Raw genomic sequence first — 57,671 nt, forward strand, 5'->3', positions numbered from 1 at the left:
GTGCCTTCCCTGACTCCATGCTCGATTCGATTGTTTATCTGTATCCTCCCATCATCAACGATGCCACCACCTTCCTGGCGGTCAATGACGACGCCGATCCCCTGCAAGGCACAGACATGGGCTCTCAACTGGTTTACACCTTCGCAGACGACAGCACCTATTACATCAAGGTGGTGAGTGCCCGGGTGGATGGAGGCCTGGCAGACAACAACGCCAAGAACACCTACAAACTCCGTCTGAGTTTGCTGAATGAAGGAGCTCTAAAGTGAGGAAACATCTTCTTTCTTCTCTGGCCCTGATCACCGTCGGTGTTTTGCTTGCAGGATGTGGCAAAAATGCAGGGCCCGCCTCTGCCCCACTGGCTGCTCCTCACCCGATTGAGCGTGGACAGAGCAAGCCTCTGGTCCAGCCCAGGCAGCAACGCTACATGATTGAGTTTGGAGGCATGGGTGTGGGCATCCAGCAGCTCTCTGTGGATGGTTTTTCCCGTCTGGCAGCAGAACAGGGGATCACCTACCAGCAGAATTACAGTTACAGCCGTCTGTTCCGCGGGATCTCCATCACCACCAGTCCACAGAACATTGAACGCATTGCTGCCTTGCCTGGAGTGAAGTCGGTTCGGCGGGTCTCCAAAGTGAGACGGCCTCTGGATGTGAAGGGGGATTACCGACCAGACCTTGCCACTGCTGTGACGCAGACCGGTGTGGATTATGTGCAGCAGGAATTGGGTTTCACAGGCAAGGGCATCAAGGTGGGCATCATTGATTCCGGGATTGATGTGGATCATCCTGACCTGAAAAACCGCATTGTGGCCCAGAAGGATTTTGTGGGAGACGATTATGACTCGTCACAGGACAGGATTCCCAGGCCTGACCCCATTGCAGATGACTGTGATGGCCACGGAACCCATGTGGCAGGTATTGTTGGAGCCAGGGGCAAGGTGGTTGGGGTTGCTCCGGAGGTGTCCCTGGGGGCTTACCGCATTTTCGGTTGTGGTGAAGACTCGACCACTGCCGATGATGTGATCATCGCTGCGCTGGAACAGGCCCTCAATGACCGGATGGATGTGGTGAACATGAGCCTCGGCAGTTTCGGAGGGTGGCCCACCGACCTGGTGTCTGAAGCCATCGACCGTGCCGCTGAGCAGGGCATGGTGGTGGTGGTTTCTGCAGGCAACGAGGGTGGTGAGGGCCCCATGGCCACTGGTTCCATTGCAGCCACCAGGAATGCCATTGCTGTGGCAAGTTACGAGAATGTGGGGGTGAACTCCAACTTCTTCCTGGTGGAGGGGCAGGAAATCCAGTACCTGAAGGCTTCTGGTGGTGCTGCTGTTCCACTTTCGGGCTCGCTGCAGTTTGCACGCACAGGCACCTCTTCTTCAATGGTGGATGCCTGCAATCCTCTGCCTGCCAACAGCCTGACTGGCAAGGCTGCATTGATCCGCCGTGGAGGGTGCAACTTCAGCGTGAAGGTGGCAAATGCCGAGGCTGCTGGAGCGGCAGCGGTGGTGATTTACAACAACACGCTGGGTGTGTTCAGTCCTGGCACAGATGGTCAGGTGCCTGTGGGCATGATCCAGAAGGCTGCGGGTGAGATGCTTGACAGCAAACTGGCCGGAGGGGAGACCGTGACCCTCACCTGGGGCGCGACCATGAAGTATTACCCCAATGACCGTGGAGGTCTCCTGTCGGACTTCACCAGCTATGGTCCCACACAGGACCTGACCCTGAAACCTGATCTGGGTGCTCCGGGGGGCAACATTTATTCCACCTATCCGCTGGAAAAAGGTGCACATGTGGTGCTGAGTGGGACGTCCATGGCTGCCCCCCATGTGGCAGGTGCGGTGGCCCTGTTGCTGCAGGCCCGTCCTGATTTGAAAGGCCACCCACAAAAAGTGCTCACCATTTTGCAGAATGGAGCCATTCCTGCCATTTACAGCAAGGACACCAGCGATTTCCTGGATTCGGTGAACCGTCAGGGCGCAGGGATGCTCAACATGGTCAACAGCATCCTCAATGAAACCCGGGTGGAACCCAGCAGTCTTTCCCTGAAGGATGTGCAGGGCACGGTCACCAAGACACTCCGTCTGTACAACGACAGTGACTATCCTGTGCTTTACGGCGTTTTCCACATTCCTGCCCTGGGAACCTTTGGAAACATGGCTCCAGTCAGCCTCAGTGAGAATGCAGCGAATGTGGCGTTTCAGTACGAAGACGTGGTCCTGTACCCTGGTGAAAGCTATACCCTGAAAGTGGACATCACCCCCTCTCCCAAAGATCCAGAAGGCACCCTGTTTGGTGGTTACATTGTGCTGTTGAACAGCGACGGTTTCAGCAATGTGGTGCCTTACATGGGATTCAAAGGAGATTACCAATCTCAACCAGCCATGACAGACAATGTCCTGACCTGGATTGATTTTGAAACCGAAGATTACTACCTGCTGACCGATGGTGCCGAGTTTGATTTCTCCAAGGGGGAATTCCCCTCTGTGCTGTACCACATGGACCACCCTGCCCAGCGGGTGATCCTGGATGTGTTGAATGGCAAAACAGAAAAACCTGTCTTCGCTTCGGGATCGGACTATGTGGTCTTCGACCATGAGATTCGCAACACCTCAGAGTATTACTGGTGGTACCTCACCTGGTATGGCGACCTGAAACGTGCCCAGATGCAGGCAGGGGTTCCGGTCACCAAGACCCTGCCAGATGGAGCTTACCGTCTGCGCATGCGTGCTCTGAGGGTGGGTGGCGATGCCAGCAATCCTGAGCACTGGGACCGCTGGATTTCTCCAGTTTTCTACATCAAGAACGTCAAATAGTTTTGTGGTTGCTGGGCTGAAGGACAGAATGGATCTTCAGTCCGCAGGGAGCCAGAGAAGGGCTCGGTCAGGGAGAAGCAGGCACTTGTGCCTGCTTCTCTTTCGCCTGAGGGTACACCAGGCATGGAGACAAAAAGCAGCAGATGACTTGAATGTTTGGATTTTTCTGTTTAAGATTGTGCACAATCATGCAGATTGTTCACAATCTTGGCACTGAATTCTGCTAAAATAAAAATCTCCTACCAATATGTTCAAAATTTGTCACTTTATACAGGCATTTGACATCAATTTCCTGAGAAAGTTATGCTAAGTATGACAATAAGCTGAGAACCCAAGGTCACCTCATGTGGCGAGCCTGTGAGGGAAGGACAGCCTGTCGCGAGGTGAAACATGAATGTGAAGTTGCTCGGGGCCTCCCTGACCGCAGCCTTCCTGCTGGCCGCATGTGGGAACACCCAACCCCCAAAGGACACCACCCCTCCTGAAATCCGGCTGGTGACCGAAAACAACCAGACCGTAGGAGCAGGGTCCATCACCCTTCAGGGAACCATCAAGGACAATGCGCAGATCAAGAGTGCCACCTACACCCTCAATGGTGGAGCCGAACAGCCCATCACCCTGGGAAATGGTGGAGCTTTCACCGTGGAGGTCAAAGGGCTTCAGGCGGGTGAAAACAAGGTGCTTCTGAAGGTCGTCGATGCTGCAGGCAATCCGCAGACTTTTCAATTTACCGTCACCTACAATCCTTCACTGAATGACAAAACCGCCCCAACAATCACCCTCACCACGGCAGACCAGCAGACGGTGACCCAAAACCAGCTTCAGGTGACAGGCACTGTGGTGGACGATGTCAAACTGAAGACGGTCACCCTGAGTGTCAATGGGGGGCCTGCACAACCTGTGGAAGTTGCTGCAAGTGGTGCTTTCAGCGTGCTGGCAGCAGGATTCAAAGCCGGCACCAACACCATTGAGATTCGGGCCACGGACGAAGCAGGCAATCCCAGAACCCAGACCCTGACCGTCCAATACGACGACAACGGGGTGGGCTCTGTGCAGGTGCCTGGTGCTGTGGTCACCAGCAACGGGGGAGCCGCCGTGAGTGGAACCCTTGTGACTGTGGATGGCCTGCCAGACATCCAGACCTTCACCGACAGCAAAGGCCAGTTCAGCCTGGATCTCGATCCCGGGTCATACAACATCAACTTCGAGAAGTCGGGCCACGCTGCTTCCAGGGTGGAAGGTCTGGTGGTGACCACAAGTGGTGCAGCAGTGCCCCTCAATGTGATCCAGAAGGTCTCTGTCCACAATCTGGTGGCGAAGGCACCTGAGGTGACGGCCGTTCAGACCCTGATCGGAAAAGACCTCGTGGACCTCACTCCAGGCATGGAACTGGATGCAGATGCAGGAGCCTCTCTGCGGATCAAAGTCAAAGCCGGAGATGAGTCCCTCAGCCCGGAACTGATCTATGTGAATGTGGGCGAGCGAAACGGAGACATGGATTATGGGGCCCTGCTTTTCAGCAATGACCCCAAGAACACCGAATTCGATTCGACCCTTTTTGGCCTGGAACCCTACAACTACAACGGCATTCGGGGCGACACCTTCCTGAACATCACGGCCTACGACTTCAACGGCAACCGCATTCAGAAATTCCTTCCCATTCATGTGGCCGCCGAGCCCCACACCAGTCCACTGGGCGCTGGTCCTCAATTGGATGTGTCTGCAACCACCATGTCCACCAAATTCAACATGAACATTGCAGGTGGTTCCAGACCTTCAGCTGCGCCATCTGACGATTCCACCATGTGGGTCACCCTGCGCTGGAAGTACGACAACGCCCTGCTGGACAATCCTCTGGGTTTCCGCATCTGGCGCAGCTTCGACAACAAGGTCTTCAAGCCCATCCTGACGGTGGATGGAGGAGACCGTGTGGCCATTGACACCGATCCTGCCCTTGAGGCAGACAAAACAGCCCATTACTATGTGGAGGCCTTCAACAGCACAACCAACTCCAGAGGCAAGGTGGACAGTGTCACCCCTCTGCCAGCTTTCAACATCATCGCTGTCGGACCTGCAAACCACAGCACCAACGTTTCCGTGCAACCCACCCTCACCTGGACCGTTGACCGTCTGGTGGGAGACGTGCGCGAGTTCTACCCCAGCATCTGGAATTACCCGGAACAGAACGGCAGCTCTGGAGATGAATGTGTCTGGGGAAGGGCACTCTGTGAGTACTTCCCAGACTACCTGTATGCAGACGATGGCACCACACCAGGGCTCAAAAAGACAGGCAACACCTACAGCCTGATCTACAACGAAAACAAAAAGGCCCTTTACCCCAGGCTGGAATCCTACCACTCCTACACTTTTGCCCTTTCTGCTGCGGCCTACAACAGTGACGGAAGTGCTGTTTCCATTGCCCAGGACATGCTGAATGTGTTCAGCCAGTTCGGTCATTGCAACTTCGGTGGACCGGTGTGTGAGGGGAACCTCAGCCTGTTCATGACCGGAGACGGGAGCTTCTGATGAAAACCATCCCTTCCCTTTTTCTCGTGAGCCTCACCCTGGGCCTTGCTGCCTGTGGAACCGTCACCCCCACCCGTGACACCAGCCATGAACAGGCCTGGAAGTTCATTCGCAGCAAGCAGGCTCCGCGCCTGGCCCAGGCCCTGCCTTCCCGGTCATTGCTGCTCAAAGACAGTTCCAGCCAGGAAGCCACCCAGAACATCGTCATTGGCTACACCACTGCAACAGCAAATGCTGTGAAGCAACTGTTGCGGGGTCTGGGCTCCGTGGACACCAACACCCTGACGATGGAACACAGCAACCTGCAGGCCATGCAGGTGACCCTGCCCGCAGACCTCTCTGCAAACAAAGTGGTCCGGGCCCTGCAGCAATCTGGACAGGTCCGCTACGCTTACGTTTCCCGCAACATTCAGCAAATCAAGGTCCCCACAGCATCATTCAGCCTGCAAGCAGGGATGGAACCCTCTGCCCAGGCTGTGACAGATCCCCTCCTCACCAAACAGTGGTGGTTGAAAAACGTGCGGGCAGATCAGGTGCGCAACATTGCGACGGGAGCAGGTGTGGTGGTGGCCGTGGTGGACTCGGACTTCAACCGCCTTCATGAAGACCTGAAGGCCGAAGGCAAGATCGTGACCGGGATTGATGCTGTACGCACCACAGATTTTGAGAAGCCTGTGTTGCTGCAGCCCACGGACCCCCTCACCAACCACATCCACGGCAGTGGCAGCGCAGGAACCATTGCTGAACGCATGGGCAACAGTGTCGGTGGGGCAGGCGTTGCTCCTGATGCCATCCTGATGCCTGTGCGGATTTTCGGCTCGAAGGGTTACGCAGGTGATTTCAATGTGGCCATGGGCATCATCTGGGCAGTTGACCATGGGGCCCAGGTCATCAACAACTCCTGGGGAGGTGGAGGCAATGCTCCCCTGCTGAGAGACGCCATCGATTACGCCCTGTCCAACAATGTGGTGGTGGTGGGATCTGCAGGAAACGACTACAGTGACATGCACTCTGGACCAGAAAACCTGCCCGGGGTGATTTCGGTGGGAGCGAGCACCAACACCGACACCAAAATCGGTTTTTCCAATTATGGACCCCGGGTGGATCTGTTTGCCCCTGGAACCGATGGCCTGACCACCTACTCTGACACCAATGACGGTTATGGCCTGTTCAGTGGCACCTCCATGGCTGCCCCTGTGGTGTCTGGAGGGGCTGCACTGGTTCTGCAAAAGGCCCGCACTCTGGGCGTGGATCTCACCCCTTACCAGGTGAAGAAACTGCTGGTGAATGGCACCGACCCGATGAAGGACCAGCCCCAGGGTCGCCTGAATCTGCAAAAAGCCCTGTCGTTTTCTGCAAACACCCTTCCCCAGGACGGAGGATATGTGACCGTTCAGGTGGATGAGCAGGTGAGTCGGCTTGGTGTGGGGCTGGTGGATGTGAGCCTCATTCCCCTGGATGGCCAGAACAAAGGCATGCCATACACTGCCAAAACCTCACAGGGCTTCATGGGTGCACCAGGCCAGGCCAGCTTCATTGGCATTGAGCCGGGCCTGTACGATGTGAAAGTGGCCGGACCGGACATCTGGGCGGTGGGGGGAACCCGCGCAAGCCTCTCCGGAACAGTGCAGGTGAAGCCCGGACACCACAACGCTGTTGTGCTCAATTACGCCATCGTTGCCGACCTGCATGAGTACACCAATGGTGGCATGACCCGCAACAACACCTTCGAAGATGCCACAGACACCTCCCTGATTTCCCCAGAACTGTTTGAAGAAGGTTTCCTGATCGGTGGAACCTTTGACAACAGCAATTACCTGGTGGCTGTTCCCACCAAGGGTCCAGATGTGGACATCTTCAGGGTGGAGGCGAACGCTGGAGAGACCTTCAGCATTCAGGGTTTTGACTGGTCCATTTCCTCCAAGGCTTCCGTGCTGCTGGAAGTTTACGATGAGGAAGGCAACCTGCTGGCAGAAAGTGAACCTGCAGATTGGGACAGTGGTGCAGATGTCCTGCTGAACCACACCGTCTCAGAAGACGGCACCTACTACCTGAAGGTGTCCAACCTCGAAGATGTCGAAGGCCTCAAGAGTTACTACGCCCTGATTTTGCAGAAATCCCCTGCAGAAGAGTAAAACCAACATCCATAAAGAGGAGGCAGCCCGGTACAAAAGGGCTGCCTTCCTCGCATGATTGCTTCAGCGGGGGTGGTCTACCACCAGCGGGCACGGCGCACAAAGTACCACAAAATGCCCACAGCCAGAGCTCCGATCAAGAGCACAAAATAAAAAGACCAGTGGGTGTCCTGAAAGGGAATCGGAACGTTCATGCCATAAAAACTGGTGATCAGGGTGGGAATCGCCACCATGATGGTCGCCACCGTCATCACCTTCATCACCGAGTTGACGTTGTTCGAGATCACACTGGCAAAAGCACCCATCATGCTGGCCAGAATCTGGGTGGCGATGTCGGTCATCTCAATGGCCTGCTGGTTCTCGATGATCACATCGTCCAGGAGTTCCTGATCATCGGCGTACATCTCGAACACCCGGTCTCTGCGCACCCGTTCCATCATGATCTCGTTGGATTTGATGGCGGTCTTGAAATACACCAGGGATTTTTCCAGTTTCAGGAGTGCCAGCAGTTCCTGATTGCGGGTGGAGTTTTCAAGCTGGTCTTCCACGGCATCCACCTGCTTGTTGATCTTGCGCAAATCCACCAGATAGCGCTGTGCCGTGCGGTGAAAGAGTTGCAGGGTGAAACGGTTCTTCTTGGCCGTGGAGATGTAGCGCACCATCCCTTTTTTCATGTCCTGAATGATGGGATTGTCCTGGGCACACACCGTCACGATGCAGTGCTGGCAGTGAATGATCCCCAGAGGAATGGTGTCGTAGGGAATGTCGCTGTTGTCTCCCAAAGGAAAAGAGGTCTGGATCAGGAAAAGGATGAAGTCATCCTCTTTCTCAAAACGGGGCCTTTCGTCCACGTCCAGAGGGTAATTCAGGTAATCGACCGGAATGCCGATTTCGTGGTGCAGGTAATCAATTTCTTCCAGACTCGGGGCGATGGCATTGATCCAGCACCCTTCCATGTAATCGTCGACGAGGTGGAGCTTCCCTCCAATGCTGCGGTAGTATTCCAGCATCAGCACACCCCCCCTGCGCAGTAAATCATGCGCATGTGAAAACCTCCTAAGGGCTAAACGGGCTCAGAGCAAAGAGAACGGGTGGTGGGAGGGTTGACTGGGAGGGTTGTCTTCTTTTGTCATGCCACCACCTCCTTAGGGGTTCGTTTTTACAGAACAAGAAAGCGCACTGAAGCGCCTGTGGTTTCAGTGTAACAAGATGGGGGAGGGGGTGCAAGATCCCCCTGCCCCTCGCTTCGCTCTCGGCGGTCCCCCTTAACGAAGGGGGATGGATGGGCGTCTGGGATGACTTCCAATTTGGCAATCCATCAACCCCCTTTTGTTAAGGGGGGACAGCCTTGTGGGTGCTTCACACCCATCAAGGCAGGGGGGATCTCACCCTCAGCAACCTGATTCCAGAAACAACCCCCTCCAGAATCCTGAAGGGGGTTGCACGGTTTGCTTTGAAATCAAACGTTGTAAGTGCTGCTCGCCGTGGTGCCACCACGACCCGTCCAGTTGGTGTGGAAGAACTCACCACGGGGTTTGTCGAGGCGCTCGTAGGTGTGGGCACCGAAGTAGTCGCGCTGGGCCTGGATGATGTTGGCAGACACGATTTCGGAGCGGTAACCGTCGAAGTAGGAGATGGCGCTGCTGAAGGCAGGGACCCACACGCCGGACAGGATGGCCTGAGCGACCACTTCGCGCCAGGGCTGCTGGTATTCCTGGATGATGTTGGCGAAGTACTCGTCGAGGAGCAGGTTGGCCAGTTCAGGGTTCTTGTCGAAGGCGTTCTTGATGTCGCCGAGGAACTGCGCACGGATGATGCATCCGCCACGCCACATCAGGGCGATGCTGCCGTAGTTCAGGGTCCAGCCCTGCTCTTTGGCGGTGAGGCGCATCAGCTGGTAACCCTGGGCGTAGGAGCAGATCTTGCTGGCAAAGAGGGCCTTGCGCACCTTCTCGATGAATTCTTGCTTGTCGCCCTGGAAAGCGGCCTGAGGACCGGTGAAGAGTTTGCTGGCCTGCACGCGCTCGTTTTTGAGGGCAGAGATGCAGCGTGCGAACACGGCTTCAGCGATGGTGCTGGAAGGGCTGCCCACGTCCAGTGCGTACACAGAGGTCCACTTGCCGGTGCCCTTCTGACCTGCGCTGTCCAGAATGACATCCACCAGGTCCTTGCCGGTTTCCTCGTCTTTTTTGGTGAGGATGTCGGCGGTGATTTCAATCAGGAAGCTGTCGAGTTCGCCAGTGTTCCACTCGGAGAAGATCTGGGCGATTTCAGCATTGCTGAGACCGGCCACACCCCGCAGGATGCTGTAGGCTTCTGCGATCATCTGCATGTCGCCGTACTCGATGCCGTTGTGGACCATCTTCACGAAGTGGCCTGCACCATTTTCGCCCACCCAGTCACAGCAGGGGGTGCCGTCTGCCACTTTGGCAGCGATGCCCTGGAAAATGGGCCTCACGTGCTCCCAGGCTTCGCTGTTGCCGCCGGGCATGATGGAAGGACCTTTCAGTGCACCTTCTTCACCACCGGAAACACCAGTGCCGATGAACAGGATGCCTTTTTCTTTCAGGTAGGCGGTGCGGCGATCAGAGTCGGCGGGGTGGCTGTTTCCACCGTCGATGATGATGTCGCCAGCTTCGAGGTAGGGCAGCAGAGACTCGATGGAGGCGTCTACGGCGCTGCCAGCTTTGATCATCAGCATGATCTTGCGGGGGCGCTTGAGGCTGTCCACGAGCTCCTGCAGGGAGTAGGCCCCCACGATGCTCTGGCCTTTGGCGCGGCCTTCCACGAAAGCCTTGACCTTGTCGGTGCTGCGGTTGTAGGCGGTGACCGTGAAGCCCTTGGAGGCCATGTTGAGGATCAGGTTTTCGCCCATCACGGCGAGACCCATCACGGCAATATCAGATTGACCCATGTGTTACAACTCCTTCCAGATGCTGGTGAATAAACCCTTCCAGTGTTCCCGGGTGGCCTGAATCTTGCGGGCCTCCCCGGGTTTGGGGGCAAAACCTAAAGCATATTGTACTTTGTACGTTAACCCACTGAGACGGTTGTCTAATGCGAAGAGGCTCACCATTGCTGCCCCCAGGGAAGAGGCGTCCACCGTGTGGGCCATCACCAGGTCCCGGTTCAGCACATTGCTGAGCAGTTGCATCCACAGTGGACTGCGGGTGATGCTTCCGGTCACCAGAATGCGGTCCGTCCCCTGCGACACCAGGTCGTAAACCTCTGCCAGCGAAAAACACACGGCTTCCAGTGCTGCTCTGGCGACATGTCCTCTGGTGTGCTGCAGCATCAGGCCGTGCAGAGTAGCGGTCAGATCCGATTTCCAGTATGGGCTGCGTTCTCCAGTGAGGTAGGGAAGCAAGAGCAACCCCTCAGCATCCGGCACCTCTGCTGCCTCTTTGAAGAGGACATCGAAAGTGTCAGCAGGGTAGTACATGCGCCGCACCCAGTCGATCAGCAGCCCGGCATTGTTGATGGCCCCTCCGGCAAAAAGCTGATCCCTTGAGAGGAAATAACACCACGTGCGGGCTCTGGCATCGAGTTGCGGACTCTGGGTCATGCTCCGCACCGCGCCACTGGTCCCCACGGTGATCACCGTATCTCTGACCCCTGCCCCTGTCCCCAGGTTGGCCAGACCCCCATCGCTGCTGCCTGCGAAAACAGGCATGCCTGCTTTCAATCCCGTGCAGGAGGCGGCTTCCGGGGTGATGTGACCCAGCAGGTCAAAGGTGTCAAGCACCTCTGGAAGCAGGGTTTTCACTTTCAGTGCGGTGACGATGTCCTCGTCCCAGTTTCCTGTGTGCAGGCTCAGCAGCCCCGAACTGCTCGCAAGTCCCAGATCTGCCTTCCACACTCCGGTCATCTGGAAAGCGATGTAATCCTTCAGGCTGACCAGCAGATGGGCTCTGGAAAAAAGATCCGGCTGCACCTGCTGAAAGTAGGTGATTTTGGCAGGATGATAAGGGGTTTTGAGAGGAGCGCCTGTTTTCAGGTAAGTGGCATCAGGATCAAGGGGAACAAGGTGCAGGGTGTCCATCGGACGGGTGTCGGCCCAGGTGAGTGCAGGGGCCAGAGGGCGGTGGTCCTGCCCAATCAGCAGCAGGCTGTGCATGGCTCCACTGAACGCCAGTCCATCGGCATGCCCGGCGTTCAGGTCCCTGAGGGCCTCCTGCACCGACTTCCAGAGGATGTCCGCATTCTGGGTGGCCTCTCCGGGTTCTGCTTTGAGCAGGGGATAGCTGCGGTAGGTGCTTCTGATGGGCTTTCCCTCACCGTCCACCAGGACAGCCTTGCATCCGGTGGTGCCCAGATCCAGTCCGATCACATTCATTGCTTCCCAATATAGCCCGTGTTGGAAAGGTGGGCTGGAGGATTGGCATACATTTGCTGAGGGCCGAGAGCCGAGGGCCGAGGGCAAGTCAGAAAGCTTTTGCTGTGGCTTTGGTTGTTGACAGCCGCTTTAGCCACAGCACCAGATGCTCTCGGCTCTGGGCCCTCGGCTCTCGGCAAACCCTCTCATCTTCCCTCACATTTGCCGTCTGAGAGGGCAACCATTGACAGTGTATTAGTTAAATAGTACACTAGGGTATATCTCAGGAGGATGCCAGTGCATGACCCCAACTTCGATCAAACGCGTCCCATCTACCTGCAGCTCATGGAAGACATCATGAGCAGGGCAGTGCGTGGCGAGCTCAAACCCGGAGACAAGATTCCCAGTGCCCGTGATTTTGCCCAGGAGAAGCTGGTGAACCCCAATACGGTGGTGCGTGCTTATCAGGAACTCGAACGCATCGGATTCATTCAGACCCGCAGAGGGCTGGGCAGCTTCATCACCGAAGACTACAGCCGCATTCAGGAGGCCAGAGAAGACCTCGCTTCACAGGCCATTGAGCGCCTCTTGCAGGAACTCAGGAAACTGGGCATGGACAACGAAGCCATTGAACACCTTGTTCACAAAAAACTGGAGACCAGCGCATGATTTTACAGACGCAGAATCTGACCAAACGTTTTTTCAACACGGTGGCTTTAGAAGACCTGACTTTTACCGCCAACCCTGGAGAATTCATTGGCCTGCTCGGCGTAAACGGCAGCGGAAAAAGCACCCTGATCAAGATGGCAGAAGGTCTGGTGAAACCCAGTGGAGGTTCCATCAAAGTGCTCGGGGAAACCCCTGGTGCGAACACCCGCCGCATGGTGGCCTACCTTCCAGAAATCGACCACCTGTACATGAGCTGGAATGCCCGATACGCCTTCGATTTCATGAAAAGTTTTTTCCCCATGAACGAGCAGCGTTTCAAGGATGTCCTGGAGTTCCTCAGCGTCAGTGAAACCGCCCGTCTCGGGACCCTTTCCAAAGGAAACCGCACCCGGGTGCGTCTGGCCCTGACCCTCGCCAGAGACGCCAAACTGTACCTGCTGGATGAGCCTCTGAGCGGTATTGACCCCCTGACCCGCGAACAGATCCTGCACACCCTGATCCGCGAATTCCGTGCAGACGATGCCGACTCCACCATGATCCTCGCCACCCACCAGATTGCCGAGGCCGAAAGCCTGTTTGACCGGGTGCTGGTGCTCGATGGAGGCCGGGTGCTGCTGGAGGGCACTGCAGAGGACATTCGCAACGCCCGTGGGGTCAGCATTGACCGCGCAGTCAAACAGGACGCCATGCTCGCCGAAGCCCGTCGCCGTGGAGGAAAATGATGCATTTCTGGATGCTGTTTCGCAAAGAAGTTGAACAAAATTACCAGTGGGTGATTGGTGCTGCAGCAATTGTGCTGCTGGTCAGTCTGGTGATCCAGTTTCAGATCAAGGAAACCGAAGGCCGCATCGCCCTGAGCATGCTCCTGTTGTTGCTGCCCTTTCTGGACGGGCTCCTGAAGGGTTTCTACCAGATTCGCAATGAATATGCCCGCAACACCCACTACTTTCTGCGTTCTCTGCCCACTTCCGGCCTGCACATTCTGGCCAGCAAATACCTGTGGCTTGCTCTGGAAGTCACCCTGCTCACCATCATGGTGATGGTGCCCATCAGCTTCTTCATTCTGAATTCCAGCAGTGGGGCATTTCAGGAACTGGTTCAGGTGCTGCAGGACCTGATTCGCCGCAACCAGATGCTGGATGTGCTGAAGTTTGCCACGGCTGTGGTGCTTTTTGTGCTGCCTTTTCCGGTGATTGCCTATTTCAGTCAACTCGTCGGGCAGCGGATCGGCAGAGTGGAATGGCTGATCAGCGGGATCACCTACCTGGGCATCCTCTGGTTGCAGGGCACCATCTACAATGCCCTGGGCTTTTTTGACCAGAGCTCAGATGTGTCCATGCTGGGCATGCAGATCAGCAGCAACCGGGAGGTGATCACCCTGGACCCCCAGTATGTGATTTTCCAGATCACCCTGTCTGCCCTGCTGCTGCTGATTTCTGGCTGGATGTTTGACCAGCAGGACCTGTAACCCTATACTGAAGTATTGCCTTTAGGAGGACACCATGGCGGAACCCAACATCGATAAAATGCTCGCCCTGACCAACAGCAAGTACAGCCTTTCTGTGGTGGTCGCAAAGCGCGCCCTGCAACTGAAAGCCGGTACCCCCAGCGCCCTTCCTGTGGACCAGCGCGCCAAGATCCGCAACCTGGTGACCGTGGCCATGCGCGAACTGGCCGGTGGCAAACTGCAGGTCGGTGAAAACCTCATCGACGAGGAAAAACTGGCCCAGGACCTGCAACGCACCAAACAGGCCCTCTTGCAGGCCCAGACCGTTCACGCGCTGGAACGGGACTAACCCCCCGTCTCTCGTTGAACTCGCTTTCCTCCCCTGAAAGGGGAGGATTTTTTATGGAATCAGATGTCCAGATGGTTGATCGCTTCCAGCCATCTGACTTTGCATCCAGTATTGTGCACAGTTTGCAACAGGTCAAACTCCTGCAAGCTTTTAGGGGAAATGCCTGATATGTCGATCCCCTGAATTATAGGACCATGAGTGTACGATAAAGCACAGTCTTTCCTGCTCATCTCAACATTCAACGTCCTGCAAGGAGAACCATGAAACAGCTCAGACCTGCCCTCTGGGGTGGTGTGGCTTTGTGCGCCATCACCCTCAGCCTGATCCATGCCCAGGGCCAGAAACAGCCCACTCCCGTCAACAAGGGGAACACCCTCCCTTCCAGTGTTGAAGCCGTGATCAAAGAATTCAACCACCAGAGTGGACATGGGCTGGACTTCCCGGATTTCGGATTCATGTTGCCTGCCACCGAGTACCACGGGCGGGTTTTCCAGCTCAGCCAGGATTATCCCAGCAAACTCCCGAAAATGGATGCAGGGGTCCAGAAGATCCTCAAGATCGATTTCCGCAAAGACTGGAAAAAGTATGCCCTGGCTGTGCGGGATTATGTCCTGCAGGGAAACATTGAACAGCCCGGTTACGACAACGATTTCTTCCTCGAGGACAACAAGGTGCGCAAGTGGTTTCACGTGCCCTGGCAGCACTGGGGTCCCCAGGGGCGTGAAGGTTTCCACGGTCTGACTCAGGAAGGGCCCATCAACCCACAGATGCTGGCCCAGGCGCAAACCACCCCCAGTCATGCCTATGCTGTTGGGTTCTACAACGATCTGGGGGGCTACACCCTCGGCAGGGTGTGGGACAACCCCAACTTCCCCAACATCAAGTACATGGCGGGTGGACAGACTTTCCCGGTGGGGACGGTGGTGGGCAAGGTCCTGTTCACCACCCTGGATGCCAGCGAAGTGCCCTACCTGAAAAACCCCATCAAGTGGCAGGCCTACGTCTACAACTGTGATGTGCCAGGGGCAAACAGCAATGCCCAGTGCCCTCCCAAAGAAGGGGGCGTGCGTGAACAGGCCCCAGTACACCTGATCCAGATGGACATCATGGTGCGCGACCCCAGGGCCGAGATTGGCTGGACGTTCGGGACCTTCATCTACAACGGGGAGGTGGGCAACCAGAACCGCTGGAAAAACCTCGTGCCTGTAGGGCTGCAGTGGGGCAATGATCCCGAGGACCGCACCAGCAATTCCAATCCCACACCCGTGAAAACCATCATCAACCCCAAATTGAAACAGACCGTGATCAACACTTCCAAGGATCTGCCTGCCACCCACCTGGGATGGGGTTCTCGCCTGAACGGTCCGGTGGACAACCCAAACTCCAGTTGCATGTCCTGCCACAGCACCGCACAGTATCCCGGTGTCTCTGCCATCATGCCCTTCCTGAACACGCCTGCCGTCCCGATTCCGGCCAATGGCACCCAGGCCTCTGCTGCCTGGATGAAGTGGTTCAGGAACATCAAAGCAGGCGAGGCTTTCGACAAAGGCCGTGCCATCTCCATGGACTACAGCCTGCAACTGCAGAAGAGCATCGAAAACTTCCTGGATTACCAGTCTTCCATCAATCAGGGGCAGTACTCCATCCAGTACTGGGAGAAGGGTCGTAAGCCTTACGACAACGAAAACGGCAATCCCTGAGGATGCCGATAAACAGAAAAGTGGAGGAGAAATCCTCCATTCCTTTTTTCACGTGAAACACCCTGGGATCAGGGATGCAGTTTTGAGAGGGCAAGCCTGGTGATGGCATCATCTGGACCACCCGGATCACAGCGGGTCAGCATCTCTTCTGGAGTCACCACTTCCAGTCCAGCACCCTCCAGAACAGTGAGGGTGGCAGGATCTCCGGCAAAGAGGTGAGCAAACACATGGATGGTGTACTTCAGGTCAGGAAGGTCATCCTCGCACCGACCCCAGAACTCCACCTGGGATGCTGTGAGCTCCACATCGAGTTCCTCGCGAATTTCCCGCAGCAGGGCCTGAAGGGGGGTTTCTCCCGCTTCCAGCCCTCCCCCGAAATATCCCCACAGAGGTGGCTTGTGGCCTCTGCGGTCTTGCACGATGATGTGCCTGCGGTCTGGCAGGTAAAGCACCAGCACTGCGTTGTTCTTGATGGTCTTCACCCTCCCAGTATCTCAGAGATCAACCAGCAAAAGTTCGTTTGCCAGATCTTCCGCAGGTGGATGACACCTCAGGATCTCAGAGATCGGCAACAAGGCACCTGTCACTTCTTCCAGGAACTGGTTGAGACTTCAGGACCTCAGATCATCTTGAAAAAGCCCTGTACCCCTTTGGAATGGCGTAATTGAATTTCTCCTGCCCGAGATTGATCTTCACCTGCTTCTGGTTTTGCAGTGCAGTGAGGGACACACTGGAAGAAACCAGTGCATGATATTTGCGGCCCAGTTTGAGGTCGAGTCCGGTGTTTCCTCCGGGTTCATCCCTCCAGATTCCGTCTTGCATGGTGTAGATCTTGCCATTGTCCAGGTCAAAAGCGATGCCGACAATGTTCTTGCTGGCCCCGGTCATGTATTTTCGGACGTTCACGGTCCAGCCAGACTGCATGGATTCGGAGGTGACCCCGATGTACAGGGAGACCTCCTGCTTTCTGGCGATCTGGGGGGTGTTGACCTCGACTTCAAAGTAATACTTGCCCTTGCTGTGTCCCTGATCGCTGGTGAATTCATAATCTGAAGCGCTGTAATCCTCTGCGATCAGGTCCTGTCTGGGGTTGTAGGCTTTCAGTTCCTCAATGCGGGCATCGGTGAAGCGCACCACACAGACGGTCTTGTATGGGTCCAGCAGGATCTTCTGGAACCACTTTTCCCGGTTGCTTTCTTTGCTGTCCAGTTTGCAGGCCTGATCTCTCGTCTTCAGCCACTGTCTCTGTTCACTTCGCAAGGTCGTTTGCTGGCTTTTGCTGAGGGTGCCCATCAGCTTCTGGTATTCGGTGTTGATCCTGCCATCTGAGGCGCGAAGTTCTGAGGCCAGACAGCTTTTCCACTGCGCATCCGTGGAGGGGGCATCGCAGGAGGCTGCGAGAGCAGAGCTGAGGGTGCCAAAAAAGATCAAAGCCATCAGGTGTTTCATGGGGTGTACCTCTGGTTTCATTGTGATCTTCTGTTGGGCCTGTGGTGGTGTTTTTGCGCACGCCCCTGCACTACACCACCTGTGGAAAGTGGTACTTTGGCGGTATGCAACGAGTGCTCGTGATTGTCTGCGCATCTGTGGCTGCCATGAAAGCTCCTTTTGTCCTCAGGCGCATCCGGGAAGCTGGATTTGAGACCCGCGTGATCGCCACCGACAGTGCCCTGAACTTCGTGACCCCTCTGGCCCTGAGCAGCGCATCCGGGAACACCGTTTTTACCCAGGAAAGCTGGTTCAGTCCACAGGCAGGGGCACAACACCTGGAACTTGCCCACTGGGCCGATGCTGTGGTGGTCGTGGCTGCCAGTGCAGACTTCATGGCCCGTGCTGCCCTGGGGTTTGGAGACGATCTGGGCACAGCCACCCTGCTTTCCGTGCGTGCACCTGTGCTGTGGGCCCCTGCCATGAATCCAGGCATGTGGGAGCATCCTGCAACCCGTGCTCACCGTGAGACCCTGCAAAGCTGGGGACACCGGTTCATTGGACCCACTTTCGGAAAACTGGGCACAAAAGGGGAAGGGGAGGGCATGGGCCGCATGCTGGAACCGGAGGAAATTGCCGAGCATGTGAAGCGGGTCTTTGCGCCAAAAGACATGGTGGGCAGAAAAGTCCTGATCAGTGCAGGCCCCACCCGCGAGTACCTGGACCCGGTGCGCTTCATCTCCAACCCTTCAAGCGGCAAGATGGGTTTTGCTGTAGCCGAAGAAGCCCTTTCCAGAGGCGCAGAGGTGGTGATTGTCTCCGGTCCGGTGTCCATTTCTGCTCCAGTCGGGGCCACAGTGGTTCCTGTGGAGTCGGCAATGCAGATGCGGGACGCCATGGAAGCCCACTTTGAGTGGTCCGATGTGGTGGTGATGACGGCTGCCGTTGCAGACTACCGTGCAGCAGAACAGAAGAACGAAAAGCAGGCCAAAGTCAGCGAGCACTTCACCATCGAACTGGTCCCCAACCCTGACATTCTTTCCGGTCTGGGATCAAAAAAGGGAAACCGGGTGCTGGTGGGTTTTGCCATGGAAACCCACGCAGGGGTGGAACGCGCAGCAGGGAAAGCCCGGCGCAAAAATGCCGATTTCATCTGTCTGAATTACCCCACGCGGGAAGGCACCGCTTTCGGGGGAGACGACAACCAGGTGACTTTTGTGTTCCCGGATGGTACATTTCAGGACCTGCCCCGCATGAGCAAACGGGAAGTGGCAGAGCACCTTCTCGATGAAGCTTTGAAGCGCATGCAGTGGGCCATACAGCAGCCTGAATAACTCCATAAGGCAAAAAACAAGATCAAAAAGGGGTTGCATCTGGAGCATTCTGCGCGAATGCATGACAGAACTGCATAAAAATACCCTTTTCTAAACCGTATATACTGTTGCATAATTACAGTTATCCTTATGGCACTCACCAAAGAACAACGTCAACGACGTATCCAGGAAATCATCTCTCGAGAAGCGATCTCCACCCAGGCCGAACTGGTCAAACGCCTCAACGACGAGGGCATGAACGTCACGCAAGCCACCATCTCCCGCGACATCAACGAACTCAGGCTGGTGCGCCTGCCCATCGGCAAAAGCAAGCACCGTTATGCCCTCGCCCACGTGGCCAACGAAAGCGACGTGATGGACGAACTCGCCAAACTCTTTCGCTCCTTCGTGCGCGACATGGACCGGGGCGAAAACATCATCGTCATCAAGACCGCAGAGGGACACGCCAACGGGGTGGCCTATCTGATCGACAAACTCACCCGCGATGACATCATCGGGACCCTTGCGGGACAGGACACCATCATGCTGGTGGCCCGCACCGTCAAAGATGGGGAAAACCTGCTGGAAGAACTGAGCGCACTGCTGGTGTCGTGACCCCACCGCAGCCCTGGGCTGGTCCTCCCCTGCAGAGGGGAGGAAAGCGAGTAAAACGAGCGAGGTGGGGATGACATTGCTCCCTGACCAAATTGGATACAATGTCTGCTGATGACGGACCTGCTTGCCCTTGCCACCCAGACGTTTTTGACCATGGTTGTTGTGATGGACCCCGTGGGTCTTGCTCCGGTGTTCATCAGTCTGGCAGGGAGCAGGCCCTCTTTTGAGCGCAGGAAGATTGCCATCAAGGCCATTTCGGTGGCTGCAGGCATCATTTTTCTGTTTGCCTTTTTCGGAGAGGCCCTGCTTCACCACCTTGGGATCAGCATTCACTCGTTCAAGATTGCAGGGGGCATTCTGCTCTTCCTGATTGCCCTCGACATGGTGTTTGCCCGACCCAGTGGGGCCAAGGAAACCGAAGAGGAAGAAAAAGAAGCCCAGAACAGACAGGACCCCAGTGTGTTTCCTCTGGCGATTCCCCTGATTGCTGGACCAGGAACCCTGGCCAGCATCATGATTCTGTCCTCCAAAGCTTCAGGGCATGCGCTGGACATTCTGGTGGTCATTGGTGTGACCGTGGTTGTGCTGGCGCTCTGCTATCTGGCGCTCAGACTCTCCGGGCAGATTGCGAAAGTGATCGGGTTGACCGGGGTGCATGTGGTGACCCGTGTTCTGGGCGTTTTGCTTGGGGCTCTGGCCGTCCAATATGTGGCAGATGGAGCCTGGGGCATCATCCAGTCCAACTCATAAACATCTGTTAATTTTTGATGAGAGATCTGATTTTTTCTTGACAGGACCTGATTTTCCGATGGAAAAAGCAGAAGTTGTGTTCATCAAGAGCGAATTTAAGCTATAACGCTCATCAAAATTCGCTATTTGGCCAACAGACAGATCACCAAAAGACGTTAAACTGAATGTGTTATGAATGCGACTCAGCTGGTTCCACTGAACCTCAACAAACCCCGGGTGCTGGTGCTCAACGCCAGCTACGAGCCGATGCACATCGTCTCGATCAAACGGGCGATCACGCTGATCATGCATGAGGTCGCAGAGGTCCTGGAAGACAGCCAGGATTTCATTCATTCCCCGAGCACCATCATGCCCGTGCCGAGCGTGATCCGCCTCAGAAAATTCATCCGGCGTCCGAGAGTGCAGGTTGTTCCCTTCTCGCGGCGCAATGTACTGCGCCGCGATTTTTTTACCTGCCAGTACTGCGGTTCCACGCTGGAACTCACCATTGACCACGTGATGCCCCGCTCTCGCGGAGGCCGCCACGCCTGGGACAACGTGGTGACCGCCTGCCGGGAATGCAACCAGAAAAAAGGGAATAAAACCCCCCTGGAAGCGGGCATGCCCCTCAAGCACCCGCCCAAAGCGCCCAAGTTCAATGTCCTCACCATGGGGCAGGACCATCAGGCGCAGGAAGCCTGGAACAAGTACCTGTACTGAAGAAGCGGTCAGCTTTCAGCCGTCAGCCATCAGCAAATCATTTCAAGGCCACCTGAGAGACCCTCGGGTGGTTTTTCATGGTGCAAATCAGGCTGTGGAGTACCACCAAATCAACAGGTAGGTCTCCTCGAATTGCAGGAGGGTGAAGCTCTCTATTTCATCTACATTGTCCTGCAGCAATATCCCTGAAACAAGGTGCTCTTCCTGTGTGAAACGACGCAGAGCCTCACCTGCATCTGTGCGTTTACAGACCGTCTTTAGATGATCCATCAAATAAGTCAACTGGTCTTCTGGAGGATTCAGCAAGAGCAAACAGTCAAGATGGTAAACGCTGGTTGAAAAGACATCATCAGGAAGGCTGCTCAAAAATTCTTGTAATCCATGCCACCACAGCTGCCCTACGGTTTGAACGTCTTTCTGGTCAATCAGCAGGATTTCAATGAACTCTTCTGAGTGGCTTTTCAGATCGTCTGGACCAAAAGAAAAACGCCTGAAGGGAAAGGTGGGCAGATCTGCTGCACTCCGTAGCTCGGCATACAACTTCTCTTTGGTGATCAGCAGAGGCAGGGACATTTTTATCACTGTAGCAGGACGTAAACTGTCCGTATGGCTTTTACCGACCTGCATTCGTTCATCGCCCTTCTGGAGAGCAGGGGTCAACTGATCCGTGTGAAGCGCGAGGTGGACCGTCATCTGGAAATCACTGAAATTGCGGACCGTCTGGTGAAAAAAGACGGTCCTGCAGTGCTGTTTGAGAACGTCAAAGGGAGTCCTTTCCCCCTGGTCATCGGCCTGATGGGCACCCGGGAACGCATGGCCTGGGCCCTCGGGGCAAATTCACTGGATGAGGTGGCAGACCGCATCAAGAAACTGCTGGATGTGAAAATGGGCGGAGGTCTGCTGGGCATGGCCTCCAACCTCGGGAAACTGAAAGACCTCGCTGCGCTGCCTCCGAAACGGGTGCGTTCTGCCCCTGTGCAGGAAGTGGTGTGGCGTGGCGATGAGGTGGATCTCTCAAAGATTCCGGTGTTGCACTGCTGGCCAGACGATGGTGGTCCTTTCGTCACCTTCCCTCTGGTGATCACCAGAGACCCCATCTCGGGGGAATACAACATGGGGATGTACCGCATGCAGGTGATGGGCAAAAACACCACCGGCATGCACTGGCAGCGCCACAAGACGGGTGCCAGACACCTGGAGAACGCTGGAAAACTGGGCAGGCGTCTGGAGGTGGCAGTGGCCCTCGGGGGAGATCCTGCCCTGATTTATGCGGCAACAGCCCCTCTGCCTCCGGTGCCGGGCCTCAACGAGTATTCCATGACCGGTTTCCTGAGGGGGCAGAACCAGCCTGTGATCAAAGGCATCACTGTGGATCTGGAGGTGCCCGCCAATGCAGAGTTCATTCTGGAAGGCTATGTGGACCCGAATGAGGAATGGGTGGATGAGGGGCCTTTTGGAGACCATACAGGTTTTTACACCCCTGTCGACAAATATCCGGTTTTTCATGTCACGGCCATCACCATGCGCAAGAATCCCATCTATCCGGCGACCATTGTGGGCAGGCCGGTCATGGAAGATGCTTACCTGATTGAGGCATCTGAGCGCATCTTCCTGACGGCTGCACAGCTGATTGTTCCCGAGATCAAGGACTACTGCATGCCGCCTGCTGGTGTGGCACACAATCTGGTTTTTGTGGCCATGAAGAAAACCTATCCAGGGCAGGCCTACAAGGTGGCCAATGCGCTCTTTGGACTCGGGCAGATGATGTTTGCCAAGGTGATTGTGGTTCTGGATGAGGATGTGGATGTGACCGACTTTGATCGGGTCTGGAGGGAAGTGGCCCTGAAAGCCGTGCCAGGCCACCACACCCTGCATGGTCGCGGGCCGATTGATGTGCTGGATCACAGTTCCAGACAGTGGTCTTATGGTGGAAAGCTGATCATCGATGCCACCACCAAACACCCTGAGGAAGAGACGCCAGATGACTTCAGGCCCATGCCTGTGAAGGACCTTCCGGTGCTCGAAGGCATTCTGGACCAGTGGCAAACAAAAGACGGTTACTGGGTGGTGAAGGTCCACAAGACCCGTGCCCATCAGGGGCAGGAGCTCGGAGAGGCACTTGTGGGTTTGCAGGTGGCTTCAGGTGTCCGTCACATCCTGCTGGTGGATGAGGAAACAGATGTGTTTGACCTTCAGGATGTGTGGTGGACCATCCTCAACAACATCGATCCAGAAAGGGATGTGAAGGTCCTGAATGGAAAAATGGTCTGGGATGGAACCCCCAAACGGGAAGACGAGGGCTTCCACCGGGTGTGGCCGAAAAAGATCACCATGACCGAAGAGGTCAGAAAGCATGTGTCAGAGCACTGGAAAGACTACGGTTTGCCTGAGCTGTAAACGTTGAAAAGCCTGTGTTGCACTTGCTGGGAAAGCCATGCCCTGTGCATGGTTTTTTGTTTGTCGGGTGATGGGTCCCCAGTTCAACACTGCTCTGTGCGAATGGCCTTCTGGACAGGGGCTGCTTTCTCCCTGCGAAACCCCCTGAAAATTCGTGTTGTCCAGTGGACTTTGCTTTCAACAGCAGCTGCATCTCTGGTGGGCACAGGGGGTTCTTTCATGGCGAGGATGCCCTTGAAGAAACACACAAAACAAAAAACCTGATTGGGTTCCATGGTTCACGCTCCTTTGAGGAGAAGTGTAGGGCTGGCCCTTGCGGCCAGGTCAAGCCCTGTTTCACGTGAAACAGGCCCAAAACGGCAGCGTGGTAAATTGGGACATGCTCCAGACCCTCAATCCACTGCTTGAAGACACTGAAATTTCATGGGAAACCCATCAGAAACCTTTTCAGGAGCTGCTGGACCGGGAAGTCCAGCCCGAGGACATCACCCAGTTTCTGCTGGACTGGTCTGCGCTGGAAAACCAGTTGCAGCATGTGCAGACCGTCCGGATGATCCGTGCCCACCTGGACACTTCAGATCAGGAGGCCCAGGACCGTCAGGCTGCTTTTGTGACAGAGGTCCAGCCTGAGTGGGAAAAGATGGCGGCTGCTCTGAAACAGAAACTGCTTTCGCTGGACCACAGCCACCTGCCTGCAGATGCCGTGCAGATGGTGCGCCGCTTCCAGGCCGATGCCAGAACATTCCGGGAGGAAAATGTGCCTCTGCAGACGGAACTCTTCAGTCTGGAGCAGGAGTACACCCAGATCAGTGGTGGTCTGAAAGTCGAGTTTCAGGGAGAGCAGAAGAGCCTTCCACAGATGAAGCCCTTTCAGGTTTCACCAGACCGTACCGTTCGGGAAGAAGCCTGGAAGGCTGTGCGTGCGGCCCTGAGCAGTGTTGCTCCACAACTGAATGACCTGTTCCTCAAACAGCTGAAACTGCGTCGCCAGATGGCAAAAAACGCTGGATACCCCGATTTCCGGGCTTACATGTGGGACAGATACCACCGTTTTGACTACACCGCGGAGACCTGCCTGGAGTTTCACCAGACCGTCAAAGCAGAAGTGGTCCCTTTTGCCCTGGAGATGCTGGAACAGCACCGGGTGAAGCTCGGTCTGGATGTGCTCAGGCCCTGGGATGCTTACTGGCACACCGTTGTTGAGCCTGGACACCTGCCTGCCCTGAAACCTTTCCAGACGGCAGAAGAACTGGAAGCCAAAACAGAGCAGGTGTTCTTTGCCGTCAGCCCGAAACTGGGGGAGATGTTTCACCTGTTTCGGAAAAACGGGGCCATGGACCTGGGAAATCGACCCAACAAGCTGCCCCAGGCTTACTGCACGGGCCTTGCACAAAGTGGGTGGCCTTTTATGTTCCAGAGCGCTGTGGGGACCATGATCGATGTCATGGTGACGCTGCATGAGTCAGGCCATGCTTTCCACCTGTATGCCAGCCTGCACGGCCAGCGTTTCCCCTGGAATGTCATGTCAGGGATCGAATTTGCCGAGGTGCCCTCCACAGCCATGGAATACCTGGCACTGGACCATCTGTCTGCTTTCTACACCCCGGAAGAAATGCTGCGGGTCAAACGCAATGCCATCTGGAGCATGGTGCAGGGCATCCCCTGGCAGTGCGTGATGGATGCTTTCCAGCACTGGCTGTATGTGGAGGCTCCAGAAGAGGTCACCCCGGAGATGCTGGAAGACAGATGCCGCGAACTGATGGATGAATTCATGCCTGTTCCTGCCTGGACAGGATTCGAAGCAGAAAGGGGAAACCTCTGGCAGATCTTCCATGTGTTCAGCATCCCTTTCTATTTCATCGAGTATGCCATCAGTGGACTTGGGGCCATACAGCTCTGGAGGAACCATCAACAAGATCCCCAGAGAACCATCGAGCAGTACCTGGATGCCCTTGCCCCTGGCTACACCCTCTCGGTCCCGGAAGCCTATGAACGCTGTGGGATCTCCTTCAGGTTTGACCGACCCCTGGTGCGGGAATTGATGGACTTTTTGAGAAAACAGTTGTAGAGTCACTCCCCAATGGTTTGAAGCCTGCATGTCAAATGCAGGCTTTTTGCAGTCAGGTGAAGTGCGCGCCCCCTGTTCTGCAGTGTCAGGATGGAAAGACGCAATGGAGAGGTGTCCTCTCAAAAATTCAACAGCTCAGGATGGGCAGCCAGATGGGGTTGCTGGGCCACCGCACGCAGCACCACCCGTTCACTGTTGCGTGAAACCTCCACCACGGTGAAGGCCGTGTCTCCAAAAGGAAAGATCACATGGTCCGGGCATCCCACCAGGGCACGCAGGGCCATGTTGAGGACCCCTCCGTGTGCAACCACCAGGGCATTCTCTGCCCCTGACTGGAACACCTGTTCCAGAGCAGTGGCCGCCCGTCTGCGGAATGCGTCTTCACTTTCGCCTCCATCCGGGGTGAATTTCTGGTAGCGGTGCCGGAAAGCAGGAATGGGATATTTCTGCTGGGCCGCTTCATGGGTCATGCCAGCGATGGGGGTGTTGTCAAATTCCATCCATTCCTCGACGGGTGTGGGAATGAGCCCCAGGGCATCACAAACAATCTCTGCCGTCTGTCTTGCCCTCGACAGGGTGGAGCATTCTGCATGATCAAATCCGGGATTGTTTTCACGCCAGTAGGCTGCGAGAAGCTCTGCTTGCTGGATGCCTGCTGCGGTGAGAGGGCTGTCATAACGTCCTTCAATGACATTTTCATCGTCTGCACGGGAGCGCCCGTGTCTCAGGAAGGTGATTTTCATGCTGTCTTTCAGGCTATATCCAGCCGCTTGCGGGATCAAGGGCCTTCTGACCACTTCCGAAATGTACAGCGGTTGCCGGGCATGGCCTGATTAAACTTGACGAATATTGCATATCGGGATATGCTGTTCTTATCCATCGGCGAAAAGCCGAATTTTTTGTTTTGGGACTGTCGCAGGAGAGATGGCCCCTCACCTGACAGCTTTAAAGCGCACCAGCACGATCTTCCCTGGAAAGCCTGCCCTGTCAAATTCCTCCAGCATCCAGCGTTCGATGGTCTGGGCTTTCCCACTTCCTGAGCCTGCCCCGATCAGGGGAAAAGCCACAGATTGAAACCCCTCTTGCTGGGCAATTTGCAGCGCATGTCTGACACTGCTGCGCACGGAGAACTCGCTGGAGCGCCACAGCATGTTGATGCCTGCCACATGAATGATCGCCCGGTGGGGCAACTTTCCTGCACCTGTCAGCACAGCATGACCCAGAGGAATCGGACCCACGCGGGCCAGTTCCCGGAAGGGCTCCAGGCCTGCCCTGCGTTTGATCGCTCCTGAAACCCCCTGGGGCAACAAAAGCCACCACGGGATGATGTTGCGGTTCCAGGCATTGACGATGGCCTCCACAGGTTGCTCCAGCAGGTCCCCTTCAACAATTTGAATGGTCATGGTGACCTGAATTGTATCGGGTGTTCTCCTGCACAATTCTTTCTTTGTGCTCTTTTGTCTCTGCAACTTCACAGGCCAGGGTTTCGTATCAGAAGCATGGATGATTTTCTGGGAAGCCTGTTTGAAGGGATTGTGGATTTTCTGGGTAAATTCCTGATCAACGTCATCTGGACTGCCTTGCATTTTTTGTTTGGGGTCTGGGGCGCGGGGTTGTTTTTGCTCAATGCAGGGCTCCTGATCCCCTTCCGCAGCAGGGCCAGTGTGCTCTGCAGCCTGCTGGCCTGGGTGGTGTGGGCTGTGGTCAGACGCCTGCCAATCAAGAGGGATGGAGGATGGGCAGATTAAGCTTGATGCATATTGCATACCGTGCTATACTGTTTACATCAGTCGGCGAAAAGCCGAATTTTTTGTTTTATCCCCTGGACTTATCCTTCCATGAACAGCCCAGACCTTTTTGAACAGCAGGCCCAGCTCAGGCTTCAGATGCACCACGCTTTTGAAGGGGTGGTTCTGGGAGATGGAACCGGTCTGGGCGAAGCAGATGTCATTGATGATTATGGAACCGCTGAAGAACGCAGGCTGGCCCGTTTCCGGGATTTTCAGGGCCCCTGGTGGGAACACCCCAGAGACAGGTTGCGCATGTACACCAGTGTGTTCTGTTTCATGGATGCCGCAGGCTACACCTACCATCTGGCCGTGTACCTCTGGCATGCTTTGCAGGAAGATCCACAGCAGGGCCTTGGAGATGTGGGATGGCTGGTGTTCGATCTGCTGGATTTTGCCCGCATTCAGCAGCCTCAAATGACAGCAAGTCAAATCCAGATGATCCTGAAATTCACCGAATGGATCGAGGTGCTTGAACCCGAACGCATGCAGCACGAGGACTTCCGGGCTGAGGTGAGGCGTGTCTGGGCCCACTGGGCAGAGCAACTGGAAGGCCTCTCCAGATGAGGGAGGTGCAACTGCGTCCGCTGACCCTGGGTGATCTGGCCACCATTTACCTGTGGAGCCAGGATGAGGTGTTCTGTCGGGCCAATGGCTGGTCGATTGGTCTTTCCTGGCAGCAGCTCAGAACCTGGTGGATGGCTTTGCTGCAAACCTCCCCCGATGTGATGCTCCGCTCTGGTGTGGCCGTTCAGGACCAGCTGGTTGGATTTGTCGAGCTTTCCAGCTTTGACTGGCAGGAAAAGACAGCTGTTTTTGGAATTGCCATTGGAGCCAGATCCCTGTGGGGGCAGGGCATTGGATTTCAGGCAGGTCAGTTGATGTTGCAGCATGGTTTCGACCACCTGCAGCTGAAGGCCATTTTTGCAGAGGTCCATGCTCCCAACCTGCGTTCTCTGGCCCTGATGCGCAAACTGGGCTTTGAAGAGACAGGCAGGCTCCCGTTGCATGAGGTGTACCAGGGGACCCTCAGCGATGTGGTGTGTTTTGTGCTGGAAAGTTCTTGCTGGAACAGCAGAATCTGAGGCATCTTCACTGCCAGGCAGCATAAACTTGACGAATATTGCATATCAGGATATACTGTTCTTATCAATCGGCGAAAAGCCGAATTTTTTGTTTTGGTCCCCGGAGGTGCCAGACCCTCCAGATGAAGGCTGTGTCAGGACTGCTTGTAGCAATCCAGCTTGGCCCCTTTGCCCCAGTCAAAAACAACCATGCCCTTGCGCTGCTTCACGTAGGTGGCCCTGGCCTTGTTGTTGAGGACACCAGTGAATTGAAAGGTTTCTCCTTTGAGAGACCATTTCCCTGTCTTTTTCTCCCACAACTCCTGATAGGTGCCATTGGCATGAAGTGTGAATTCCATGCGGGTCTGCAACTGCTGTGAACTGGCTTCATAAGCCATGCACACGTACCGACCTGCAGGATTGCTGTAGTCCACAGCCTCTTTCACGGTGATGCGGTCTGGGAGAACGTACTCGTCCCAGCTCTGGTCGTATCCCTCGTAATGGATCTTGTATTTTCCCTGATGGGTGCCTGTTCCGAGGGCCACAATGGTGGCATCAAACCACTGCCCGTGCCACTCCACCTGCACCTTCTGGCCCACCTGATAAACAGAAGCAGCCCAGGCGACTGAGGTCAAGGAGGCCACCAGGGTTGCCATGCAAATGCTACTGAGGTCTGGTTGCCAGACCAGGTGTTTCCGCAGAAAAGAAAGCAAACTGGGCATGTTCTGACCTTACCAGAGGAGGTGTGACGGTTTTCTGAACCCCAAGAAACGGACCTCAACAGGTCCGCTTCTTGACTTCATTCGCGCTGGAGGAAGGGTGCAAAGGTCAGGGGCGTGCAGTGGTGCGGGCGTCCCGGCGGTCATCGTGGCGGCTGCGTCCGGCCAGTCCGGCCAGACCCAGCAAGCCCAGGATGCCCCAGGGGAAACTGTTGTCATCGCGGGCGTAGCTCTCATCTGCCACAGCGGTGTTGTTGCCTGAGCCAGTGGTGGTGTTGGTGTCACCAGTGCCCGCCCCTGTTCCCATGGTGGCATCATCGGTGCCAGAACCAGTCGTCGAATCGTCGCTGGTGTTCCCCATGTCGGTGGTGCCAGAGGCGCCTGTCCCTGTGGTGTTGTTGGTGCCGTAGTTGGTGGCATCATCGGTGGTGTTGCCCATGTTGGTGCTGTCGCCAACATCTGGGGTGTCCACCTGGGCGTGGGCCACCAGGGGGGAGGTCATGCAGAAAAGGGCAATCAGGGCTGCTTTGCTGAACTTGTTCATGGGATCTCCTTAAGATCAATTGACATTTCAGCGGAGAAAACATTTCTCCGTTCCTGTTTCATATTCTGGTGGCTGAATGTGTGTGTGGCCCCCTGGTTCCAGTGAAAAAGCTGGTTTTATCCTGATGGCTGGTTTTTTCTTTCTGGGATGAAGAAGTGATTTGAAGCTGTTTTCATTCTGAAATGCTGCTGCAATCAAATTAAGGGTTGTGTGATTTCATACAGAGCCTGAAAACAGAAAAACCTCTGATTTTCACAGAGGTTTGAAGGGGTTTAAGACCTTTAGAAAAGGGCGCGAGAAGGGTCCCACAGACGGTTGAGTTCGTAGATGCCCACCAGAATGTGCAAGACCAGTTTGGCCGCAATGCCGGTCAGGAGGCCCACAAAAGTTCCCCATGCACTGCGCAACGCCTGGTCCACGGGTTTTTTCTCCATGTACATCTCCACCAGGAAAGCGCCACCCAGAGGGCCAACGATCAGACCCATGGGGAGGGCCAGTCCCACAATGCTTCCCCAGAAGGCACCCCAGGCGGCACGTTTGCTGCCCCCATACTTGCGGGTGCCCCAGATGGAGGTGAGGTTGTCCACAAGACCAATGGCAATGCTGATGATGCCAAGCCCCAGCAGGAACCAGAAATCCGAGAATTGAAATCCATCAATGAAGGTGGCAATCACCGAACCCACAAAGATGAGTAAGGTTGCCGGAACCACCGGAATGAAGGTTCCCACCACCCCCACAAGCCAGATCAGCAGAAAAACCAGAAAAGCCAGAGTCATCTTGCCTTAGGAATACGTCTGTTCCTGGAAAAAGTTGCAGGTCTTCCTGTGGAATCCCTTGCAGCTTACAGTTCAGGGCACCCCATTTCCTGTGTGCCGTCACCCTTCCGGAACCCGGGCTTCTGATTACAATAAAGGCATGAATACGAGTCGCATATTGAAACTGGCCGGTGGCGCACTTCTGGCTGTGGTTGGCCTGCAACAGAAAGGAAAGACCAGAATCGCCCTGACGGGTCTGGGGGGCGCACTGATTTACGCTGGACTGAAAGAACAGGAGGCCCCTGCTTCCCTGACCTCCAGCGGCGACATTTATCTGGAAGACAGCGTGGTGGTTCACCGTCCTCTGTCCGAGGTGTACATGCAGCTCAGGAACTTTCCCAACCTGCCGCAGGTGTTCTCTCACCTTGAGAAGGTGGAATTTCAGGGGGAGAACATCCGCTTCAAAGGGCAGGTGCCGCTGGGCATGCTCGCCGACTGGGACATTGAGATGGTGTTCGATGACCACCAGGAGCGGTTTGGCTGGCGTTCCAAACCGGGCAGCATGCTGGACAACGCCGGAAGCCTGACCTTCGAGAAGATCGACGCCGAGAACACCCGGGTGCATGTGGCCCTCTCGTACAAACTGCCAAAAGAGCTGCTGACGGTCTGGAAGGACCTGCTGACCCCGGAAAGGTTGCGCACCGATCTGGAAGTGTACCGCCGCAAGGTGGAACGTGTTTGAAGGCCTGTCCTTCCTGCGTGAACTGCTGACCATCCGTTCTTATACCGGGTCCGAGCAGGCCATTGGTCAGCGGGTGGTGCAGGAGATGCAGACCCTGGGGTTTGACCATGCTTACCTCGATGAAAGCGGCAACGCCATCGGGGTGGTGCGGGGCCAGAAGCGGGGAGAGGCCCTGCTTTTGATTTCCCACCTGGACCATGTGCATGAAGGGGACACCACCCTCTGGGAGCATCCTCCATATGATGCTGTGCTGGAAAAGAACGTTCTGCATGGTCGGGGCACCGTGGACATCAAAGGCCCCCTCAGTGCACAGCTCTATGCCCTGGCAGGTCTGATTCAGCGGGGAGAGCGCCCTGTGCAGGATGTGGTTCTTGCTGCTTTTGTGGAGGAAGAGACTGGGGGCAAGGGCATTGCAGAATTCATTGCCCGGATGCCTTTCAAACTTCCAGATGGGGAAATCCTCAACATCACCGGAGCAGTGGTGGGAGAGCCCAGCAGCAATCAGGTGATGCTCGGGCACCGAGGGGTGTCCCATGTCACTCTGGTGTTCAGGGGCGCGGCGCACCATGCTTCTTTTGGATTGCACGACCAGAACCCCATGTTTGAGCTCGGGGAGTTCCTGGGCCGCCTGAGGCAGTATGACCTTCCTGTGCATCCCATTGTTGGAGAGCACACCCTGGCCCCCACCCAGGTGACCTGTGACAGTGGTTCGGAGAACGTCACCTCCAACACGGTCAGTCTGGTGCTCGACTGGCGCAGCACCAGCACACCAGAAGAAATGCGCCAGATCCTCAAAAGGCTGACTTCGGGCCTCAGGGTGGATTACGAGGTCAGTGAGCTCTGGACCCTCAAGAACACACCGGGCTTCCACATCGAACCGGACCATCCGCTGGTGCAAAAACTGTACCGCCATGTGCGGGAGGTGCACGAGGCATTTGGCATCTGGAATTTTGCCACCGATGGGCGTTACACCCATGCCCAGGGCATTCCCACAGTGGGTTTTGGCCCGGGCAATCCCAGACTGGCCCACACCGTGCATGAGCACATCCTGCTGGAAGAACTGGAGCAACATGTGAGGGTGTTGCAGGCTTTTCTCCTCGACCCTCAGTAAAGAGTCACTGCTGTTTCAGGTCAGGGTTTCATGCTCTGGCCTGTTCTGCAAAAGCGGGGAACCACAAAGCCAGTTTTTGTTGAGGGTGTGGAGCGGTCAGATGACGTGGTTTTTCTGCAGGGTCAAGACGAACACCAGGCAGCAAAAGACCACCACTGAACCGGCTGGGGTTCAGTTCTTTGTCTGTCGACTTTTTACTGACCTCAGCAGAAATGGTTGAACCCTCGCTTCAATGTCCTGCTCTGATCTCACGCTTCACTCGAGTGAGGCATCAGGTGATCCTTTTGCTGCCTGCTGAAGGCTGATCGCTTCAGACCTTACGGGTCTTAAAGCAGATCTGGACACTCAGGCGGCCTCCAGCACCTTCCAGTTGACCCTGCGGTAGCGGCCATAAAAGATGGCCAGTTTGATCAGTTCGCTGAAGAGGTGCGCCCCCAGCACGCCAGGCAGGCCCCAGCCCATCCACAGACCCAAGACCGCTGCAAGGGGCAGGCCCACCAGATAGGCCGAGACCACATCGCCCACAAGAACCCCTCGGGGGTCTCCGGTGCTGGGCAGAACGGCACTGCCATGGATCATGTTCTGCACTTTCACGGCCTGAAAGAAGGAATTCATGATCATGCCAATGAAGGCCAGGTGCAGCACGGTCTCTCCGACCTTCGGATAGAAGATGGGCAGCAGATAGGAAGCCCCGAAGAACAGCACGCCCGTGATGGCTCCGGTGAGGAGCCCGGTTTTCTGGATGGACAGCACCCGGTTCTGGGCCAGTGGAATGTTGTTCTGCCCGAGGGCCTGCCCGACGAGGGTGGTGGCTGCGGCAGCGAGTCCTGCGGACCATACCACAAACAGACCCTCCACGGAGCGGATGATCTGGTAGGCCGCAATGGCGTGGGTGCCCATCTTGCCGAGCAGCACGTTGTACAGAAACAGGCTGAACGCCCACAGGGTGGCTGTGGCCATCATGGGAACGCTGAGGGGCAGCAGGTCTTTTGCGGTTTCCTGGATGCGGGCAGGGGTGATGGAAATCCAGTGCACGGAAGGGTGACGGTACAGCTGAATGAGCAGGTACACGGCTTTGAAGAGCTGTGCTGCGAAAGTGGCCCAGGCTGCCCCCTGCACCCCCCACTGCAGGGTGAAGACAAACAGGTAGGCCAGCACAGTGTTGATGACCATGCTGAAAAGGGTTGCATGCAGAGGCACTTTGGCCTTGCTGAGCGATCTCAGAACGCCAGTACACACCGCTCCAGTGACCATCAGGGGAAGGGCCAGCAGCATGATTTTCAGGAAACCGTCTGCCGTGCGGGTGAGTTCAGGGTCGTTGCTGCCGAGTTGCAGGATTTCGGTGGAGAAGGTCCACAGCGGAACCATCACGATGCCAGAAAAAAGGAGTCCAAGCAGCAACCCCACATTGACCAGTTGTGAGAGCAGGTTGTGGTTCCCTGCCCCGAACGCCCTTGCAGAGAGGACAGCACTGGCATTGGCAAGCCCGGCAAGGGCCATGATGAACACAAAAGTGATGCTGTTGGCAAGGCCCACGGCGGCCACAGCAATGGCCCCGAGGGTGGCGACCATCACCTGGTCAATGAAACCGAGCATGAGCTGTCCCACCGATTCCAGACTGACGGGGATGGCGATTTTGAGGATGTCTTTCAGGAAGGGGGGGTGAACCATGAGAGCCCCATGCTGGCACACCCTTTCGAACCGATTCGTCAGATTGTGCACGATTCAATTTCATGAAGGTGCTGTTTTTCAGGCTTTTCAGAAAGCCTCTGTCAGAAACACAGCTGTCCACCTTCGCTGGACGCGGCTTGCTGGGCTGCACAGCGGGCAGGTTAGAATACCGTCAAATGCTTAGACAGGACTTCATTTACCCCGAGGGGATCTATCTGGACGGCAATTCGCTGGGCCTCACCTCCCATGCCAGCGTGCAGGCGATTGGCCGCAGATTGCAGGAATGGCAGGAGCAGGCCGTGAACGGCTGGGAAAGCTGGTTTGGCCTTGCCGAAACCCTCAGTCCCACCCTGGCAGACCTGATGGGAGCACGGCCTGAAGAGGTGATTGCCACAGGCAGCATCACCATGAACCTGCATGCCCTGCTTGCCACCTTTTACCAGCCCACAGCCCAGAAGAAGCATCTGGTGGCCACTGCACTGGATTTCCCCAGTGACCTGTATGCCCTGCAGTCCTGGGCAGAGCGCCATGACGCCGAGTTGCGCCTGATTCCTTCGCGAGACGGTTACACCCTGAATGATGAAGACATTGCTGCTGCATTCCAGGAGGATGTGGCCCTGGTCTTGCTCCCAACGGTGCTTTATGCCAGTGGGCAGTTGCTGGACATCCAAAAGTACGCTTTGCTGGCCCAGCAGAAGAACATTGTGCTGGGGGTGGATGCGGCCCACTCTGCAGGTTCTGTGCCCCACCACCTGCACGCCTGGGGCGTGGATTTTGCGGTGTGGTGCAGCTACAAATACCTGAATGCGGGTCCGGGTGCACCCGGTGGCCTTTTTGTGCATGAGAAGCACTTTGACCGCCTCCCTGGCCTGAGGGGATGGTGGGGCCACCAGAAAGCCAGCACCTTCGAGATGCGCTCTTACTTCACACCCGAGCATGGAGCAGGTGCGTACCAGATCAGCACCCCGAGCATTCTGGCCCTGGCCGGACTTGAAGGGGCACTTGAAGCGTTCAGGAAGGTGGGCATTGAAGAGATCCGGGCACGTTCCCTGGAACTCACCACGCATTTCATGAAGCTTCTGGATGAACACACCCCTGAACTCCGGGTGGTGACCCCCAGAGAGGTGCACCGCAGGGGAGGCCATGTCAGTGTGCAGCATCCCCAGGCGAGACTGCTCAGTCTGGCCCTCAGGGAAAAAGGAATTGTGCCGGACTTCCGGGCCCCGGACATCCTGCGCATGGCTCCGGTGGCCCTGTACAACACCGAAGAGGAGCTGCAACAGACGGTTCAGGTGCTGCGGGAACTGCTCGACACCCGCTCCTACATGGCTTTTGAACAGAAAAGCACCCGGGTGGTCTGAACCTGACTGTACAGGTTTCTGAAGTCTGGCTGAGGGAATTTGACCCAGATGTACGGAAAGTGTTAAACATCAGGAATTTCCCGTATTAGAGGGAATTTCTGGCATTTGTAAAGAGGCGTTTTTGGCGTGTGGATTGACGCTGAAGCGCTTTTTTTGTCATACTGGAATCAATCAGTACAGAGCCAACCCCTCTGGCTGATAGAGACGTTGAAGCCTTTCCTGTATTCGGGCACCTGGGAAAGGTGGAGTCAGTGGTGCGACCGGCTATTGGTCTCCACGTGATGCAAGCATCACCGTGGTCTACGTCCATCTGCACATGCAGGTGGTGTCTCTCGATTGTGGGAGTAAAGGAGGGAGTGACCATGTCACACACTTCTGTTCTGAAACGCCTGATCCTTATCACAACCGTCCTGCTCAGCCTGGCCTCCTGCAGTCAGACCCCAAAGGCCCCGGAAGCCACCGCAGAGGTGCAGAATCCCGAGATCAGCCAGCTCGGGAGTGCCGATGTCTTCGACATGACCCTCTCGGACAGGAGCAACTACCAGACCACTGCCGTGCGCTGGTGGACCAGTGGGGTCAAATGGTGGGTCAGTGGCACCAACAGCGGACTCGAATACTGGACCGATGCCGTCAGGTGGTGGGCCAGTGCCGTCAGATGGTGGGCCGAAGGGGTCTTCCTGCCCGCACCGGACAACAGCAAGCCCTTCAAACTGATCAACCTGGACAAGGCACAGCTGCTTGCCCCCAACCTCGGAGCAGGGGTCAACATTGCCCTGATTGACACAGGTGTGGACCTCAACCACCCCATGCTCACAGGAGCCGTGAAGTCTGGATGGGATTACCTCGGCAATGACAGCAACGCCAGCGAAGAAGGTGCCGACACCGATGTGGCCTATGGACACGGTACAGCCGTGGCTGGCCTGATCCGTCAGGTTGCTCCAAAAGCCACCATCACCGCCTTCCGGGTGATCACCTCCGATGGTTCCGGTCGCTCCAGAGATGTGGCCAAGGCCATCTATGACGCTGTGAACGGCGGGGCCGACATCATCAACATGAGCGTCAGCACCGACACCCTCACCTCCAGCGTGTACACCGCCATGCTGTATGCGGCCAGCAAGAAAGTCCTGATTGTTGCTTCGGGTGGGAACAGCGGAGGCAACCAGCCCCTCGTTCCAGCCCTGCAACTCGGAAATGATCCCCTGCTTGACCTCTCAGGCCTCAGTGTGGGCAGCGTGAACGGCGATGGCAGCAGCGTCAGCTGGAACAACAAGGGCAACGAGGTGCTCGCTCCCGGCGTGAACCTCTTCACTGCCTACCCTGGACAGCGCGTGGTGTACGGCACAGGCAGCAGCTTCAGTGCACCGCTGGTGACCGGCGCTCTGGCCCTCGCCCTCGGTGAAAATGCGAACAACTGGAAACTGACCACACTGGCCCAGTCCACCAGCAACGGCGGCATCATCGACATGAGCCTCTTCCTGAAACAGGCCCTGAAATAAAACGTGTGATTCACCCGGGAAGCTTTTGCCTTCCCGGGTGACAATGCATCGAGAACAGGTCATCATCAGAAGAGAGGGCTCTCCCTTTTCCCCTTCTCCTTTCATCCCCTCAATCCATCCGTGCACCAGGAAATGGGTCCACATGCCTGACCAGAACCCCTCCAGCCTGCGAACCCCCAAACGCCTCCTCGAGGAAGCGCGGCTTTTCACCGATGAAGACGATGAACGCGCAGCCCTGCTGTACGAACAGGCAGCGGTGCGGGCCAGACTGTACCGGGACCAGGAGACGCTGGCAGATGCCCTGAACGGCATGGCCAAACTGGAACACAAACGGGGAGACAGCAACGCCGCCCTCTTCCACCTGCAGGAAGCCCGGGAGATCCGCCGTGCCCTGGGAGACCTGAGGGGAGAGGCTGCACTGCTGTGCAACATCGGAGCCCTTCACACCGATTTGGGAAGTTTCAATACTGCACTGGATTTCCTGTTGCAGGCCGAAACCGTGCACGGCAGTGCAGAAGACGTGCTGTCGGCCACCATCTCCACCAATCTTGCCCGCGTGTACGACGATCTTGGTGATCCGGACAGTGCAGAGCGGCACTACCAGAAAGCCCTGACCTTCGTGCGCAACGCCGGACACCCCATGGGAGAGGCCATCCTCAGCACCAACTACGGGGAGTTTCAATTGCGGCGGGGCAGGCTCGATGAAGCCGAAAAGCTGCTTTCTTCAGCACTGGACATCACCTCCAGAAAGAGCTTCATTGCCGCCGATGCCCTCAGGCACCTCGGGGTGCTGTACCGCCAGCGTGGGATGCTGGAAGCTGCCCTGGTGGCCTTTCATGATGCCACCAATCTGGCAAGGGCCAGTGAGGACCTCGACATCCTGATTGAAGTGCTGATCAGTGAGGCCGAGACCCACCTGCAAGAAGAGCACCTGACCCTCGCGCAGGACGTGCTCTTTGAAGCCGAGGAACTGACCCGCAGCAGCAACCGCCACCGTGCCCTCTCCCGGGTGCTGAAACTCACCTCCCAGGTGTACGAGGCGGAAGGCCAAATCACCAAAGCCCTCTCTACTGCCCGGGAAGCCCACGATCTGGAATCCCAGGTCCTGAAAGCCGAGGCCGAACAGCGCACAAAGCAACTTGCCACCCAGCACGAACTGGAACGGGCCAGAAACGAACTTGAGCAGCAACGCCACCGTTACGAGACCGAACGCCTCACCAAAGAGAAGATGGAGCGGGAATCCTACGAGCGCATGAAAGAGCTGGAACGCAAAGCCCTTTATGACGCCCTCACCGGACTCCCGAACCGCCTGCTGCTGGCGGACCGTTTCCGGGTGGCTTTAGAACATGCTTCCCGAACCGGAACAAGGCTTGCCCTGGGGGTGCTGGACCTCAACAAATTCAAGAAGATCAACGACACCCTCGGACACCACGTTGGGGATGAACTGCTGATCGAGGTGGCCCGACGCCTGGAGCCAATTTTGAGGGCAGAGGACACCGTGGCCCGCACTGGCGGAGATGAATTTGTGTTCCTGATCCGCTCCATCACCGACACCGAGGCAGTGATGGCCGTGGCCAGACGCATCATGCAGGCTTTCGAGCCGATGTTCCACCTGTACCAGCACCACCTGCACGTTGGCCCGAGCATCGGGTTTGCGGTGTTCCCTGAAGACGCCCTGACCTACCAGGACCTCTTCGAGAAAGCCGACAAGGCCATGTATGAGGCCAAAACCAGAGGGAGTGGGTTTGAACTTCACGGCCTGCAGTCCTCGGACCGCATGGCCCCCATCACCCTGGAAAGTGCCCTCCACCAGGCCCTCAAGAATGAAGAGCTCGACATCGTGTACCAGCCCTTCACGGACATGCACGGCAAACCCAGAGGGGCAGAGGCCCTGCTGAGGTGGCACCACCCCCTCTTCGGGAACATCTCCCCACTGGAATTCCTGCCCATCGCAGAGAGCACCGGGCTCAGTGTTCCCATTGGGGCATGGGTGCTGAACAAAGCCTGCCAGGAGGCCGCAAAATGGCCAGGCCTGGTCCTCAGTGTGAACCTCTCCTCCAGACAGTTCTCGCACCCTGACTTTGCCAGCACTGTGAAACAGGCCCTGGAGAGCAGCGGACTGAAGCCCGAACTGCTGGAACTCGAAATCAAAGAAGAACTCCTCGCCCGACAGCTCGAACGCTCCCAGAGCCGCCTCGGAGCCCTGCAGGAACTCGGGGTGCGGGTGGTGCTCGACGATTTTGGCGAGGGCTTCACCAGCTTCACGGCCCTCAAGAACCACCACGTCCAGGGGGTCAAAATCGACCGCAACCTGATCCAGGACCTGCACCCCGAAGCGCAGGGCAGCCGCGATGAAATTCTGCTCTCTGCCGTGATCCGCATGGCCCAGGCCCTGGGCCTCGACGTGATTGCCAAGGGTGTGGAAAACGAATACCAGTGGGAATTCCTTTCCACCCTCGGGGTGACCGCTGTGCAGGGATTCCTGTTCTCCAGACCGCAAAGTGCAGGGGAACTGGTGGCGGGGTTGTAGGTTTAGGCCACCCCAAAAAAACCCCCCTCCAGCGTCTCCGGAGGGGGGTTCACGTGAAACACCTCAGGGATGCAGCGTCAGCACCTGTCCACCCTCAAAGGTCTTCATGGGGACATACTCTCCAGCCCGCCAGAGGGGGGAGAGGTCGGCGTAATGGGCACTGAAGACGTTGCCGCTCTGACCCAGTGAGAAGACGAACTGGCTGCTGTCCATGTTGGAGAGGTCCACGATCTGGCGGTAACTCGGGCCGTGGGTCTGCTTGAACGTTTCCTGATCGTAGGTGCCGACATTCACCGTGTAGAACCCGCCATCGGTGGAGGTTTCCCGGTTGAAGATCCAGCCGACCTGTTTGTTGTCTTTGAAGACGTGGGCACTTCTGGCCTTGTGGAGTTTGCCCCACTGCCATCCCCCCTGGTTCTCTCCCAGGCGTGAGGAGAGGTCCTTGAGGGCGTTCTCCAGGCTGAAGGACAGGTACTCTGCACAGTTCTGGCTTTGTGGACCTTTGCAGTACATGCCTTCATTCTGCAACTGGCCCAGCACAAAGTAGGGGTGTTTGCGTTCCACCACGAAATCAAGTTCATCTTGCACCATGTAGGTGAGCTGCTTGTACCATGCCGCGTAGATGGTGGAGCCCACGCTGTCCTGCTTCTGGAAGCCATCCCACTGGCTCAGGGTCTCCAGGGCTTTTTTCGCTGCATCGCTTTTTGGCTCGGTCTTCAGGAGGTATGGCTTCAGGTCGTCCCAGAGCAGGCTGTAGGAGTCGTTCTGGATCTGCTTGAAGGACTCGATGGTGTGTTTCGGGGTTTCCTGAATCAGCTGTTCGATGCGGGCCTTGCGGTAACGGGTGGCAAAGAGGTCATCGGTGCCGAGGGGGTACAGGTAACCGTCTGCAACAGGGCGCTCGTTGGCCGTGGCAATGTAGCCTTTCTCAGGGTTGTAGACGTGGGGGAGTTCCTCGAAGGGGATGTAGCCCTTCCAGTCTTTGTCGCCAGAGACAGGTTCGCTGCCATCCCAGCCATCCCGGATCGGGATCTTCCCGGGGGCGTAGTATCCGATGTTGCCATCCACATCTGCATAGAGGAAGTTCTGGGTGGGGGTCACGTAGAGCTTCAGGGCGCTGGTGAAATCGTCCCAGTTCTGGGCGTAATTCAGACCAATGAAAGCATCCATGGTGGTGTCGCCAGGTTCCAGAGCCGTCCATTTCAGGGCCACGATCTGGTCCTTGCCCACCTCTTTTGCATCATCGTCGATGTCGCTGATGATCGGGCCGTGTTTGCTTTCCCGGACCTTGATGGTGATGTCGGGTTTGCCTTTGATCTTGATGACCTCGGTGCGCTCGGTGAGTTGTGCATCTGCTGGTTCCAGAAACAGGTCCTGCACGTCTGGCGCAGTGTTGGTCACAGCCCAGGAGATGCGGTCATTGCGCCCGATCACCACGGCAGGCAGCCCGGGGATGGTGCCCCCGATGGCATGCAGGGTGGGCCCCTGAATCTCGGCCATGTACCAGAGGGCAGGGGCACTGAGGCTCAGGTGGGGATCATCTGCAAGGAGGGGTTTGCCGGAGACCGTTCTGCTTCCAGCGACCACCCAGTTGTTGGAGCCCTTGTCTGGAACCTTCTGCATGCCCAGGGCTTCCTGAATCTTCAAGAGGTTTGTTAGTTTGCCCAGGGTTTCAGGAAGCAGGGTCACAGGCTCTTCTGTGACAGCAGGCTCCTGATAAATTCGCTCTTTCTGGAGTTCTTCTCTGTTCAGGATGGTGGGGTCGGAGTCCGGGATGGGGGCATAGAACTGCTTGAGGCCTTCCTCTCCCACTTTTGCTCTGATGCGGGAGGCCAGAATCTCAGATTCCCAGTTGCCCCCGAGGTCAAAGGCCATCATCTTGGCCCAGGCGAGGGTGTCCACCGGGGTCCAGAGCTCAGGTTTGTACCCGAGCAGGGTGAATTCCAGAGGAAGTTTTTTGGTGGCGAGGTAGGCGTTGACCCCTCCGGTGTACGCCTCAATGATCTGTTTGGAGCGGTCAGATAAGGCAGGGTAGGCCTCTTTTGTGGCCTTGTAAAAGCCCCAGGTTCTGAGGAATTTGTCGGTGTCGAGCAGGTCTTCGCCAATAACCTCTGAGAGGCGCCCTGAGGCAACCCGACGCTGGAAATCCATCTGCCAGATGCGGTCCTGGGCGTGCACGTAACCCAAAGCAAAAATCGCATCCAGGTCGCTGCTGCTGGCTTTGATGTGCGGGACGCCGTAACTGTCCCAGCTGATTTTCACCTCTCCGCTTAAGCCCTGCAGTTTCAGGTCGCCGGATTTGGGGGTGTAGGTCTGGTAATAGAGATAGCCAATCGCTGCCGCAACGATGATCAGCAGCAGCAGGACAATCCAGCCAATGGCGCGAAGTAGACGCATGTTCCTCCTCTGGTCCCGGAAAACGTGAAGGGCAGCGTGACCTTCTGGGAGGGCTTCCACTGTGCACATTCACGGATTCGATGGGCCCATCATACGGGATCTGGTCGCGGCTTACACCCGGTCCAAATCGCACCGGATAAAACCAGAATGAGCAGTTTGGGGTCAATCACGCGAACCATGACATCTGGATTGGACCCTGAAGCCAGATGGGTGTACCATATCTAGCCGTCTGGGGTCTTTCTGATGGGATGACCTGCATGTGACATTATGCTACAAACTTAATAATCTGCGCATTTTTCCGCACCAGAACCCTGTTTTTACCCCGTTACACTTACACCAATTTGAACCCCATAAGACAACACATATGGTCTGTCAAGTCTTGCATAGTACCGTATTTAGTATTAAAGTAACCTCATTCAAGGGAAACCCAACGGACCCCAACCCCCGGTGTCCAGAGGGTTTTTGCTTTGTCAAAAATTCAGACTTTGCATACAACAGAACAAAGTCACGCTTCAAGGAGCCTTCATGACCCAGCTTGAGAACCGCACCCTCAGCCAGTTCGACGACAACGCCCAGCACATCGCAAAACGCCAGTACATGCAAGCAGGAGACGGCAGCATTGCAGGCATGTTCGAGCGCATTGCCAAATGGGTGGCCAGTGCCGAGCCCGTCGAAGCCCGCGAGAAGTGGACTCAAGTGTATTTTGACCTGATGGCCGAGAAGAAATTCTGCCCTGGTGGCCGGGTGCTCGCCGGAGCAGGCACCCAGCACGGCAACGTGCTGAACTGCTTCGTGCAGGGGGCCACCGACCATGACCCCTCCAGCTTTGAAGGCGTGATGGAAGTGGCCAAAAAACTGGCCCTGGTCACCAAAGTTGGTGGAGGCAACGGGGTGAACCTGGACGTGTACACCCCCAGAGGCGTGAACACCCGTTCGGATCAGGGGGTGCGGGGCTGGGCCTACATGAGCGCCGCACACGCAGACGTGCATGACTTTATTGAAGGCATGATGCGTCCCCCCACCCAGCCTGATGGGGACAAGCAACCCATGGCGATCCGCAACTGGACCCGCGTGATCTACGGCGCGAACATTCCCATGGACCTCGTGACCCTGGCCCGCCAGAACGGGGTCGCTGTGGTGCGCAACCTCCCTGAAGGTGTGCTTCCCGTCAATGACGACATGGGCGGTATCGTGGATGCAGCCAGGGCCGTTGCAGAAACCGCCAAGGTGGGCATCGAACCCCGCATTGACCTGACCCCCCTGCGTGCAGAGGGAAGTCCCATCAAGGGATCTGGTGGCACCTCCTCCGGTCCTGTGAGCTTCCTGGTTGAGCTGTTCGACAACTTCCTGGAGTGGGCCAACCTGGGGGCAGAAAACTCCGGTCCCATCAACACCCTGCGTTACTGCTACGCCCCAGTGCTGCGCGTTGTGCGTCAGGGTGGGACCCGTCGTGGTGCAGGCATGGCAACCATCAGCATCGAGCACCCTGATGTGCTGGACTTCCTGACCGCCAAGGACCTGGACCGTGAAGCTGCAGAAGGGGACATCTCCACCTTCAACATCTCCATTCTGGTCAGCAACCGCTTCTGGGAAGTGCTGCAACAAAACGGCCTCTGGGAAATTGCTGCCCAGGAAGTGCCCGGCAAGTACTACATCCAGCCCATCCACGAAAAATACGAAGGCACCTACGCCGACCTGCCCGTGCGTGAAATCGACGGGGCCAAAGGGGTGCCCTACTACGACGGTGGCATTCCTGCCCAGTGGATCTGGGACCAGATTGCCGAGCATGCCTGGAGCACCGGTGAACCCGGCCTGATCTTCGTGGACCGCATCAACGAATACAGCGCACTGAAAGACCTCGGGGAGCGCTACCAGATCAAGAGCACCAACCCTTGCGGAGAGATCCCCCTCACGGTTGGAGAGCCCTGCGATTTGGGTGCCATCAACCTCGCCGCCTACGTGAAAAACAGCAGTTTTGATTTTGCTGAATTCCGTCAGGACGTGCGCAAGTGCGTGCGTTTCCTCGACGACGTGCTTGATGTGAATGTGTTCGCCCTGGAAGACAACCGGGTGGCAAGCCAGACCCTGCGCCGCCTCGGTCTGGGTGTCATGGGCCTTGCAGACGCCCTGATCAAGATGGGCCTGCGTTACGACAATCAGGCTGGACGAGACGCCATCTACGAGATCATGAGCGTTCTGCGCGAAGAGTCCATTGCCGAGAGTGAACGCCTCGGGGCAGAGCGCGGGTACTACGCCATCAGCCAGGACCCCCAGCACAAAGACAGAATCCCCCACGCTCCCCGTCGCAACGTGGCCGTGCTGACCGTGGCCCCCACCGGAACCACCAGCATGCTGATGGGTGTGTCCTCCGGGATCGAGCCTGTGTTCTCTCCCTTCATCTGGAGAAAGATCGGCAGCGAGTACAAGGCCCTGCTGCACCCCCTCTTCGTGGAACTGCTGGAAACCTACCCCGCTGCACCTGCCTTCGAGAAGAACGGCAAGTGGGACTGGGACCGCATCACCGACGCCGTGAGCAACAACCACGGAAGCCTGCAGGGCCTGGACTTCATTCCCGAGGCGATCCGTCAGGTGTTCGTGTGCGCCCACGACATCAAGCCCGTGGAGCACGTGCGCATGCAGGGCACCGTTCAGAGGGCCTTTGACGCCGAGGGTTACGCTGGCAACTCCCTCTCGAAGACCATCAACCTGCCCAACGAAGCCACCGTGCAGGACGTGCAGGATGCCTACAACGAGGCTTTTGTGACGGGATGCAAAGGGATCACCGTGTACCGCGATGGGTCCCGTCAGTTCCAGGTGCTTAGCACGAGCAAGACCACCAAGAAGAAAGAAACCGAGAGCACCGAAGTTGCTGCAGAGCAACCCAAGGCTGAGGAGAAACCCGCAGCTCCAGCAGCACCTGCCTTCGTTCCTGGCAAGCCTGTGTTTGACCGCCCCAGCCGTCTGGAAGGGATCACCGACATGGTGAAACTGACCGATCCCTCCACCGGGCACCGCCGGAGTTTCCTGGTGACCATCAACCACACCCAGGGGAAACCTGTGGAAGTGATTGTGACCTCCGGACGGGCCGGAGATGAAGCCAACGCTGACAGTGAAGCCCTCGGGCGTGTGGTGTCCATTGCCCTGCAATACGGGGTGCCTGCCAGTGCACTGGTGAAGACCCTGAGGGGCATCAACGGTGGGCTGTATGGCAGTTACAACGGCAGACTGGTCGGGTCCAAGGCCGATCTGGTGGCCGTGGCCCTGGAGACCTTTAATAAGCCCACCCAGAAGATTGAGGTGGCCCAGATCCAGGGCGCAAGCACCGATGCTGACGTGTCAACAGGAGAAACCCTTATTGCCCACTCGGGGGACGCGGTTCAGACTGGAACCAGTGTTTGCCCGGTGTGTGACAGCAAAGCTCTGGTCCGTGAGGAAGGGTGCGTTAAGTGCCAGGCCTGCGGATATAGTAAGTGCGGGTAAAGTTCATAGAATAGATTGAAAGGCTGTTGAAATTGTTAATCTAAACAATTCAACAGCCTTTTTTCCGCCAAGCATTCTGTTCAGAACAGATAGTGAGGGGCTAAACCTACATATGACGACAAGTGGTGCAGTTGGTGCTAACAGAGGTAAGCTCTTACATAGATTCAAAAATTTAATATATGGAATAATATGGCTTATATTAATAGTAAATACTTTCTTTATTGACACTTCATATCTATTGATAGAAAAGTTTTATCCAAATTATATATTTCTGTTAAAATATAAATTTGTTTTCTTCTCTATAATCATATTTCTTTTATTCATGTTTATTAAGCCTAAAACACTTTTTATACACTTATTTCAATTTGTCTCATTGCCCATGAAAATAGTTGCTTGGGATGTTTCTAAGAAAATATACAGCAAAAAAGGATCTATATGGGCTTTGCTGTATATTTCTAGCTTGGTTAATCTTATTGGCGATTACAAAAAAATCCTGGGTCGAATTTCCATATTCTTTCTAATTATCTACATATATAAAAATGTTTCTAATAATAATGGTGTGTATATTGGTATATTTCTTTGTATATTTATGGTATTTTGGTTCTACTATGATTCTGCGGCTAGTATTTTTAAAAAGACTAAAATTTTGGGTATGAACAGAATACAGATCAAGATTTATATTGAAAGTATCATCTCAACTCTTGATGATCCTAATCCTAATACCTCAAAGAATGCTATGTTGGTGTATTCTTATTTTGTTCTACTGGGAATAAACAGGAATCTTTTAGCATTAGATCATAACTTGCTTAGTTTTGCTTACAATATATATTATTTCTTTAGCATGTTGATCAGAACGCTAATCTTTTTGATTCTTTCTGTTATGCTGTGTTACAAATTAAACAACAATTATTTTGACGGAGTAGCAAATGTATATAATTCACTGATATATGCATTTAATGCTATGTGTTTCAACTTTGTTGATGAGTTGAAGCATAAACCAGAATACTGGCAAGGTGGTAGTATATTTATGATGTGTGAGCTTAATGGTATTCTCTTGCTTACATTACTACTTTCGTTTTTCGTGCCAAGTATAAATCAAAAATCACAAATTGAAGTAGATAAGTTTAGTGAAACAATTAAAGAATCAGCTGATGATATTAAAAACCGTTTAACTACCAAATACAGAGGCACTTTGGGTGTCGCTATTCAATCAATAGAAGCTTTCAGTCCTGGACTTAAGGGTGCGATTCGATCTATAAAGAAATTTTTTGAGACTGAGGAAGAAAGACAGCTTCCGAGGTCTAGAGCTCACAGAAGAAGATAATCGCTCCCAAATTCAACATCTAGTAGTTGGTGCACTTAATCGATATAACAGGTGGCTAGGTTCTAGCCACCTGTTATATTTTTCTATTTATTCCAATAGACTGACCTCATTAGTTTAATTACGAGTACCCTACCCTATTTACCCGATCTCGCATCCGCTCAACATCCTCCTGAGTCCACGCATGGTCAATGATGATCCCCACGGCATCATGGGTGGCCTGGATGTAATTCCCAAAAGTAAATTGTCCTCTCAAAGCTGATAGGTAGCTTCCAATAGATCGTTGAGAAAAATCGTCCTCATCCAGCAATGCGACCAGATGGATTTCCTGCTCTGGGGTCAATCCATCAGGAAAAGCCCTTTTCAGAACATCAAAAGTGGGCTTCTGCACCTCGTCCAAACTCTCCCGAACCAGATCCACACTGAATAAGACCTCACTGGAAGCATCAAAACCAGCGAGACTTTCCAGCACTGGAGGGGCAATTTCGTCTCTCTCGATCTTGCGCTGATGAACTTGATGCACCAATTTCTGCAAGACCTGGAAAGACTGTAGATCCAGGGTCACTTCACCATGCTTCTGGATCTGATCCCTGAAGTGCAGGACCAGATCAGTGGCCGCTTTCTGCCCCACTCCCAGAACCTGCTCAGCCTGATCCGTGATTTGGTGGCTCAGGCAGGTGATGAAGCTCCAGGCCAGCGCATTTGCCTGCTGGATAGGCAGGACGACATGGATTTTCTGGTTCTCGAAAATGATGTGCATGTAGGTGCTCATGGGTGGCTCCAATAACAGCAGGTCATGAATCAAACCCGAACACACAGCGCAACTGGTCGTACGTCAGATCATGTTTGCTGGCAACAGTGATCAGCTCTGGAATGACCTCACTGTAAAAGTCTGCTGCTGGTTCCTGATACTCAGGGTAAAACTCAAAATATTCAATCAATTCCTGAAGGGTGACCCAGCTGAAGGTGTGTTCTCCGATCAGGAAGCCTTCTCTTTCGCCCCACCTGTTGGTACAGCCTTCAGGATACTGAACTTGCAGAAAATCGGGTTCAGCCCAGTGCAGATCCTGTGGTATTCCTCTTGGTTCCACCAGCAGTTCATAATTTTCCTGCCTGACATGAGCCAGCATGTTGAACAGGTCATAGTTTCTGGTGTCATAAAAAGGCTCACAGATCCACTCTCCGAGTTCACCCATCGAGCCTGCCATGCTGACGTTCAGATAGGCTTCTCTGGGAACAAGTTTCCAGATGATTTCCCATCCTTGAGCATTCTGAATTTGCACCAGAAAATGAATGTCAGTCGCCATTGTACTCCTCTTTCTGATCTCCAGCCCCTGCCAACCCCAGTTTGCTCTGCAACTCCTCAGACAGAGGATAAACCCGCTCCTGCTCATGGGGCCAGCCCCCCCCGCCTTTCTTGCAGTCTCTGGCTTCTGCCAGCAGGTGGGCCACAGGGGTCACATCTTCGATGCCCATAATCCACTCTTGAACGTAAAGCTGAACTGCTTCCCTGGACAGGCCCATCTGCAAAGACCGCACTCCAGCAATCGGATTCAGGCGGCAATCCCGTTCAGGGTCCCACTGGATGCGCACAGGACTGCTGGACACCTGGGCTTTCCAGGCTTCCTCGCTCCCATGCACCTCAGGGATGAAATGGGAGAGGGCAGCATGCTGAAGAGCCCATTCAAACCCTGCTCTGGTGATGTCGATGCCCAGCACCACTTCCTGGCCTGCTTTGCTGCCAAAACCAGACCGGTACATCATCCAGTTGAAAGACGGTTTGATCCAGGTCATGCGTTCCATCTTGAAGGGGGGAACAAAACGACCTGCCTCCAGTGCAGGCAAAGCAATTTCTGGACTGTACGCCTGATAGACCCTGATGGTGTTTTCGTTGTAAATGGCCCTGATTTCATATGTGTTCATGGTCAGAGTTTAGGGAGTGGCCTCTGGGCTGGCATCTGCAGATGGGCCTACGGGAAAGCTCAGCAGTTTGGCCTCTCTGTTGTCACATTTGGCATTTTTGCTTTAAAGCGTGACGTTGGAAAAATATTGTTCTGGTCAATAAAAAATGGAAAATCCTAAAAACGCAGCGTGACAAAGCCTGGCACTTCACCATAGACTGCAAAGTGGAGGAAAAGGGCTGAACTTTGTTCTGGAGGAAGAATTTTGCTGTGTCTCATGATAGAGGAGGTGGTTGGAGATGTGACATGCTGGGAATCCTGGCCTGTGCAAGACACGCCCTGAGCTTGTCACGTTTGGCCTTTTTGCCTTAAAGTGTGACAGAGGGAAAACCCTGCTCTGGTGAGGAAAATGCAAGAATCGATTCAAAAGCACTGTGACAACATCCAGAAGCTCAGCGACAGGCTGGAGCAACTTGGGGGTGTGCCGGACACCGTTGTACACAACAACGAGTGGCTTTACATGCTTCAGGAGGAGACCCGTCACAGCCTGTCCATTGAAGGTTACTTTGCGACAGAGCAGGAGTTGAAGCTGATCCTTTCAGGCAAAAAAACAGGTCCTGAGATCCTGAATTACTTCAGGATTGCCCAGAGCATGTACGATCTGGGCCTCCAGTACCACCAGGAGCAGGATTTGCGTCTGGATCTGGCCACCATTCGCCACATTCACAGCGAACTGTTTCGGGAGCTGACCCAGGATCGAGGCCAGTTCAGGCAGGGCAGGATCACCATTCTGGGTGCCAGGGTCAAGCCTCCAGAGTTTGATGTTGAGGAACATGTCAGGGCTTTTGTGCAGGTCACCAGACACCTGCTGGAGCAGGAGCCTTTGCTGCTGGCCCTTGCCAGATCACATGCCCTGTTTGAGAGCATCCATCCGTTCAGGGATGGCAATGGTCGAACTGGAAGAATCATTTTGAATTATCTGGCCGTTTCTAAAGGTTTGCCCCCTTTGATCATCAAAGGGACTGAGCAGGAAGCAAGAGACACTTATTACCATGCTCTGGAATCTGCAGATGTGGGCTTTCATGATGGTTTCCCTGTGCCGTCAAAGCAAAGCATTTTGCAGGCTCTGGATCTGGGCAACTGGGAACCCCTGGTGGAGTTGTTTGCCCAGGCCCTGACCCCTCAACTGCACACGCTGTTGGCTCTGGCTGTGGAAGCAAAAGAACCCCTGATGCCTCTGTCAGACCTGAGTGGGCTGCTGGATGTGAAGGTCAGCACCCTCAGGAAATGGGTGGAACGTGACCAGCTGGTGACCCTCAAGCGAAATGGCAAGCATTTCAGCCATCCTTTGCTGGTGATGTCCACCTCCGCGCCAAAACATGCCCCGGATAGACTTGACGAATAATGCATAACGGCATACACTGTTTATATCAGTCGCCGTTGGGCGATTTTTTTGTTTTGGTCCTCCTGATTCCTTGCAGGAGGATTTTTGCTGCAGAGGGGGCAGCAGGGCTGGACGGTGTCTGCCCGGACCCATGTAGAATTGGGGACATGAAAACCATTGCCAATCCATTGCTGCAAGACATGCACATCACATGGGACATGTACCAGCCCCGTTACCAGGAATTGCTGGACCGCGAGGTTGCGGCCCAGGACATCACCCAGTTTCTGGTGGACTGGGGAAGGCTGGAGAGCGAACTGGATGAAATCCGCACCATCCGGCAGCTGATCACCCACCTCAACACGGCAGATCAGGCTGCAGAGGCCAGCCACCTTGCCTACATCAGTGAGATCCAGCCGCATCGGGAAAGGGCCAGTGCTGCCCTGAAAGAGAAACTGCTGGGGCTGGACCACAGCGACCTTCCTGAAGATGCTGTGCGCATGCTGCTGCGGTTTCAGGCCGACCAGCGGGTGTTCTGTGAGGAGAACCTTCCTGTGCAGCAGCAACTGTCCGATCTGGAGCAGGAGTATGCCCGACTGAATGGCAGCCTGCGCGTGCACTTCAAGGGTGAGGACCTGCCCATGCGCAGAATCCTTCCTTTCCTGATGTCACCGGATCGGGACTTGCGGGAAGAGGCCTGGCGTGCCCTGCAGAAAACCCGCATGGATGCTGCGCCCCAACTGGACGACCTGTTCTTGAAGATGCTGAAACTGCGCCGTGAACTGGCCAGAAACGCCGGGTATGCCAGCTTCCGGGATTACATGTGGGACAGCTACCACCGCTTTGATTACACGCCCGAAGACTGCTTTCAATTCCACCAGACCATCTTGCAGGAGGTGGTTCCCCTCACCACAGAACTGCTGGAACAGCACCGCAAAGGGCTGGGTCTGGAGGTTCTGAAACCGTGGGACTTTGTGTGGTCGGCCCAGCTGGACCCGCAAAACCGCCCTCCCTTAAAGCCTTTTGAAACCACGGAGGAACTGGAGGAGAAAGCGCAGCAGGTCTTCTTCAACCTGCATCCCAGGCTGGGAGAGATCTTCAGGACCCTCCGTGAAGCGCAGGCCATGGACCTCGGAACCCGCGAGAACAAGATGTCTCAGGCGTACTGCACGGCCCTGCCCGTCCGAAAGCTGCCTTTCCTGTTCCAGAGTGTGGTGGGAACCGTCAATGACGTGATCACCACCGTCCACGAGTCAGGCCATGCCTTCCACCGGCACACCACCATGCGCACCCAGCGTTTCCCCTGGAACCACCGGGCCTCCACCGAGTTTGTCGAGATTCCCTCGATGGCCATGGAATTCCTGACCCTGGATCACCTGGGGGTGTTCTACAGCCCTCAGGAACTTGAGCGGGTCCGCCAGGAAACCACCAGCCGCAGTTTGCATGGCCTGCCCTGGATGTGCTTTCTGGATGCCTTCCAGCACTGGGTCTATGCAGAGGCACCACAAGAGGTCACCATTGACATGCTGGACCAGAAATGCACCGAGTTGCTTGCGCAATTCCAGCCGCTGCCGGACTGGGAGGGCTTTGAGGCAGACAGGGGCAAGGTCTGGCAGTACTTCCATGTTTTCTATGTTCCCTTTTATTACATCGAGTACGCCTTCTGTGGTCTGGGTGCCCTGCAGATGTGGCAAAACCAGCAGCGGGACCCCGACAGGACCCTGCAGCAGTACTTTGATGCCATCGAAGCAGGCAATTCCATTTCCGTCCCACAGCTGTATGAAAAAGCTGGCCTGAATTTTCGCTTTGATCCCCAGACCGTCAGAGACCTGATGAATTTCGTGCGCACCCAGCTGTAAGCCTCTTTTCCTGCTACACTGGTCTCACATGCAGAGACGAATACCTGCAACCCACTGAACCCCCTCCCGAAATGTCGGGTGGTTCAGTGTTGCTCCCTTTGGCTACCGAACTGTAGCTCAACGGTGAGAGCGGCCATCTTATAAGTGGCTGGTTGCGGGTTCAAATCCCGCCAGTTCGACCAGATTTTGATCATCCCAGAGCATTTTTCTGGGATGTTTTGTTGCAAAAAGGAAACCTGGAAGCTTGAGGTCCCGTATTTTAGACATGGTTGAATTGATTGAATTTCTGGTGTTTCTGCTCGAAGTGATTGTCACCCTGATTCGCTGGTTTTGGAAAATGCTGGTCTGGATCTGGGGTGGCCTGGTGTGGTTGCTGGGTCCTCTGGGTGCAGGTCTGGGTTTGACCAACCTGCTGCTTCTCCCCTGGTTTCACAGTGGCGCTTTTCTGCTGACCTGTGCTGTGGTGTGGATGGTCTGGATTTCGGCCCGTCAAATGCTGCTGCGACATGCAATCAGATGAGGAAGTTTGCACCCTCAGGATGGAAAGAAGCATTTGGGGAGGAGATCAGGTCAGCCCAGATTTCTGCGGCACGAGCCTGGTTTCGATTTGAACGGAAGGAGACTCCATATGGCTGAGTGGCATTTGCCAGTGTTGTCGTATCCTTTTCTGCTGCTGGCTGCGCTGGGTTTCCGCAAAGTCGGGCCCATCTGGGCACTCCTCCTGACAGTTTTTTTCACTTTTGTTGCCTACCAGTTGATCTTCATTTCTCCACTGCTGCCCATTTTCGCTGCTCCGCTGATTTTCCTGGCATTGGTGGGATTGCTGGCCTGTGTGATCCAATGGCTCATGCGCAGACCGGTCAGTCCCTGGGTGCTGGGACCGTCACTGGTCACCTGTGTTGTTGCTGGATGCACCCTGGTGCTGTACCCAATGTGGTGTTTTGAGAATGGCAGGAGGCTCATGGCATGGTGGTGTTGATTTTTGGATCAACGTGAATGGCTCCGGGAAAATGCAAGAACCAGAGCAGGGTCTGGTTTTTGTTGTTCCTGTGTGATTCAGGGAAGGCCTTGCAGCATCCCCACATGGTTCACGTACAGGGGCCGCACATCCCTGAAGGTGGTGATCCCGATGACATCGATGTGGTCGTAGCCATTCAGCAGACCCACGTGGTACCAGCGGCCTTTCTGCAGGTGGGCAGCATCAAAGGCAAAGGTGGGGGTGCCTTCTGGTGCATCCATGTTGATGGTGTTGACCAGACCATCATTGGGCCACCAGTTTTTGTCGATGCCCAGACTGGCATGGGTGTAGTTGCCAACCCCTGGTTTGAGCGGCCACACATGAGGGTAAGCGACAGGCATCAGGACTGGATTCATGGTCACTTTGGGATAGGCCCACCCTGAGATCAATCCTTTGCTGGTGGCATTGGCACTGTACGAAAAGTAATAGGTGCCGGGAGAGACTTTCACCCAGCTTCGCATGGCTGCGGCCCCTTCTGGAGAAAGATCATGGGAACTGATGTCGTTGCTGCTCCAGGCTTTGCTGCCTGTCACCCTGTTCCAGTAGGACTCGAAGCTCTCTCCAGGCTGGCGACGGATGCCCCACTGCTCCAGATCGAAGTCGTACAGGGTTTTGAAGGCGTCTACACTGCCTGCCAGGGCTCCGATGGCAAGCACCATCTCTTTGAGTTTTGGGAGGAAGCCCAGCAGCACATGGGCGGCACTGGACCCATTGTTGGGACTGGCAATGGTGGTGGCACTTTTCACCCACCCTGGCCTGGCACCGCCAAAAAAGCCCTGTTCCAGCATCTGCACGAGGGTCAGGGCGGTGGTCCCTCCCATGCTGTGCCCGATCAAGTGCACCGGATGCTGTGCGTCCCACTGAGGATAAAAACCAGAGTAGCACTTCCCGGTCACGAAGCGGGCATGTCCGTGGGTTCTGGCATGGTCCTCTCCGTAGTCCGCACAGCCCCCTTTGATCTGGTAATACAGTTCCACGGCACGGTCCCAGTTGCTGCTGACAGGCCCCATCGAAGCGGTGTAAGTGGGCACACCCTGTTTTCGAAGCACATCCTGAAGGTCGGTGAAGCCGCCCCAGTAATGAAACCCCAGCCCTTCATCCCGTCCGAATCCGAACAGGCCATGCACCAGCACCACAGGAACCGTAGAAGCTGCCTGCTTTTGCCACTGCCCTTCGGGCAGCAGATGGTCCAGGGGTGTGATTTCCATTGGGGCCACAGGTTCTGGTGGTGTGGGTGTCTGAAGGGTCTGGCCAGAAGAGATGGCAACTTCCGGGACACGCGTGCTGCAGGAGGCTGCAAGGAGTGCGAGTCCCACCAGGAGAGTGAATCTGTGCATGTTTCACCTCAAAAGTGGATCAGGTTTAATTTTGGAGTCGGTAAAAACGACTGTGACAGAAAATCGTGCCAGATGCAACTCAGGGATCTGCCTGAGGGATGGCCCGGATCACCCTGACGAATGGCGCCCAGTGCGACGCGGCGCTCAGGGCGAAGCGGGCCGCCCCGCAAGCCCGTAGTCAGAGCAAGAAGGCCGCCCCGCAAGCACATCTTTGTGTCAAGAAGCGGGCCTCCCAGTAAGAGCACAGTCAGAGCAAGAAGGCCGCGAAAGCAAGCACGGGGTTGGGACAAGAGAATGCATATCGGTATACAATATTCATAGCAGTCGCCCACAGAGGCGAATTTTTTGTTTTGACCCCTTATTGCTCTGCTGCCTGTTTTGCAGCTTCCTCAACGCCCAGAACCATCCGGTGCCGCTGGTAATGCAGGATGCGGCTGGCTTTTGTTCGCAGAGCCCCAAGATGCTCAGCAGGAGCCCCTGGGAGAATCAGGGCGTCGAGTTCTGCCAGAGCTGCAGGCTTCTGAAGGTCTGAGAGGGCACGAAGTTCCATCTGTTCCAGCAAACCCTCCAGATCGTAGTGGGTCAGGGCAGGCTGGTTCAGGGCAGCAGAAAATCCTTTGATATTGGTGAGTTTCGCCATGCCCTCCAGGTGTTCCTGGGCTGTTCCTCTGCTTCTGGCCCACTGGAGCAGCTGTGCTTTCCACGCTTGCAGAGCTGCATCTTCTGCCTGCAGGTTTATTGTCCGGCAAATCCGGGACCAGGTGGCCCGATCTGCCATGTCCTGAAAGACAGCCCTGGCTTCATGTGGCAGCTGGCGCAGCCCCTCAAACGCCTGCTCGGAAACCTGAGGAGATGCTGTTTCTGCTCCAGGCGCAACATCAGGAAAGGGTTCTGTGATCTCCCACTCCTGAGGGGAAAATGCATCTGGCAGAGCGCTCCCAGCCACTGGAAAGAAAGAGGTCACCTCCCCCAGATGCACACCAAGAACCAGAGGAGTGTGGGTGAATTTCACAGTGACCTTTCTGGGGGGGGTCCGACCCAGTGCCTGTGAAATCACCGTGCTGCTGGTCAGATGGTCGGTGGTGCAGATCAGGTACAGCCACTCCTCCTGAAGGGCAAAGGCATACGAGGTGCAAGAGGAAATCCGATTTTCCTGCACCGGATGATGGAGAAGGGTGCCCTCCGGGTGAAGGGTGAGCATCTCCTCGGGTCGCAGCAGAACACTCAAAGGCTGATCAGGAACAGGCATGATTCTCCATGGGAATGGCGTTGCTTTTTCAAGAGGCGAAAGCTGAACTTCTGGCTTTGGCCCTGAAGAATCAAGGGGTGCTGTTTCTGATCAGGTTGCGGACAATCACATTGATGGGAGACCGTCGCAAAACACCCTGCGTGTTGAACAGTTCGTACTGTTCCTGTCGCTCAAGCCAGACCCCCTCAGACACCCTGGGGTAAATGTAGGTCAGCCGCTCTCCTGCATGTTCGGCAGTGGGCTGGATGACTTTGCTCAGCAGCCAGCCTTCACTGCTGTAACGGCACTCTGAAAGCGGCAGGACAGGTCCTGGCTTTTGCTGTTTGAACTCCTGATAAAGATTGACCACCACAAAACCTCCAGCTTTGTGTGGAGACAGCGTGCTGCTGATCAGGACTTTGTCGATGGTGCTGATGACATCTTTGAAGGTGATGGTTTCACGAATCAGGGTTTTGAGTCCACTTCCCTCATGGGTGTAGTGTTCGGCACTGCTGATCATCCCGGTACCTCCCAGTTCTTTTCGAATGGGCTTGCCCTGTTCCCATACCAGGGTGAATTCAGGTTTGGGAAGCTGCTTCGGATCGGGCACTTCACCCGGGAAAAGGAAATCTTCAGCCATGCTCAGCAGGTTTCCCTCAGGACTGTAGGTGTACCAGACAATGCTTCTGGACCCCTCTGGATAAAGGCTCTGCTCTTGAGTGATCAGGCCCTCAGCATTCACCACAGCCACTGTTTTGGCCTGGACTTCTCCCTTTCCACCAGCATTCAAACGATGGTGTTCTCCAGTGATCTGCTGAACTCCAGCAGGATAACGACGGGCTTCTGGGCGTAAGGGACTGGAGTACAGGTCTTCTGGACAGGTTCTGGGCAGGAAAAATTGGGGGTGTTTTGTGCATGGCTTACAGAAACCGTTAGAACAACCAGAGCAAGACCAAACTTTTTCATCCAGACCATCATAAGGTCTGTGCCGACGGGGGAAAAGCAACCTTCTGGATAAGGGCTTCTGAATCATGTCAGTCATTCTTTTCAGCTGGAGGCGTGAAACGTTGAGGTGATGACCCTGCAGGATGCCTTCTTGCCAGGATCATTTTCTCATGGCATCTTGAAGCATGCAGATTCCATGGTCGGCCCATGTGCAGGCGTTACAGGAGGCCCAGCACTGGTGTTCGCAGCATTTGAAACCAGAACATCTGGCTGTCCCGACAGAAAAAGACATTATTGAGATTCACGTTCTGGACCACATCTATATCACGCATGCGACCCATCTGGAGAATTGTTTGAGGTCAGAGGTTCTGCATCCAGAGAATTATCCTGACGAATGGGATGATGCCCGAATGCATCCAGATGCAATTGTGCGACTGATTGAGAAACGTCATCACCTGTTGCCCCTCTCGGAGCATGGCCTGATCAGGGGACGAATCCTCTGTGTGGGTGAGGAAACCGATACTGCGATGGGAGAAGGGGTTCCTGCCTCTGATGGATTGATTGACAACAATTATTTGCCTCCCTGGGACAGCTGGTTTGCGTATCTCGCAGGGAATGAGCCTTCAAGTGGCATCCTGCTGGCCTGGATTCCTGAGCCTCTGGAACACAAGGTGCAGGCTGCTCTGGAAGTTGCCGCCACGCAACCCCTGATCTGGCTGGACCAGATCAACCAACCCCATCAGTGGGGAGGAAATCCAATGCAGGAGCGTCTCGCCCGGGAAGCTTATGTTGTTTTGATTGAACGCCACCAAGAATAAAACCCCAACCAGGGTTGGGGCAAGTCTGGGTCGGGTAAGGAAGTGAAGTTACCTCCACTCCCTCCCCTCAGAACCGGACGTGAGACTTTCACCTCATCCGGCTCAAGCAAATCACGGGGCCTCAATCAGAAGTTTTCTCGCAGAGAGCGGGGTATCCCGTTTGCTACTGCTGTGGATTTGCTGGTGACAGAGTTTGTGTACTAATCGGATGTTTTTCATGTCACTGCGTTCCTTCAGAGTCTTGTCCAGAATCATGTGATGTTCGTGGAGTTCTTCCCCATTGAGGAGACGATCCCCACACACCGGACACTTATAGTTTTGGGTTGCAGCCAACCGCTGCTGAAAGCGGTTTAATTGTGACACCTTTCTTTGCCTGATAGCCCAATAATCCTTGAGCTGGGCATTGTCGGGTGACGCGCTACCTTTAACCATGACATGTCGTTCGATGCCTATCCAACCAAACCGCAACAAGAAGTAAGGGCTGTATTTGAGTCCAAAGACCCATTTATCGCTACTCTTTTTGTTGCGTTTTCCAAAGTATTTGGCCATACGCCAACTTGTGGATTTATTTGGGTGAGTTCTGTTGACATACCGAATTGCACGGTAATTCATCCAGTGATCTAGATAACTGAATGCAGCAGAGGAAACACCAACTCGGAAGTAATTTGCCCAACCGCGCATGATGGGATTCAGCTTCATACAGACATCATCTGCGTCTTTTCCAGCCATATCAAGCCAGATTTTTCGCAGCTTGTCTTTAATTCGCAGAATCGTTTTCTTGCTTGGTTTGATAAGTACGCTTGATCCTTTCTTCCTTCGGTTGCTCGGGTATTCTCGAACATTGAAGCCGAGGAAGTCAAATCCAATGCTCAGGTGCGTAATCCGGGTCTTTTCCTCAGAAAGTTCCAGACCCCTTTTCGCTAGCCAGTTGCTCAGGATCTGTTTACTGGTTTCTGCGTCTTCCTGGGATTCACAGA

At 55.4% G+C, this 57,671-nt stretch carries 49 protein-coding genes, 1 tRNA gene, 1 pseudogene and 1 riboswitch (1 of these 52 running past the window's edge); of the genes and pseudogenes, 30 read left to right on the forward strand and 21 right to left on the reverse strand.

What is annotated here, in order from left to right:
• From DC3_RS16260 to DC3_RS16275, 4 genes and pseudogenes are all read left to right on the forward strand, one after another.
• Positions 1–269: pseudogene (locus DC3_RS16260) on the forward strand (hypothetical protein); the annotation flags it as partial.
• Positions 266–2,818: a S8 family serine peptidase gene (locus tag DC3_RS29995; RefSeq protein WP_146886134.1), complete on the forward strand. Its 2,553-nt coding sequence runs from the start codon at positions 266–268 to the stop codon at positions 2,816–2,818. The pseudogene DC3_RS16260 and the gene DC3_RS29995, both read left to right, overlap by 4 nt.
• A gap of 390 nt (positions 2,819–3,208) precedes the next feature.
• Positions 3,209–5,344, forward strand: a complete 2,136-nt coding sequence (locus DC3_RS16270; RefSeq protein ID WP_146886135.1) for a carboxypeptidase regulatory-like domain-containing protein — start codon at positions 3,209–3,211, stop codon at positions 5,342–5,344.
• The gene (locus DC3_RS16275) at positions 5,344–7,479 is read left to right on the forward strand and encodes a S8 family serine peptidase (protein WP_146886137.1); all 2,136 of its coding nucleotides are present in this window, start codon (positions 5,344–5,346) and stop codon (positions 7,477–7,479) included. Before DC3_RS16270 ends, DC3_RS16275 begins: the two co-directional genes overlap by 1 nt.
• 77 nt (positions 7,480–7,556) lie before the next feature.
• Here the strand turns inward: DC3_RS16275 and DC3_RS16280 are convergent, their stop codons facing one another.
• From DC3_RS16280 to DC3_RS16290, 3 genes are all read right to left on the reverse strand, one after another.
• Complete coding sequence (locus tag DC3_RS16280; RefSeq protein ID WP_146886393.1) at positions 7,557–8,489, reverse strand: magnesium transporter CorA family protein; 933 nt, start codon at positions 8,487–8,489, stop codon at positions 7,557–7,559.
• Between the two features lie 449 nt (positions 8,490–8,938).
• A complete protein-coding gene (gene gnd, locus DC3_RS16285; RefSeq protein WP_146886139.1) occupies positions 8,939–10,393 on the reverse strand; it encodes a decarboxylating NADP(+)-dependent phosphogluconate dehydrogenase in 1,455 nt (484 codons plus the stop codon).
• A gap of 3 nt (positions 10,394–10,396) precedes the next feature.
• Positions 10,397–11,815, reverse strand: a complete 1,419-nt coding sequence (locus tag DC3_RS16290; RefSeq protein ID WP_146886140.1) for a gluconokinase — start codon at positions 11,813–11,815, stop codon at positions 10,397–10,399.
• A gap of 276 nt (positions 11,816–12,091) precedes the next feature.
• Here DC3_RS16290 and DC3_RS16295 point away from each other — a divergent pair, with 276 nt between their 5' ends.
• The 5 genes from DC3_RS16295 (at position 12,092) to DC3_RS16315 (ending at position 15,959) form a co-directional block, all read left to right on the forward strand.
• Positions 12,092–12,463 carry a GntR family transcriptional regulator gene (locus DC3_RS16295; RefSeq protein WP_186816078.1) on the forward strand — a complete coding sequence of 124 codons (372 nt, stop codon included), beginning with the start codon at positions 12,092–12,094 and terminating at the stop codon, positions 12,461–12,463.
• Positions 12,460–13,185: an ABC transporter ATP-binding protein gene (locus DC3_RS16300; protein WP_146886144.1), complete on the forward strand. Its 726-nt coding sequence runs from the start codon at positions 12,460–12,462 to the stop codon at positions 13,183–13,185. Before DC3_RS16295 ends, DC3_RS16300 begins: the two co-directional genes overlap by 4 nt.
• Entirely contained in the window at positions 13,182–13,931 is a 750-nt protein-coding gene (locus tag DC3_RS16305; protein ID WP_146886146.1) for a hypothetical protein, read from the forward strand. The genes DC3_RS16300 and DC3_RS16305 overlap by 4 nt, the downstream gene beginning before the upstream one ends.
• A 34-nt stretch (positions 13,932–13,965) precedes the next feature.
• On the forward strand, positions 13,966–14,259 hold the full coding sequence (rpoZ, locus tag DC3_RS16310) for a DNA-directed RNA polymerase subunit omega (RefSeq protein WP_146886148.1): 294 nt from the start codon (positions 13,966–13,968) through the stop codon (positions 14,257–14,259).
• Positions 14,260–14,519: 260 nt separating this feature from the next.
• A complete protein-coding gene (locus tag DC3_RS16315; protein ID WP_146886150.1) occupies positions 14,520–15,959 on the forward strand; it encodes a hypothetical protein in 1,440 nt (479 codons plus the stop codon).
• A gap of 68 nt (positions 15,960–16,027) precedes the next feature.
• Here DC3_RS16315 and DC3_RS16320 read toward each other — a convergent pair whose 3' ends face one another.
• Together DC3_RS16320 and DC3_RS16325 are read right to left on the reverse strand one after the other, a co-directional pair.
• Positions 16,028–16,441: an NUDIX domain-containing protein gene (locus DC3_RS16320; protein ID WP_146886152.1), complete on the reverse strand. Its 414-nt coding sequence runs from the start codon at positions 16,439–16,441 to the stop codon at positions 16,028–16,030.
• 142 nt (positions 16,442–16,583) lie between these two features.
• On the reverse strand, positions 16,584–17,408 hold the full coding sequence (locus DC3_RS16325; RefSeq protein ID WP_186816079.1) for a lysozyme inhibitor LprI family protein: 825 nt from the start codon (positions 17,406–17,408) through the stop codon (positions 16,584–16,586).
• A gap of 104 nt (positions 17,409–17,512) precedes the next feature.
• Between DC3_RS16325 and coaBC the strand changes: the two genes are divergently transcribed.
• The 4 genes from coaBC to DC3_RS16345 all read left to right on the forward strand — a co-directional run bounded on the left by coaBC (position 17,513) and on the right by DC3_RS16345 (position 20,764).
• Positions 17,513–18,721: a bifunctional phosphopantothenoylcysteine decarboxylase/phosphopantothenate--cysteine ligase CoaBC gene (coaBC, locus tag DC3_RS16330; RefSeq protein ID WP_146886156.1), complete on the forward strand. Its 1,209-nt coding sequence runs from the start codon at positions 17,513–17,515 to the stop codon at positions 18,719–18,721.
• Positions 18,722–18,850: 129 nt separating this feature from the next.
• Positions 18,851–19,315, forward strand: coding sequence for an arginine repressor (gene argR, locus DC3_RS16335; protein ID WP_034344550.1), 465 nt, complete (start codon positions 18,851–18,853; stop codon positions 19,313–19,315).
• Positions 19,316–19,426: 111 nt separating this feature from the next.
• Positions 19,427–20,065 carry a MarC family protein gene (locus tag DC3_RS16340; RefSeq protein WP_371863440.1) on the forward strand — a complete coding sequence of 213 codons (639 nt, stop codon included), beginning with the start codon at positions 19,427–19,429 and terminating at the stop codon, positions 20,063–20,065.
• A 171-nt stretch (positions 20,066–20,236) separates the two neighbouring features.
• The gene (locus DC3_RS16345) at positions 20,237–20,764 is read left to right on the forward strand and encodes an HNH endonuclease (RefSeq protein ID WP_146886159.1); all 528 of its coding nucleotides are present in this window, start codon (positions 20,237–20,239) and stop codon (positions 20,762–20,764) included.
• 87 nt (positions 20,765–20,851) lie between these two features.
• Here the strand turns inward: DC3_RS16345 and DC3_RS16350 are convergent, their stop codons facing one another.
• The gene (locus tag DC3_RS16350) at positions 20,852–21,337 is read right to left on the reverse strand and encodes a hypothetical protein (RefSeq protein ID WP_146886161.1); all 486 of its coding nucleotides are present in this window, start codon (positions 21,335–21,337) and stop codon (positions 20,852–20,854) included.
• 33 nt (positions 21,338–21,370) lie between these two features.
• Between DC3_RS16350 and DC3_RS16355 the strand changes: the two genes are divergently transcribed.
• Positions 21,371–23,161: a menaquinone biosynthesis decarboxylase gene (locus DC3_RS16355; protein ID WP_146886163.1), complete on the forward strand. Its 1,791-nt coding sequence runs from the start codon at positions 21,371–21,373 to the stop codon at positions 23,159–23,161.
• A gap of 379 nt (positions 23,162–23,540) precedes the next feature.
• Entirely contained in the window at positions 23,541–25,229 is a 1,689-nt protein-coding gene (locus DC3_RS16360; protein ID WP_146886165.1) for a M3 family oligoendopeptidase, read from the forward strand.
• 119 nt (positions 25,230–25,348) lie between these two features.
• Here DC3_RS16360 and DC3_RS16365 read toward each other — a convergent pair whose 3' ends face one another.
• Positions 25,349–25,972 (reverse strand): histidine phosphatase family protein, encoded by a 624-nt coding sequence (locus DC3_RS16365; protein ID WP_146886167.1) that lies wholly within the window; start codon positions 25,970–25,972, stop codon positions 25,349–25,351.
• 189 nt (positions 25,973–26,161) lie between these two features.
• Positions 26,162–26,632: a macro domain-containing protein gene (locus tag DC3_RS16370; protein ID WP_146886169.1), complete on the reverse strand. Its 471-nt coding sequence runs from the start codon at positions 26,630–26,632 to the stop codon at positions 26,162–26,164.
• A 96-nt stretch (positions 26,633–26,728) separates the two neighbouring features.
• Between DC3_RS16370 and DC3_RS16375 the strand changes: the two genes are divergently transcribed.
• The 3 genes from DC3_RS16375 (at position 26,729) to DC3_RS16385 (ending at position 28,101) form a co-directional block, all read left to right on the forward strand.
• The gene (locus tag DC3_RS16375) at positions 26,729–26,977 is read left to right on the forward strand and encodes a hypothetical protein (protein WP_146886171.1); all 249 of its coding nucleotides are present in this window, start codon (positions 26,729–26,731) and stop codon (positions 26,975–26,977) included.
• Between the two features lie 90 nt (positions 26,978–27,067).
• A complete protein-coding gene (locus DC3_RS16380) occupies positions 27,068–27,583 on the forward strand; it encodes a DUF6714 family protein (RefSeq protein WP_146886173.1) in 516 nt (171 codons plus the stop codon).
• A gap of 5 nt (positions 27,584–27,588) precedes the next feature.
• Entirely contained in the window at positions 27,589–28,101 is a 513-nt protein-coding gene (locus tag DC3_RS16385; protein ID WP_186816080.1) for a GNAT family N-acetyltransferase, read from the forward strand.
• 134 nt (positions 28,102–28,235) lie between these two features.
• On the opposite strand, the gene DC3_RS16390 is transcribed toward DC3_RS16385, so the two are convergent.
• The 3 genes from DC3_RS16390 to DC3_RS16400 form a co-directional block, all read right to left on the reverse strand.
• Positions 28,236–28,715, reverse strand: a complete 480-nt coding sequence (locus DC3_RS16390) for a Tudor-knot domain-containing protein (protein WP_186816081.1) — start codon at positions 28,713–28,715, stop codon at positions 28,236–28,238.
• A 193-nt stretch (positions 28,716–28,908) separates the two neighbouring features.
• Complete coding sequence (locus DC3_RS16395) at positions 28,909–29,343, reverse strand: hypothetical protein (RefSeq protein WP_146886178.1); 435 nt, start codon at positions 29,341–29,343, stop codon at positions 28,909–28,911.
• Between the two features lie 281 nt (positions 29,344–29,624).
• Positions 29,625–30,119 (reverse strand): DUF456 domain-containing protein, encoded by a 495-nt coding sequence (locus DC3_RS16400; RefSeq protein ID WP_146886180.1) that lies wholly within the window; start codon positions 30,117–30,119, stop codon positions 29,625–29,627.
• A gap of 139 nt (positions 30,120–30,258) precedes the next feature.
• Between DC3_RS16400 and DC3_RS16405 the strand changes: the two genes are divergently transcribed.
• Both DC3_RS16405 and DC3_RS16410 read left to right on the forward strand, forming a co-directional pair.
• Positions 30,259–30,840 (forward strand): SRPBCC family protein, encoded by a 582-nt coding sequence (locus DC3_RS16405; protein WP_146886182.1) that lies wholly within the window; start codon positions 30,259–30,261, stop codon positions 30,838–30,840.
• Positions 30,833–31,951, forward strand: a complete 1,119-nt coding sequence (locus tag DC3_RS16410; protein ID WP_246130706.1) for a M20 family metallopeptidase — start codon at positions 30,833–30,835, stop codon at positions 31,949–31,951. Before DC3_RS16405 ends, DC3_RS16410 begins: the two co-directional genes overlap by 8 nt.
• Before the next feature lie 345 nt (positions 31,952–32,296).
• Here the strand turns inward: DC3_RS16410 and DC3_RS16415 are convergent, their stop codons facing one another.
• A complete protein-coding gene (locus DC3_RS16415; RefSeq protein ID WP_146886184.1) occupies positions 32,297–33,622 on the reverse strand; it encodes an MATE family efflux transporter in 1,326 nt (441 codons plus the stop codon).
• 176 nt (positions 33,623–33,798) lie between these two features.
• On the opposite strand from DC3_RS16415, the gene kynU reads away from it, so the two are divergent.
• From kynU to DC3_RS16430, 3 genes are all read left to right on the forward strand, one after another.
• Positions 33,799–34,983: a kynureninase gene (gene kynU / locus DC3_RS16420; protein ID WP_146886186.1), complete on the forward strand. Its 1,185-nt coding sequence runs from the start codon at positions 33,799–33,801 to the stop codon at positions 34,981–34,983.
• A 191-nt stretch (positions 34,984–35,174) separates the two neighbouring features.
• Positions 35,175–35,258: riboswitch (cyclic di-GMP riboswitch) on the forward strand.
• A gap of 87 nt (positions 35,259–35,345) precedes the next feature.
• Positions 35,346–36,479: a S8 family peptidase gene (locus DC3_RS16425; protein ID WP_186816082.1), complete on the forward strand. Its 1,134-nt coding sequence runs from the start codon at positions 35,346–35,348 to the stop codon at positions 36,477–36,479.
• 142 nt (positions 36,480–36,621) lie between these two features.
• Positions 36,622–39,009, forward strand: a complete 2,388-nt coding sequence (locus tag DC3_RS16430) for an EAL domain-containing protein (RefSeq protein WP_146886189.1) — start codon at positions 36,622–36,624, stop codon at positions 39,007–39,009.
• 63 nt (positions 39,010–39,072) lie between these two features.
• Here DC3_RS16430 and DC3_RS16435 read toward each other — a convergent pair whose 3' ends face one another.
• Positions 39,073–41,406: a penicillin acylase family protein gene (locus DC3_RS16435; RefSeq protein WP_146886191.1), complete on the reverse strand. Its 2,334-nt coding sequence runs from the start codon at positions 41,404–41,406 to the stop codon at positions 39,073–39,075.
• 525 nt (positions 41,407–41,931) lie between these two features.
• On the opposite strand from DC3_RS16435, the gene DC3_RS16440 reads away from it, so the two are divergent.
• Together DC3_RS16440 and DC3_RS16445 are read left to right on the forward strand one after the other, a co-directional pair.
• A complete protein-coding gene (locus DC3_RS16440; protein WP_146886193.1) occupies positions 41,932–44,886 on the forward strand; it encodes an adenosylcobalamin-dependent ribonucleoside-diphosphate reductase in 2,955 nt (984 codons plus the stop codon).
• A 379-nt stretch (positions 44,887–45,265) separates the two neighbouring features.
• Positions 45,266–46,210, forward strand: a complete 945-nt coding sequence (locus tag DC3_RS16445) for a hypothetical protein (RefSeq protein ID WP_146886195.1) — start codon at positions 45,266–45,268, stop codon at positions 46,208–46,210.
• A 118-nt stretch (positions 46,211–46,328) separates the two neighbouring features.
• On the opposite strand, the gene DC3_RS16450 is transcribed toward DC3_RS16445, so the two are convergent.
• From DC3_RS16450 to DC3_RS16460, 3 genes are read right to left on the reverse strand one after another with little or no spacing between them, the layout of a single operon-like run.
• The gene (locus DC3_RS16450; protein WP_146886196.1) at positions 46,329–46,979 is read right to left on the reverse strand and encodes a hypothetical protein; all 651 of its coding nucleotides are present in this window, start codon (positions 46,977–46,979) and stop codon (positions 46,329–46,331) included.
• A gap of 22 nt (positions 46,980–47,001) precedes the next feature.
• Positions 47,002–47,514: a hypothetical protein gene (locus DC3_RS16455; protein ID WP_146886198.1), complete on the reverse strand. Its 513-nt coding sequence runs from the start codon at positions 47,512–47,514 to the stop codon at positions 47,002–47,004.
• Positions 47,504–48,130: a DUF4291 domain-containing protein gene (locus DC3_RS16460; RefSeq protein ID WP_146886200.1), complete on the reverse strand. Its 627-nt coding sequence runs from the start codon at positions 48,128–48,130 to the stop codon at positions 47,504–47,506. The genes DC3_RS16455 and DC3_RS16460 overlap by 11 nt, the downstream gene beginning before the upstream one ends.
• Before the next feature lie 387 nt (positions 48,131–48,517).
• Here DC3_RS16460 and DC3_RS16465 point away from each other — a divergent pair, with 387 nt between their 5' ends.
• From DC3_RS16465 to DC3_RS16480, 4 genes are all read left to right on the forward strand, one after another.
• Positions 48,518–49,513: a Fic family protein gene (locus tag DC3_RS16465; RefSeq protein WP_146886202.1), complete on the forward strand. Its 996-nt coding sequence runs from the start codon at positions 48,518–48,520 to the stop codon at positions 49,511–49,513.
• Between the two features lie 146 nt (positions 49,514–49,659).
• Positions 49,660–51,348 (forward strand): M3 family oligoendopeptidase, encoded by a 1,689-nt coding sequence (locus DC3_RS16470; protein ID WP_186816083.1) that lies wholly within the window; start codon positions 49,660–49,662, stop codon positions 51,346–51,348.
• Positions 51,349–51,454: 106 nt separating this feature from the next.
• Positions 51,455–51,530: transfer RNA gene (locus tag DC3_RS16475), tRNA-Ile, on the forward strand.
• Positions 51,531–51,613: 83 nt separating this feature from the next.
• Positions 51,614–51,868: a hypothetical protein gene (locus DC3_RS16480; RefSeq protein WP_146886206.1), complete on the forward strand. Its 255-nt coding sequence runs from the start codon at positions 51,614–51,616 to the stop codon at positions 51,866–51,868.
• 227 nt (positions 51,869–52,095) lie between these two features.
• On the opposite strand, the gene DC3_RS16485 is transcribed toward DC3_RS16480, so the two are convergent.
• The 4 genes from DC3_RS16485 to DC3_RS16500 form a co-directional block, all read right to left on the reverse strand.
• Positions 52,096–52,311, reverse strand: coding sequence for a hypothetical protein (locus tag DC3_RS16485; protein WP_146886208.1), 216 nt, complete (start codon positions 52,309–52,311; stop codon positions 52,096–52,098).
• A 93-nt stretch (positions 52,312–52,404) separates the two neighbouring features.
• Positions 52,405–53,703 carry an esterase/lipase family protein gene (locus tag DC3_RS16490; protein WP_146886210.1) on the reverse strand — a complete coding sequence of 433 codons (1,299 nt, stop codon included), beginning with the start codon at positions 53,701–53,703 and terminating at the stop codon, positions 52,405–52,407.
• A 358-nt stretch (positions 53,704–54,061) separates the two neighbouring features.
• Entirely contained in the window at positions 54,062–54,952 is an 891-nt protein-coding gene (locus DC3_RS16495) for a hypothetical protein (RefSeq protein ID WP_146886212.1), read from the reverse strand.
• A 70-nt stretch (positions 54,953–55,022) separates the two neighbouring features.
• A complete protein-coding gene (locus DC3_RS16500) occupies positions 55,023–55,721 on the reverse strand; it encodes a hypothetical protein (protein ID WP_146886213.1) in 699 nt (232 codons plus the stop codon).
• Positions 55,722–56,286: 565 nt separating this feature from the next.
• Between DC3_RS16500 and DC3_RS16505 the strand changes: the two genes are divergently transcribed.
• The gene (locus DC3_RS16505; protein WP_146886215.1) at positions 56,287–56,694 is read left to right on the forward strand and encodes a hypothetical protein; all 408 of its coding nucleotides are present in this window, start codon (positions 56,287–56,289) and stop codon (positions 56,692–56,694) included.
• A gap of 111 nt (positions 56,695–56,805) precedes the next feature.
• Here DC3_RS16505 and ltrA read toward each other — a convergent pair whose 3' ends face one another.
• Positions 56,806–57,671: the 3' portion of a group II intron reverse transcriptase/maturase gene (gene ltrA / locus DC3_RS16510; protein ID WP_146886217.1), read on the reverse strand. 844 nt of this gene lie beyond the right edge of the window; only the last 866 of its 1,710 coding nucleotides appear in the window; its start codon lies beyond the right edge, outside the window — the gene reads right to left on this strand; its stop codon occupies positions 56,806–56,808.

Origin of the sequence: Deinococcus cellulosilyticus NBRC 106333 = KACC 11606 (assembly GCF_007990775.1) — a bacterium.
In the GTDB taxonomy this organism is placed as follows: Bacteria; Deinococcota; Deinococci; order Deinococcales; family Deinococcaceae; genus Deinococcus_C; species Deinococcus_C cellulosilyticus.

Coding starts and splice junctions, on each gene's coding strand:
- DC3_RS16270 (WP_146886135.1), top strand. CDS start 3,209: ATGAATGTGAAGTTGCTCGGGGCCTCCCTGACCGCAGCCTTCCTGCTG.
- DC3_RS16275 (WP_146886137.1), top strand. CDS start 5,344: ATGAAAACCATCCCTTCCCTTTTTCTCGTGAGCCTCACCCTGGGCCTT.
- DC3_RS16280 (WP_146886393.1), bottom strand. CDS start 8,489: ATGCTGGAATACTACCGCAGCATTGGAGGGAAGCTCCACCTCGTCGAC.
- gnd (WP_146886139.1), bottom strand. CDS start 10,393: ATGGGTCAATCTGATATTGCCGTGATGGGTCTCGCCGTGATGGGCGAA.
- DC3_RS16290 (WP_146886140.1), bottom strand. CDS start 11,815: ATGAATGTGATCGGACTGGATCTGGGCACCACCGGATGCAAGGCTGTC.
- DC3_RS16300 (WP_146886144.1), top strand. CDS start 12,460: ATGATTTTACAGACGCAGAATCTGACCAAACGTTTTTTCAACACGGTG.
- DC3_RS16305 (WP_146886146.1), top strand. CDS start 13,182: ATGATGCATTTCTGGATGCTGTTTCGCAAAGAAGTTGAACAAAATTAC.
- rpoZ (WP_146886148.1), top strand. CDS start 13,966: ATGGCGGAACCCAACATCGATAAAATGCTCGCCCTGACCAACAGCAAG.
- DC3_RS16315 (WP_146886150.1), top strand. CDS start 14,520: ATGAAACAGCTCAGACCTGCCCTCTGGGGTGGTGTGGCTTTGTGCGCC.
- DC3_RS16325 (WP_186816079.1), bottom strand. CDS start 17,408: ATGAAACACCTGATGGCTTTGATCTTTTTTGGCACCCTCAGCTCTGCT.
- coaBC (WP_146886156.1), top strand. CDS start 17,513: ATGCAACGAGTGCTCGTGATTGTCTGCGCATCTGTGGCTGCCATGAAA.
- argR (WP_034344550.1), top strand. CDS start 18,851: ATGGCACTCACCAAAGAACAACGTCAACGACGTATCCAGGAAATCATC.
- DC3_RS16340 (WP_371863440.1), top strand. CDS start 19,427: ATGACGGACCTGCTTGCCCTTGCCACCCAGACGTTTTTGACCATGGTT.
- DC3_RS16345 (WP_146886159.1), top strand. CDS start 20,237: ATGAATGCGACTCAGCTGGTTCCACTGAACCTCAACAAACCCCGGGTG.
- DC3_RS16350 (WP_146886161.1), bottom strand. CDS start 21,337: ATGTCCCTGCCTCTGCTGATCACCAAAGAGAAGTTGTATGCCGAGCTA.
- DC3_RS16355 (WP_146886163.1), top strand. CDS start 21,371: ATGGCTTTTACCGACCTGCATTCGTTCATCGCCCTTCTGGAGAGCAGG.
- DC3_RS16360 (WP_146886165.1), top strand. CDS start 23,541: ATGCTCCAGACCCTCAATCCACTGCTTGAAGACACTGAAATTTCATGG.
- DC3_RS16365 (WP_146886167.1), bottom strand. CDS start 25,972: ATGAAAATCACCTTCCTGAGACACGGGCGCTCCCGTGCAGACGATGAA.
- DC3_RS16370 (WP_146886169.1), bottom strand. CDS start 26,632: ATGACCATTCAAATTGTTGAAGGGGACCTGCTGGAGCAACCTGTGGAG.
- DC3_RS16375 (WP_146886171.1), top strand. CDS start 26,729: ATGGATGATTTTCTGGGAAGCCTGTTTGAAGGGATTGTGGATTTTCTG.
- DC3_RS16380 (WP_146886173.1), top strand. CDS start 27,068: ATGAACAGCCCAGACCTTTTTGAACAGCAGGCCCAGCTCAGGCTTCAG.
- DC3_RS16395 (WP_146886178.1), bottom strand. CDS start 29,343: ATGAACAAGTTCAGCAAAGCAGCCCTGATTGCCCTTTTCTGCATGACC.
- DC3_RS16400 (WP_146886180.1), bottom strand. CDS start 30,119: ATGACTCTGGCTTTTCTGGTTTTTCTGCTGATCTGGCTTGTGGGGGTG.
- DC3_RS16405 (WP_146886182.1), top strand. CDS start 30,259: ATGAATACGAGTCGCATATTGAAACTGGCCGGTGGCGCACTTCTGGCT.
- DC3_RS16415 (WP_146886184.1), bottom strand. CDS start 33,622: ATGGTTCACCCCCCCTTCCTGAAAGACATCCTCAAAATCGCCATCCCC.
- kynU (WP_146886186.1), top strand. CDS start 33,799: ATGCTTAGACAGGACTTCATTTACCCCGAGGGGATCTATCTGGACGGC.
- DC3_RS16425 (WP_186816082.1), top strand. CDS start 35,346: ATGTCACACACTTCTGTTCTGAAACGCCTGATCCTTATCACAACCGTC.
- DC3_RS16430 (WP_146886189.1), top strand. CDS start 36,622: ATGCCTGACCAGAACCCCTCCAGCCTGCGAACCCCCAAACGCCTCCTC.
- DC3_RS16435 (WP_146886191.1), bottom strand. CDS start 41,406: ATGCGTCTACTTCGCGCCATTGGCTGGATTGTCCTGCTGCTGCTGATC.
- DC3_RS16440 (WP_146886193.1), top strand. CDS start 41,932: ATGACCCAGCTTGAGAACCGCACCCTCAGCCAGTTCGACGACAACGCC.
- DC3_RS16445 (WP_146886195.1), top strand. CDS start 45,266: ATGAAAATAGTTGCTTGGGATGTTTCTAAGAAAATATACAGCAAAAAA.
- DC3_RS16450 (WP_146886196.1), bottom strand. CDS start 46,979: ATGAGCACCTACATGCACATCATTTTCGAGAACCAGAAAATCCATGTC.
- DC3_RS16455 (WP_146886198.1), bottom strand. CDS start 47,514: ATGGCGACTGACATTCATTTTCTGGTGCAAATTCAGAATGCTCAAGGA.
- DC3_RS16460 (WP_146886200.1), bottom strand. CDS start 48,130: ATGAACACATATGAAATCAGGGCCATTTACAACGAAAACACCATCAGG.
- DC3_RS16465 (WP_146886202.1), top strand. CDS start 48,518: ATGCAAGAATCGATTCAAAAGCACTGTGACAACATCCAGAAGCTCAGC.
- DC3_RS16470 (WP_186816083.1), top strand. CDS start 49,660: ATGAAAACCATTGCCAATCCATTGCTGCAAGACATGCACATCACATGG.
- DC3_RS16480 (WP_146886206.1), top strand. CDS start 51,614: ATGGTTGAATTGATTGAATTTCTGGTGTTTCTGCTCGAAGTGATTGTC.
- DC3_RS16485 (WP_146886208.1), bottom strand. CDS start 52,311: ATGAGCCTCCTGCCATTCTCAAAACACCACATTGGGTACAGCACCAGG.
- DC3_RS16490 (WP_146886210.1), bottom strand. CDS start 53,703: ATGCACAGATTCACTCTCCTGGTGGGACTCGCACTCCTTGCAGCCTCC.
- DC3_RS16495 (WP_146886212.1), bottom strand. CDS start 54,952: ATGCCTGTTCCTGATCAGCCTTTGAGTGTTCTGCTGCGACCCGAGGAG.
- DC3_RS16505 (WP_146886215.1), top strand. CDS start 56,287: ATGCATCCAGATGCAATTGTGCGACTGATTGAGAAACGTCATCACCTG.